Annotated in this window: 58 protein-coding genes and 1 pseudogene (2 of these 59 cut by a window edge); 32 read left to right on the forward strand and 27 right to left on the reverse strand. The window is 66.6% G+C overall.

The window, feature by feature from the left end:
• Together SLQ31_RS18845 and SLQ31_RS18850 are read right to left on the reverse strand one after the other, a co-directional pair.
• On the reverse strand, nt 1-406 hold the 5' end (the start) of the coding sequence (locus tag SLQ31_RS18845; RefSeq protein ID WP_319435522.1) for an acetyl-CoA C-acetyltransferase. The gene continues 812 nt to the left of window position 1, outside the view; 406 of the gene's 1218 nt are visible here — the first part of the coding sequence; the start codon lies at nt 404-406; its stop codon lies off the left edge, out of view.
• 44 nt (nt 407-450) lie between these two features.
• Nucleotides 451-1416: an SGNH/GDSL hydrolase family protein gene (locus SLQ31_RS18850; protein ID WP_319435523.1), complete on the reverse strand. Its 966-nt coding sequence runs from the start codon at nt 1414-1416 to the stop codon at nt 451-453.
• Between the two features lie 189 nt (nt 1417-1605).
• On the opposite strand from SLQ31_RS18850, the gene SLQ31_RS18855 reads away from it, so the two are divergent.
• From SLQ31_RS18855 to SLQ31_RS18875, 5 genes are all read left to right on the forward strand, one after another.
• Nucleotides 1606-2670, forward strand: coding sequence for an alpha/beta hydrolase (locus SLQ31_RS18855; protein ID WP_319435524.1), 1065 nt, complete (start codon nt 1606-1608; stop codon nt 2668-2670).
• A gap of 33 nt (nt 2671-2703) precedes the next feature.
• Entirely contained in the window at nt 2704-4098 is a 1395-nt protein-coding gene (locus tag SLQ31_RS18860; protein WP_319435525.1) for a cystathionine beta-synthase, read from the forward strand.
• A gap of 148 nt (nt 4099-4246) precedes the next feature.
• Nucleotides 4247-4978, forward strand: coding sequence for an RDD family protein (locus SLQ31_RS18865; protein ID WP_319435526.1), 732 nt, complete (start codon nt 4247-4249; stop codon nt 4976-4978).
• 13 nt (nt 4979-4991) lie between these two features.
• Nucleotides 4992-5588, forward strand: a complete 597-nt coding sequence (locus SLQ31_RS18870; RefSeq protein WP_319435527.1) for an RDD family protein — start codon at nt 4992-4994, stop codon at nt 5586-5588.
• 27 nt (nt 5589-5615) lie between these two features.
• Nucleotides 5616-6788, forward strand: coding sequence for a cystathionine gamma-synthase (locus tag SLQ31_RS18875; RefSeq protein ID WP_319435528.1), 1173 nt, complete (start codon nt 5616-5618; stop codon nt 6786-6788).
• Here the strand turns inward: SLQ31_RS18875 and SLQ31_RS18880 are convergent.
• The 3 genes from SLQ31_RS18880 to SLQ31_RS18890 form a co-directional block, all read right to left on the reverse strand.
• Nucleotides 6780-7439, reverse strand: coding sequence for a GOLPH3/VPS74 family protein (locus SLQ31_RS18880; RefSeq protein ID WP_319435529.1), 660 nt, complete (start codon nt 7437-7439; stop codon nt 6780-6782). The genes SLQ31_RS18875 and SLQ31_RS18880 overlap by 9 nt on opposite strands.
• A gap of 12 nt (nt 7440-7451) precedes the next feature.
• A complete protein-coding gene (gene greA, locus SLQ31_RS18885) occupies nt 7452-7946 on the reverse strand; it encodes a transcription elongation factor GreA (protein WP_319435530.1) in 495 nt (164 codons plus the stop codon).
• Between the two features lie 234 nt (nt 7947-8180).
• Complete coding sequence (locus SLQ31_RS18890; RefSeq protein ID WP_319435531.1) at nt 8181-8615, reverse strand: DUF4307 domain-containing protein; 435 nt, start codon at nt 8613-8615, stop codon at nt 8181-8183.
• 161 nt (nt 8616-8776) lie between these two features.
• On the opposite strand from SLQ31_RS18890, the gene mca reads away from it, so the two are divergent.
• From mca to SLQ31_RS18910, 4 genes are read left to right on the forward strand one after another with little or no spacing between them, the layout of a single operon-like run.
• Nucleotides 8777-9649: a mycothiol conjugate amidase Mca gene (mca, locus tag SLQ31_RS18895; protein WP_319435532.1), complete on the forward strand. Its 873-nt coding sequence runs from the start codon at nt 8777-8779 to the stop codon at nt 9647-9649.
• The gene (locus SLQ31_RS18900) at nt 9646-9933 is read left to right on the forward strand and encodes a hypothetical protein (RefSeq protein WP_319435533.1); all 288 of its coding nucleotides are present in this window, start codon (nt 9646-9648) and stop codon (nt 9931-9933) included. The genes mca and SLQ31_RS18900 overlap by 4 nt, the downstream gene beginning before the upstream one ends.
• Nucleotides 9917-11917: a thioredoxin domain-containing protein gene (locus tag SLQ31_RS18905; protein WP_319435534.1), complete on the forward strand. Its 2001-nt coding sequence runs from the start codon at nt 9917-9919 to the stop codon at nt 11915-11917. The genes SLQ31_RS18900 and SLQ31_RS18905 overlap by 17 nt, the downstream gene beginning before the upstream one ends.
• A 10-nt stretch (nt 11918-11927) precedes the next feature.
• On the forward strand, nt 11928-12293 hold the full coding sequence (locus tag SLQ31_RS18910) for a nuclear transport factor 2 family protein (protein WP_319435535.1): 366 nt from the start codon (nt 11928-11930) through the stop codon (nt 12291-12293).
• A gap of 6 nt (nt 12294-12299) precedes the next feature.
• Here SLQ31_RS18910 and trhA read toward each other — a convergent pair whose 3' ends face one another.
• Nucleotides 12300-13034 carry a PAQR family membrane homeostasis protein TrhA gene (gene trhA / locus SLQ31_RS18915; RefSeq protein WP_319435536.1) on the reverse strand — a complete coding sequence of 245 codons (735 nt, stop codon included), beginning with the start codon at nt 13032-13034 and terminating at the stop codon, nt 12300-12302.
• A gap of 52 nt (nt 13035-13086) precedes the next feature.
• Here trhA and SLQ31_RS18920 point away from each other — a divergent pair, with 52 nt between their 5' ends.
• The 5 genes from SLQ31_RS18920 to SLQ31_RS18940 all read left to right on the forward strand — a co-directional run bounded on the left by SLQ31_RS18920 (nt 13087) and on the right by SLQ31_RS18940 (nt 16725).
• Nucleotides 13087-13884 (forward strand): (2Z,6E)-farnesyl diphosphate synthase, encoded by a 798-nt coding sequence (locus tag SLQ31_RS18920; RefSeq protein WP_319435537.1) that lies wholly within the window; start codon nt 13087-13089, stop codon nt 13882-13884.
• The gene (locus SLQ31_RS18925) at nt 13884-15254 is read left to right on the forward strand and encodes a hypothetical protein (protein WP_319435538.1); all 1371 of its coding nucleotides are present in this window, start codon (nt 13884-13886) and stop codon (nt 15252-15254) included. The genes SLQ31_RS18920 and SLQ31_RS18925 overlap by 1 nt, the downstream gene beginning before the upstream one ends.
• Before the next feature lie 63 nt (nt 15255-15317).
• A complete protein-coding gene (locus tag SLQ31_RS18930; protein WP_319435539.1) occupies nt 15318-15734 on the forward strand; it encodes a hypothetical protein in 417 nt (138 codons plus the stop codon).
• Between the two features lie 114 nt (nt 15735-15848).
• Nucleotides 15849-16259, forward strand: a complete 411-nt coding sequence (locus SLQ31_RS18935; protein ID WP_319435540.1) for a hypothetical protein — start codon at nt 15849-15851, stop codon at nt 16257-16259.
• 43 nt (nt 16260-16302) lie between these two features.
• Nucleotides 16303-16725, forward strand: coding sequence for a hypothetical protein (locus SLQ31_RS18940; protein ID WP_319435541.1), 423 nt, complete (start codon nt 16303-16305; stop codon nt 16723-16725).
• Here the strand turns inward: SLQ31_RS18940 and coaA are convergent.
• Nucleotides 16722-17660, reverse strand: a complete 939-nt coding sequence (coaA, locus tag SLQ31_RS18945) for a type I pantothenate kinase (RefSeq protein WP_319435542.1) — start codon at nt 17658-17660, stop codon at nt 16722-16724. The genes SLQ31_RS18940 and coaA overlap by 4 nt on opposite strands.
• Nucleotides 17661-17690: 30 nt before the next feature.
• On the opposite strand from coaA, the gene SLQ31_RS18950 reads away from it, so the two are divergent.
• From SLQ31_RS18950 to SLQ31_RS18975, 6 genes are all read left to right on the forward strand, one after another.
• Nucleotides 17691-18908: a DUF885 domain-containing protein gene (locus SLQ31_RS18950; protein WP_319435543.1), complete on the forward strand. Its 1218-nt coding sequence runs from the start codon at nt 17691-17693 to the stop codon at nt 18906-18908.
• Nucleotides 18909-18931: 23 nt separating this feature from the next.
• Entirely contained in the window at nt 18932-20398 is a 1467-nt protein-coding gene (locus SLQ31_RS18955; protein ID WP_319435544.1) for a glycine hydroxymethyltransferase, read from the forward strand.
• A 59-nt stretch (nt 20399-20457) separates the two neighbouring features.
• Entirely contained in the window at nt 20458-21285 is an 828-nt protein-coding gene (locus SLQ31_RS18960; protein ID WP_319435545.1) for an acyl-ACP desaturase, read from the forward strand.
• Nucleotides 21286-21469: 184 nt separating this feature from the next.
• A complete protein-coding gene (locus tag SLQ31_RS18965; RefSeq protein WP_319435546.1) occupies nt 21470-22789 on the forward strand; it encodes a PhoH family protein in 1320 nt (439 codons plus the stop codon).
• 51 nt (nt 22790-22840) lie between these two features.
• Nucleotides 22841-23722 (forward strand): polysaccharide deacetylase family protein, encoded by an 882-nt coding sequence (locus SLQ31_RS18970; protein WP_319435547.1) that lies wholly within the window; start codon nt 22841-22843, stop codon nt 23720-23722.
• A gap of 13 nt (nt 23723-23735) precedes the next feature.
• Nucleotides 23736-24956: a cation:proton antiporter gene (locus tag SLQ31_RS18975; RefSeq protein ID WP_319435548.1), complete on the forward strand. Its 1221-nt coding sequence runs from the start codon at nt 23736-23738 to the stop codon at nt 24954-24956.
• Here the strand turns inward: SLQ31_RS18975 and SLQ31_RS18980 are convergent.
• From SLQ31_RS18980 to glpX, 4 genes and pseudogenes are all read right to left on the reverse strand, one after another.
• Nucleotides 24953-26230, reverse strand: a complete 1278-nt coding sequence (locus tag SLQ31_RS18980; RefSeq protein WP_319435549.1) for a hypothetical protein — start codon at nt 26228-26230, stop codon at nt 24953-24955. The genes SLQ31_RS18975 and SLQ31_RS18980 overlap by 4 nt on opposite strands.
• A gap of 330 nt (nt 26231-26560) precedes the next feature.
• Nucleotides 26561-26833 (reverse strand): annotated as a pseudogene (locus SLQ31_RS18985) (hypothetical protein); the annotation flags it as partial.
• Nucleotides 26834-26886: 53 nt separating this feature from the next.
• Nucleotides 26887-28302 carry a class II fumarate hydratase gene (locus SLQ31_RS18990; RefSeq protein WP_319435550.1) on the reverse strand — a complete coding sequence of 472 codons (1416 nt, stop codon included), beginning with the start codon at nt 28300-28302 and terminating at the stop codon, nt 26887-26889.
• Between the two features lie 24 nt (nt 28303-28326).
• Nucleotides 28327-29358, reverse strand: coding sequence for a class II fructose-bisphosphatase (gene glpX / locus SLQ31_RS18995; protein WP_319435551.1), 1032 nt, complete (start codon nt 29356-29358; stop codon nt 28327-28329).
• Between glpX and SLQ31_RS19000 the strand changes: the two genes are divergently transcribed.
• Both SLQ31_RS19000 and SLQ31_RS19005 read left to right on the forward strand, forming a co-directional pair.
• Nucleotides 29357-30055, forward strand: a complete 699-nt coding sequence (locus SLQ31_RS19000; protein WP_413642473.1) for a DUF4245 domain-containing protein — start codon at nt 29357-29359, stop codon at nt 30053-30055. The genes glpX and SLQ31_RS19000 overlap by 2 nt on opposite strands.
• A gap of 9 nt (nt 30056-30064) precedes the next feature.
• Complete coding sequence (locus tag SLQ31_RS19005; RefSeq protein WP_319435553.1) at nt 30065-30862, forward strand: dienelactone hydrolase family protein; 798 nt, start codon at nt 30065-30067, stop codon at nt 30860-30862.
• A gap of 4 nt (nt 30863-30866) precedes the next feature.
• Here the strand turns inward: SLQ31_RS19005 and SLQ31_RS19010 are convergent, their stop codons facing one another.
• Together SLQ31_RS19010 and SLQ31_RS19015 are read right to left on the reverse strand one after the other, a co-directional pair.
• Nucleotides 30867-31271, reverse strand: a complete 405-nt coding sequence (locus SLQ31_RS19010; protein ID WP_319435554.1) for a nuclear transport factor 2 family protein — start codon at nt 31269-31271, stop codon at nt 30867-30869.
• Nucleotides 31272-31297: 26 nt separating this feature from the next.
• Nucleotides 31298-31741, reverse strand: a complete 444-nt coding sequence (locus SLQ31_RS19015; RefSeq protein WP_319435555.1) for a pyridoxamine 5'-phosphate oxidase family protein — start codon at nt 31739-31741, stop codon at nt 31298-31300.
• A 232-nt stretch (nt 31742-31973) separates the two neighbouring features.
• Between SLQ31_RS19015 and SLQ31_RS19020 the strand changes: the two genes are divergently transcribed.
• Together SLQ31_RS19020 and SLQ31_RS19025 are read left to right on the forward strand one after the other, a co-directional pair.
• Nucleotides 31974-32870 (forward strand): DUF4436 domain-containing protein, encoded by an 897-nt coding sequence (locus tag SLQ31_RS19020; protein WP_319435556.1) that lies wholly within the window; start codon nt 31974-31976, stop codon nt 32868-32870.
• A gap of 131 nt (nt 32871-33001) precedes the next feature.
• The gene (locus tag SLQ31_RS19025) at nt 33002-34006 is read left to right on the forward strand and encodes an aldo/keto reductase (protein WP_319435557.1); all 1005 of its coding nucleotides are present in this window, start codon (nt 33002-33004) and stop codon (nt 34004-34006) included.
• A gap of 16 nt (nt 34007-34022) precedes the next feature.
• Here the strand turns inward: SLQ31_RS19025 and SLQ31_RS19030 are convergent, their stop codons facing one another.
• The 7 genes from SLQ31_RS19030 to SLQ31_RS19060 form a co-directional block, all read right to left on the reverse strand.
• Nucleotides 34023-35192, reverse strand: a complete 1170-nt coding sequence (locus SLQ31_RS19030; protein ID WP_319435558.1) for an AI-2E family transporter — start codon at nt 35190-35192, stop codon at nt 34023-34025.
• Between the two features lie 4 nt (nt 35193-35196).
• Nucleotides 35197-35970 carry an SDR family NAD(P)-dependent oxidoreductase gene (locus SLQ31_RS19035; protein ID WP_319435559.1) on the reverse strand — a complete coding sequence of 258 codons (774 nt, stop codon included), beginning with the start codon at nt 35968-35970 and terminating at the stop codon, nt 35197-35199.
• Complete coding sequence (locus SLQ31_RS19040; protein WP_319435560.1) at nt 35967-37034, reverse strand: NAD(P)-dependent oxidoreductase; 1068 nt, start codon at nt 37032-37034, stop codon at nt 35967-35969. Before SLQ31_RS19040 ends, SLQ31_RS19035 begins: the two co-directional genes overlap by 4 nt.
• Nucleotides 37035-37063: 29 nt before the next feature.
• A complete protein-coding gene (locus SLQ31_RS19045; RefSeq protein ID WP_319435561.1) occupies nt 37064-37507 on the reverse strand; it encodes a nuclear transport factor 2 family protein in 444 nt (147 codons plus the stop codon).
• A gap of 82 nt (nt 37508-37589) precedes the next feature.
• Nucleotides 37590-38471 (reverse strand): formylglycine-generating enzyme family protein, encoded by an 882-nt coding sequence (locus tag SLQ31_RS19050; RefSeq protein ID WP_319435562.1) that lies wholly within the window; start codon nt 38469-38471, stop codon nt 37590-37592.
• Nucleotides 38464-39360: an HAD family hydrolase gene (locus SLQ31_RS19055; protein WP_319435563.1), complete on the reverse strand. Its 897-nt coding sequence runs from the start codon at nt 39358-39360 to the stop codon at nt 38464-38466. Before SLQ31_RS19055 ends, SLQ31_RS19050 begins: the two co-directional genes overlap by 8 nt.
• On the reverse strand, nt 39361-40902 hold the full coding sequence (locus SLQ31_RS19060) for an arylsulfatase (RefSeq protein ID WP_319435564.1): 1542 nt from the start codon (nt 40900-40902) through the stop codon (nt 39361-39363). It lies immediately after the preceding gene.
• Nucleotides 40903-40985: 83 nt separating this feature from the next.
• Here SLQ31_RS19060 and SLQ31_RS19065 point away from each other — a divergent pair, with 83 nt between their 5' ends.
• Genes SLQ31_RS19065 through SLQ31_RS19080 form a run of 4 tightly spaced genes read left to right on the forward strand, consistent with a single transcriptional unit; the run spans nt 40986 to nt 44247 of the window.
• Nucleotides 40986-41408: a hypothetical protein gene (locus tag SLQ31_RS19065; RefSeq protein WP_319435565.1), complete on the forward strand. Its 423-nt coding sequence runs from the start codon at nt 40986-40988 to the stop codon at nt 41406-41408.
• Nucleotides 41409-41424: 16 nt separating this feature from the next.
• Nucleotides 41425-42456, forward strand: coding sequence for a DUF1214 domain-containing protein (locus SLQ31_RS19070; protein ID WP_319435566.1), 1032 nt, complete (start codon nt 41425-41427; stop codon nt 42454-42456).
• On the forward strand, nt 42453-43634 hold the full coding sequence (locus tag SLQ31_RS19075; protein WP_319435567.1) for a sulfotransferase: 1182 nt from the start codon (nt 42453-42455) through the stop codon (nt 43632-43634). Before SLQ31_RS19070 ends, SLQ31_RS19075 begins: the two co-directional genes overlap by 4 nt.
• Complete coding sequence (locus tag SLQ31_RS19080) at nt 43618-44247, forward strand: TetR/AcrR family transcriptional regulator (protein ID WP_319435568.1); 630 nt, start codon at nt 43618-43620, stop codon at nt 44245-44247. The genes SLQ31_RS19075 and SLQ31_RS19080 overlap by 17 nt, the downstream gene beginning before the upstream one ends.
• Here SLQ31_RS19080 and SLQ31_RS19085 read toward each other — a convergent pair.
• The 4 genes from SLQ31_RS19085 to SLQ31_RS19100 are packed head-to-tail and all read right to left on the reverse strand — an operon-like array spanning nt 44244 to nt 47374.
• The gene (locus tag SLQ31_RS19085) at nt 44244-45317 is read right to left on the reverse strand and encodes an NAD-dependent epimerase/dehydratase family protein (RefSeq protein ID WP_319435824.1); all 1074 of its coding nucleotides are present in this window, start codon (nt 45315-45317) and stop codon (nt 44244-44246) included. The two genes, SLQ31_RS19080 and SLQ31_RS19085, sit on opposite strands and share 4 nt — an antisense overlap.
• A gap of 52 nt (nt 45318-45369) precedes the next feature.
• Nucleotides 45370-45600, reverse strand: a complete 231-nt coding sequence (locus SLQ31_RS19090) for an exodeoxyribonuclease VII small subunit (protein WP_319435569.1) — start codon at nt 45598-45600, stop codon at nt 45370-45372.
• A complete protein-coding gene (gene xseA / locus SLQ31_RS19095; RefSeq protein WP_319435570.1) occupies nt 45597-46823 on the reverse strand; it encodes an exodeoxyribonuclease VII large subunit in 1227 nt (408 codons plus the stop codon). The genes SLQ31_RS19090 and xseA overlap by 4 nt, the downstream gene beginning before the upstream one ends.
• Complete coding sequence (locus SLQ31_RS19100) at nt 46820-47374, reverse strand: lipid droplet-associated protein (RefSeq protein ID WP_319435571.1); 555 nt, start codon at nt 47372-47374, stop codon at nt 46820-46822. The genes xseA and SLQ31_RS19100 overlap by 4 nt, the downstream gene beginning before the upstream one ends.
• A 54-nt stretch (nt 47375-47428) precedes the next feature.
• On the opposite strand from SLQ31_RS19100, the gene SLQ31_RS19105 reads away from it, so the two are divergent.
• Nucleotides 47429-48430: a 4-hydroxy-3-methylbut-2-enyl diphosphate reductase gene (locus tag SLQ31_RS19105; RefSeq protein ID WP_319435572.1), complete on the forward strand. Its 1002-nt coding sequence runs from the start codon at nt 47429-47431 to the stop codon at nt 48428-48430.
• A gap of 13 nt (nt 48431-48443) precedes the next feature.
• Here SLQ31_RS19105 and SLQ31_RS19110 read toward each other — a convergent pair whose 3' ends face one another.
• Nucleotides 48444-49565: a DUF6542 domain-containing protein gene (locus tag SLQ31_RS19110; protein WP_319435573.1), complete on the reverse strand. Its 1122-nt coding sequence runs from the start codon at nt 49563-49565 to the stop codon at nt 48444-48446.
• A 93-nt stretch (nt 49566-49658) separates the two neighbouring features.
• Here SLQ31_RS19110 and ychF point away from each other — a divergent pair, with 93 nt between their 5' ends.
• From ychF to SLQ31_RS19125, 3 genes are all read left to right on the forward strand, one after another.
• Nucleotides 49659-50738 (forward strand): redox-regulated ATPase YchF, encoded by a 1080-nt coding sequence (gene ychF, locus SLQ31_RS19115; RefSeq protein WP_319435574.1) that lies wholly within the window; start codon nt 49659-49661, stop codon nt 50736-50738.
• Nucleotides 50739-51777: 1039 nt separating this feature from the next.
• Nucleotides 51778-51969 (forward strand): hypothetical protein, encoded by a 192-nt coding sequence (locus SLQ31_RS19120; protein WP_319435575.1) that lies wholly within the window; start codon nt 51778-51780, stop codon nt 51967-51969.
• A gap of 39 nt (nt 51970-52008) precedes the next feature.
• Complete coding sequence (locus SLQ31_RS19125; RefSeq protein WP_319435576.1) at nt 52009-52572, forward strand: dihydrofolate reductase family protein; 564 nt, start codon at nt 52009-52011, stop codon at nt 52570-52572.
• 19 nt (nt 52573-52591) lie between these two features.
• On the opposite strand, the gene SLQ31_RS19130 is transcribed toward SLQ31_RS19125, so the two are convergent.
• Together SLQ31_RS19130 and SLQ31_RS19135 are read right to left on the reverse strand one after the other, a co-directional pair.
• Nucleotides 52592-55267 (reverse strand): ATP-binding protein, encoded by a 2676-nt coding sequence (locus SLQ31_RS19130; protein ID WP_319435577.1) that lies wholly within the window; start codon nt 55265-55267, stop codon nt 52592-52594.
• Between the two features lie 49 nt (nt 55268-55316).
• Nucleotides 55317-55750, reverse strand: partial view of a VOC family protein gene (locus SLQ31_RS19135; protein ID WP_319435578.1) — the 3' portion only. The gene runs 43 nt beyond the window's last position; only the last 434 of its 477 coding nucleotides appear in the window; its start codon lies off the right edge, out of view — the gene reads right to left on this strand; its stop codon occupies nt 55317-55319.

Consider the following 55750-nt stretch of genomic DNA (forward strand, 5'->3'; position numbering starts at 1 on the left):
TCTTGCTGTTCGGTGCGCCGTCGGCGGCACCGACACCGAAACGGGAGACCGTCTCGACACCGGCGGAGATGAAGATGTCGCCCTCGCCGGCCTTGATCGCGTGGAACGCCATCCGCGTGGTCTGCAGCGACGAGGAGCAGTACCGGTTGACGGTGGTGCCAGGAAGGAAGTCGTAACCGAGTTCGACGGCCACCGCGCGGGCGATGTTGTAGCCGGCCTCACCGGCGGGCTGGGCGCAGCCCATCATGAGGTCGTCGATATCGCGCGGGTCCAGCGACGGGACCTTGTCCAGCGCGGCGCGGACCATCTGGGCGGCCAGATCGTCCGGGCGCATGGTGGCAAGGGAACCCTTGACCGCACGACCGATCGGCGAACGGGCAGTGGAAACGATGACAGCTTCGGGCATGAGATGGCTCCTCGGGAGGTATGCGGTGACGACTGCACACGAACCTAGCTCGCGGGCACCACGATCGGTGCGGGGACCCCGGTGGTCTTCCTGCGGAGCAGCCTCATCAGCGGTCCGAGCCGGTCGGTCAACGCCCGTACCTCCGAGCGGGTGGCCCATGGCAGGTCGGGGACGGTAGCCCCCGTCCACTCGCCGAGCGCATGGCACAGCGCGGGCAACAACTGGTTGGCGGCCAACGCATATCCGACCGCCGACGGGTGATAGCGGTCCTCGGAGAACATCACCTCGGGCGCCTGCCGGAAGTTCGGCGAGAGCAGGTCGGCCAGCGGCACCGGAAGGCCACCGGCGGCGCGCACCGCGTTCGCCTGCGCGCGGGCCAGTCGCAGTCCGCGCGAACGAGCGGTCCACCGCAGCGGCTGCGGGATCTCCTTGATGACCCCGAAATCCGGGCAGGTGCCGACGACCACTACCGCACCGGAGGCGCGCAGGCGCTGCACTGCCGCGCCGAGTCGGTGCGCCGACGCGGTGAGCCCGTTGAGGGCGGTGATGTCGTTGGCGCCGATCATGATCACCGCCGCGTCCGGCGGGGGACCCGCCACGAACATGGCGTCGACCTGACCTGAGAGGCCCTTCGACGTCGCGCCGACGATCGCCTTGGTCGAGAGCCGGATCAACTTTCCCGACTCCTCGGCCAGTCCCCGCGCGATCAGGACCCCGGGCACTTCGTCGGCGGTGCGGCAGCCGTAGCCGGTCGCCGTCGAGTCCCCGAACACCATCAGATGAAGGTCGAAGGGCACGCCGCGTTCCCAGCGCTGGACCGGCCCGCCGCCGGGCGCGTAGACACCGTCGGCGCGAGGTGGCACGGCCCACGATTTGGGGATGACGTTGCGGACTTGATCCGCCTGACCGCTGAGCAAACTGCGCGCGCCCAGTACGGCGGTCCCGGTGGATGCCAGAACCCCCGCCGCTGCCAGTGCCGCTGTCGACTTTCGCGAAGCGCGTATGCCCACCGCACCAGTTTAGGTGCTGCTCGGGCGGGAATCTGGTCGCGACAGTGGCCCCGCGATTACGGAGAGGTATCGGATCCGGTAAGAAATCAACTCGTTAGTTGTTGTAGGTAATACGCGTGGCAAGCTAAGTCACCGGGCTTCGCTCGATCGCCCGGGACACGTATCTACATTGGCGTAGGGAGTGTTGCGATGACCGCACCCAGTAAGGTCCGGGCCTCGGCCCCACATGGTGTCAATGCTGGCAGCGGGCCTGCGCAAGGGCGAAGCCCGCGCCGCTACCCGGTCAGCGACGGCGCACCGGTCGAGGTCATCGAGAGCGGCCCCAGCGTCGCCGCGCGGCTGGTCTCGATGGGCACCCGCGTCACGATGTGGCCCACGCTGGCTGTGCTCAGCCACGTCCCGCACTGGCCATGGCCATTCGGCCTCGTCGACTTCGTCGCCCGGGCGTTGCTGCCCACCCCCGGCACTGTGCGCGCCACCATCGGGCTGCCCAACGCTTCCGCACAGTTGATCCGCGCGCCCGGCGTGTTGCCCGCTGACGGCCACCGCCGCGTCGTGCTCTACATGCACGGCGGTGCGTTTCTGACCTGCGGTGTGAATTCCCACAGCCGGATCTCGGTCGCGCTGTCGAAGTTCGCCGACTCCCCGGTGCTAAGCGTCGACTACCGATTGATTCCCAAGCACTCCATCGGCAATGCCGTCGACGACTGCTACGACGCCTATCAGTGGCTGCGCACGCGCGGTTACGAGCCCGACCAGATCGTGCTGGCCGGCGACTCCGCGGGCGGCTATCTGGCGCTGACGCTGGCGCAGCGGCTGCAAGCCCTCGGTGAAGAGCCCGCCGCGCTGGTGGCCATCTCGCCGCTGCTGCAGCTCGACCACGAACAGAAGCTCACGCACCCGAACGCCCACACCGATGCGATGTTCCCGCCCAAGGCGTTCGACGCCCTGGTCGCGCTGGTCGCCAAGGCGGCCGCCAAGAACATCGTCGACGGCGAGCCCGAGGGCGTGTACGAACCGCTCGACCACATCGAGCCGGGACTTCCGCGCACCCTGATCCATGTGTCGGGCTCGGAGGTCCTGCTGCACGACGCCCGGCTGGCGGCGCGCCGGCTGGCCGCCTCCGGCGTGCCCACCGAGGTGCGGGTGTGGCCTGGCCAGATTCACGACTTCCAGCTCGCCGCTCCGCTGATCCCGGAAGCAAAGCGTTCGTTGCGCCAGATCGGCGAGTACATCCGCGAAGCGACCGGCTAACCACCCGGGCCCGCGGCCTGACACCATGTAGGCATGCGAATCGCGGCCCATATCAGCGAGCTGATCGGGAACACCCCACTGGTCCAACTGAACTCCGTCGTTCCGGAGGGCTCCGGGTTGGTCGCCGCCAAGATCGAGTACGTCAGCCCTGGCGGTAGCGCCAAGGACCGCATCGCCGCCAAGATGATCGACGCGGCCGAAGCCAGCGGCGAACTGAAGCCCGGCGGCACGATCGTCGAACCCACTTCGGGCAACACCGGTGTCGGGCTGGCCCTGGTGGCGCAGCGCCGCGGGTACAAGTGCATCTTCGTTTGCCCCGACAAGGTCAGCGAGGACAAGCAGAACGTGCTGCGCGCCTACGGCGCCGAGGTCGTCGTCTGCCCGACGGCCGTGGCGCCCGATCACCCGGACAGCTACTACAGCGTCTCCAACCGGCTGGTCAGTGAGATCGACGGCGCGTGGAAGCCCGACCAGTACTCCAACCCGAACGGGCCGGCCAGCCACTACGAGACGACCGGTCCCGAGATCTGGGCCGACACCGACGGCAAGGTCACTCACTTCATCGCGGGCGTGGGCACCGGCGGCACGATCACCGGCGCCGGGCGCTACCTCAAGGAGGTGTCGGGCGGCAAGGTGAAGGTGATCGGCGCCGACCCGGAGGGCTCGGTGTACTCCGGTGGGACCGGCAGGCCCTATCTGGTCGAGGGCGTCGGCGAGGACTTCTGGCCGTCCGCATACGACCCGTCGGTGCCTGACGAGATCATCGCGGTCTCCGATGCCGATTCCTTCGACATGACCCGGCGGCTGGCCCGCGAGGAAGCCCTTCTGGTCGGCGGCTCCTGCGGGATGGCCGTGGTCGCCGCGCTCAAGGTGGCGCAGGAGGCGGGTCCGGATTCGCTGGTCGTGGTCCTGCTGCCGGACGGCGGGCGCGGCTATCTGTCGAAGATCTTCAACGACGGTTGGATGTCGTCCTACGGCTTCCTGCGCACCCGCCTCGACGGTTCGGTGGTCGAGCCGACGGTCGGGGATGTGCTGCGGGGCAAGTCCGGTGCGCTGCCCGACCTGGTGCACACCCACCCGCAAGAAACCGTGCGCGACGCGATCGGCATCCTGCGCGAGTACGGCGTCTCCCAGATGCCGGTCGTCGGCGCCGAACCCCCGGTGATGGCGGGTGAGGTGGCCGGCAGCGTGTCGGAGCGGGAACTGCTGTCCGCGGTGTTCGAAGGCCGGGCCAAGCTCGCTGACGCCGTCTCGGTGCACATGAGCCAGCCGCTGCCATTGATCGGGTCGGGGGAGTTGGTCAGTGCGGCGGCGAAGTCACTTCGGGACTGGGATGCGCTGATGGTCGTCGAGGACGGCAAGCCCGTCGGTGTGATCACCCGCCACGACCTTCTGGGCTTCCTGTCCGACGCTCCGCGCCGACGCTGAAATTGTTGCCTGAGCAAATATTTACCCCTGGTTAACGCCCCGATATCTCGGTCGGATCAAGATTCCGCTTTATCGCGATGCGCAGGTACTTCTCAGGTACATTTATGCCGCTTCACCTCAGGTGATCACTGAAGAAGTGGAAGGCGCCATGACCGAACAACCGCCGGGTCCCCCGCCGGGGAACTACCCCCCGCCGCCGCCCCCGGGTGGCTTCCCGCCTCCGTCCGGCGGTGGCTATTCACCACCGCCCCCGCCCGGCAGCTATCCGCCTCCTCCGCCGCCGCCGCAGGGTGGCTATCCGCCTCCGCCGCCCCCGCAGGGTGGCTATGCGCCGCCCCCTCCCGGCGCCGGTTACGGGCCACCGCCCCCCGGGCAGCCGATCCCTCCGCTGCCGCAGGCTGCGTACACCTCCTGGTTCACCCGCGTTGTCGCGTGGCTCATCGACTACGTCCCGGCGTACATCATCTTGGGCATCGGCGGCGGCGTACTGGCGGCCACTCAAGAGACCGCCTGCGTGACCGACTCATCCGACTACAACCTCGGTGAGTTCTGCGCGACGGGCGCCTCGACGGCCGGTCAGACGGCGCTGGCGATTTCCGGTGTGATCGCGTTCGCGTTCGTGGTCTGGAACCTGGGTTATCGCCAGGGCACGACGGGCTCGAGCATCGGCAAGTCGGTCATGAAATTCAAGGTGGTCAGCGAAAAGACCGGGCAGCCAATCGGTTTCTGGTTGTCCCTGGTGCGTGAGGTGCTTTATCTCCTCGCGTCGTACGTGTGCTTCGGCATTGTCTGGCTCGTCGCCGTCCTGTTCCCACTCTGGGACACCAAGCGGCAGTCGCTGGCCGACAAGATCATGACAACCGTCTGTCTCCCGCGCTAAGACAAGGACATCGATGACGCAGCCGCCCCCGCCGCCCGGTAACTACCCGCCCCCGCCGCCACCGCCGCCGGGCAGCTATCCACCGCCCCCACCGGGCAACTACCCGCCGCCACCGCCACCCGGTGCCGGCGCATTTCCCAAGGACGCGTACACCCCGTGGATCAAGCGGGTCGGCGCCTACATCATCGACATCATCCCGATCGCGATCCTGTCCGGCGTCGGACAGGGCCTGTCGCTGGCCACCGGGGAGAACAACTGCACGTCAAGCAGCGGCGACAACACCTATGGCGTGTACTGCACGTCGCAGCCGTCGGCGCTGGGACTGATCCTGTCCTTGGTGTTCGGGCTCGCCGCGATCGCGTTCTGGCTGTGGAACTACGGCTACCGTCAGGGCACGACCGGCTCGAGCATCGGCAAGTCCGTGCTCAAGTTCAAGGTGATCAGCGAGAAGACCGGCCAGCCGATCGGTTTCGGACTGTCGATCGTGCGCCAGATCGCCCACTTCGTCGACGCGATCATCTGCTACATCGGCTTCCTGTTCCCGTTGTGGGATGCCAAGCGACAGACGCTCGCCGATAAAATCATGACGACGGTCTGCGTGCCGCTCTGACCCTCTGAGCCGATAGGCTCGCTCTCGATGAGTGAGCAACGCAGTGCCGCCGACCGGCACCGGGCGCAAGGGTTCGCGACCAGGGCCATCCACGCCGGCTACCGGCCGGACCCGGCGACCGGTGCCGTCAACGCCCCGATCTATGCGAGCAGCACGTTCGCCCAAGACGGGGTGGGCGGTCTGCGCGGCGGGTTCGAGTACGCCCGCACCGGCAACCCGACTCGGCAAGCGCTGGAAGGGGTACTGGCTGCGGTCGAGGACGGCACGTTCGGGCGGGCGTTCAGCTCCGGGATGGCCGCCACCGACTGCACGTTGCGCGCCGTGTTGCGTCCCGGCGATCACGTCGTCATCCCCGACGATGCGTACGGCGGCACCTTCCGGCTGATCGACAAGGTGTTCACCCAGTGGGGTGTGCAGCACACCCCGGTGGCACTGTCCGACCTCGACGCGGTACGCGCGGCGATCACCGCCAACACCCGGTTGATCTGGGTGGAGACGCCCACCAACCCGCTGCTGTCGATCGCCGACATCTCCGGGATCGCGGAGATCGCCGCGGTATCCGGCCAGAAGGTGTTGGTGGACAACACCTTTGCCTCCCCGGCATTGCAGCAGCCACTGAACCTTGGCGCCGACATCGTGTTGCACTCGACGACGAAGTACATCGGCGGGCACTCCGATGTGGTGGGCGGCGCACTGGTGACCAATGACGAGGAACTCGACACCAAGTTCGCCTTCCTGCAGAACGGCGCCGGTGCGGTGCCAGGCCCGTTCGACGCCTACCTGACGATGCGCGGTCTGAAGACTCTCGAGCTGCGCATGCAGCGGCACAGCTCCAATGCCGCGAAGGTTGCCGAGCTCCTCGCCGGCCACGCCGCCGTGAGTCAGGTGCTCTACCCCGGCCTGCCCGATCATCCCGGCCACGAGGTTGCCGCCCGCCAGATGAGCGGATTCGGCGGCATGGTGTCGGTGCGTATGCGCGGTGGTGCCGAGGCTGCGCGCCGGTTGTGCTCGCGCACAGAGGTTTTCATACTCGCGGAATCGCTGGGCGGGGTTGAGTCGCTGATCGAGCATCCCGGTGCGATGACGCATGCGTCGACGGCCGGATCGCAGCTCGAGGTGCCCGACGATCTGGTGCGCCTCTCGGTGGGTATTGAGGACCCGGCGGATCTGCTGGGTGACCTCGAGCAAGCCCTAAGCTAACGCCGCCCGCACCGCCGCGGTCGTCACCGCGAGGTTGACGTCGGCCATCTTCTCGTCGTCAACCCATGTGCCGCTTGCGATTTCGCTGGCCCGATCGACGACCCACTGCCAGCCGCGGTCGTTAAGGCTCAGTACCGCGCCGAGTCCGTGCACGGCATGCAGCAGTGAGATGATCGCCGCCGTCGCCGGGTCGGGACGACGCCCGTCGAACAATGCCGCCAGCAGTGCCGAGCGCGCGCGGTCCACCCGAGCCCGGCTGGCCAGCGGCCAGGCGTAGGAGTTACGGCGAAAACGGTGTGCCGACAGCGCAACCTGATGAAGCTGCCCGCTGCGCAACAGCTGGTCGAGAACCCGATCCTCGGTGTCCTTGCGCAGCTTGGCGATTGCGTCGCTGGCGCTGATCGGGGCCTGTTGCAGCAACGCCAACGCCGGGCGCACAACGGGATCCAGCAGCGGCGGCCCCATCAACACGACCAGCCGGTCGGCAGGCACCGGTTCCTGCGGCAGCGCGGGCCGAACCCGGCAGTCGTAGGCAAGATCCAACAGCACAGCACCGGCCAGTAGCCGTTGCAGAAGTGCGGGCTCCACACCGGGCTGGGCCGCGGCATTGTCGAGCAGCAGCAGAAGAAGGTCTTCGGCGATGCGCGCCACGCGCGAAAAGGTCTAGGAGTGGTAGGGCTCGGCGCTGACCAGCGTGACCTTCACGGTCTTACCGCTGGGCACGTTGTACTCGCGAGTGTCGCCGACCTTCGCCTGCAGCAGGGCGGCGCCCAACGGGGAGACCGGCGAGTAGACCTCGAGCTTGTCGTGGTCGATGCCCTCCTGGCGGGTGGCGATCAGGAAGGTCTCGGTATCGGACTCGTCGCCGTCGTAGTAGACCTTGACCACCGAACCGGGCAGTGCGACCCCGGACTGCTTGGGGGCCTCGCCCACCTTGGCGGTGTTCAGCAACTCCTGCAGCTGGCGAATCCGGGCCTCCTGCTGGCCCTGCTCCTCGCGGGCGGCGTGGTAGCCACCGTTCTCCCGCAGGTCGCCCTCTTCGCGACGGTCGTTGATCTCGGCGGCGATGACCGGACGGTTGGCGATCAACTGATCCATCTCGACCTTGAGCCGGTCATACGACTCTTGGGTAAGCCAAGTCACCTGCATATCGGTCATTTGGTCGCGCTCCTCGTTCGTTAGTTCCGCGCATGTTCGGGCGTTGCAGTCAGTTGTCGCCGCTGGGAAGTTGCGGATCACTCCGCGTGTATTGCCATCGAAGAGCTGCGAGCAAACGCGCTAATGAAGCAATACACGGCTCCCAGCAGGAACCGTGTATCCGCCGAGTCTACCACCGTGAGGTCAGGCGGTTTTCATACATTCGCAGTTCGCTGTTGGTTCTGCGGACGCCCGTCAGGCCGCGACCAGGTAGGCCGGTACGTCGGTTCCGCAGCCGTAAATATCGCCGACGAAGGGCCGCTTATATGACTTCACCAAAGTCGTGACCTGCACCGTTGCCGCCTGCGACGGCGGAACCAGAATTTCTCGGCGGCCGGTCTCGTCGCCGTCGTGGGACCGGACCCGCACGATGCAATGCACCGGCTGAGAGGGGTTCTTTCGGGTCACGCTGATCGTCACCGAGACGGTCTGGTCGTCGATGACCTGATAGGTGGCGATCGTGCCCTCGACGTCGTTGCCTTCGAAGCGCTGATAGGCGATCAGGGCGAGGACGACGCCGGCGGCCAGAACCAGCACACCCAGCGCGAATGCCACCCGGCGGCGGGTGGCCGGCGGCAGCCCCTGGCGCCCATATCGCGCCTGGAGGAGCGGCGGGGGACTATCGGTCATCGGCGTGCGGTGCGTCTCTCGTCGGCAGGCTTCGATTACGGGTATCCGTGCCCAGGATGGAACTATTGGACTATAGGGCGTGCTGCAACTGTTGCATCAGCACGTAAGGCTGGATCAGCACATAAGACAGCGAAGAACGCGACAGTATGTACAGGGGAGACGTGACCGAACTGCGGTTGATGGCCGTACACGCCCATCCGGACGACGAGTCCAGCAAGGGCGCGGCCACCCTTGCGCGATACGCCGCCGAAGGTCACCGCGTGCAGGTGGTGACACTGACCGGCGGCGAGCGCGGGGACATCCTCAACAAGGCGATGGACCTGCCGGAGGTACGTGACCGGATCGCCGACGTCCGTCGTGACGAGATGGCGAGGGCGGCCGAGATCCTCGGAGTCGAACACAGCTGGCTGGGGTTCGTGGACTCGGGTCTACCCGAGGGTGACCCGCTACCGCCGCTGCCCGACGACTGCTTCGCCGTGGTGCCGATCGAGCAGCCCGTCGAAGCGTTGGTGAAGCTGATCCGCGAGTTCCGTCCGCACGTCATGACGACCTACGACGAGAACGGCGGCTATCCGCACCCCGATCACATTCGCTGCCACCAGGTTTCGGTGGCCGCCTACGAAGCCGCCGCCGACTACCAGCTGTATCCCGACGCCGGCGAGCCCTGGGCGATCAGCAAGCTCTACTACAACCACGGTTTCCTGCGGGCCCGTCTGCAGCTGCTCCAGGACGAGTTCGCCAAGCACGGCCAGGAGGGTCCGTTCGCCGATTGGCTGAAGAAGTGGGATCCCGAGATCGACATCTTCGCCGGGCGGGTGACCACCCGAGTGCTGTGCTCGGAGTACTTCAATCAGCGTGACGAGGCGCTCAAGGCGCACGCCACCCAGATCGACCCGGACGGGTTCTTCTTCGCGACCCCCATAGAGTGGCAGCAGCGGTTGTGGCCCACCGAGGAGTTCGAATTGGCCCGCTCGCGAGTGCCCGCCAAGTTGCCTGAAGACGATCTATTCGCCGGAATCGAGATCTTTGAGTGAGAGACCTGTTGACGACGGCCGTGTCGGTGCTCGCCGATCCGCCGAAGAACACTGGTCCGGACTTCGGCAAGGCCAGCCCACTCGGTCTGCTGATCGTCGTGATCCTGCTGATCTGCACGTTCGCCCTGGTGTGGTCGATGAATCGGCACCTCAAGAAGCTGCCCGAAAGCTTCGATCCGCAGCCCGCCGAGCCAGTTGACGGCGAAGCCGTCGGCGCGGCGAACGACGAGGTCGCGGGGTCTGAAATCAGGCTCAAGGAGCCCCCGCATGAGCCCGGCGGGTAACAGGCTCGCCAGCGCGACCAGTCCCTATCTGCGCCAGCACGCCGATAATCCCGTCCACTGGCAGCAGTGGACGCCCGAGGCGCTCGACGAAGCGGTCAGCCGGGACGTGCCGATCCTGCTGTCCATCGGATATGCCGCCTGCCACTGGTGCCACGTCATGGCCCATGAGTCCTTCGAGGACGACGAGGTCGCCGCCGCGATGAACGCCGACTTCGTGTGCATCAAGGTCGACCGCGAGGAGCGGCCGGACCTCGACGCGGTGTACATGAACGCGACGGTCGCGATGACCGGGCAGGGCGGCTGGCCGATGACCTGCTTCCTGACCCCGGACGGGCGGCCGTTCTTTTGCGGCACCTACTACCCGAAGCCGCAGTTCGTGCAGCTGCTGGATGCGGTGGCCGACACCTGGCGCAACCGCCGCGACGAGGTCGAGGAGGCTTCCGATCAGGTGGCCGGGGAGCTGCGCCGGATGGCAGCCGGGCTGCCCGACGGCGGGCCGGAGATCACCGCCGAGCTGTGCGACCATGCCGTCGCGGCGATCCTGCGTGATGAGGATGTCGAGCGTGGCGGCTTCGGCGGGGCCCCGAAATTCCCGCCGTCGGCGCTACTGGAGGCGCTGCTGCGAGCGTTCGAGCGCACCCGCTCACCCCTGCCGTTGGCGGCGGTGATCCGCACCGGGACGACGATGGCGCGCGGCGGTATCTACGACCAATTGGCCGGCGGCTTCGCGCGCTACAGCGTCGACGCGGACTGGGTGGTGCCGCACTTCGAGAAGATGCTCTACGACAACGCCTTGCTGCTGCGGGCCTATGCGCACTGGGCCCGACGCACCGGTGATCCGCTGGCCCGGCGGATCGCGGCGCAGACCGCGGGGTTCCTGCTCGACGACCTCGCCGACGGTGACATGTTCACCTCCGCCCTGGACGCCGACGCTGCCGGTGTCGAGGGCTCTACCTACGTGTGGACTCCTGAGCAGCTGCGCGAGGTGCTCGGCGAGGACGATGGACACTGGGCTGCAAGGCTTTTCGAGGTCACCGACCGCGGCACCTTCGAGCACGGGGCGTCCGTGCTGCAGTTGCTGACGGATCCCGACGATGCCGTGCGCTTCGAGCGGGTGCGACTGGCGTTGCTGGCCTCCCGGCTGTCCCGGGTGCAGCCCGCGCGCGACGACAAGATCGTCACCGCGTGGAACGGGCTGGCGATCACCGCCCTTGCCGAAGCCAGTGTGGCCCTTGACGTTCCACCGCTTCTGAATGCGGCGCTGCGCTGTGCGTCGGCGCTGCTCGACCTGCACGTCGTCAATGGCAGGCTGCGGCGGGCCAGCTTGGGCGGTGCGGTGGGGGACAGTGCCGCGATCCTCGATGACCACGCGACGTTGGCCACCGGGTTGCTCACGCTCTATCAGCTCACCGGCGAGGAGAGCTGGTTGGGCAGCGCCACCGATCTACTCGACGTCGCGCTGCGGCATTTCGCCGACCCGGAAAGTCCGGGCCGCTGGTTCGACACCGCCGACGACGCCGAGCAGCTGATGGTCCGGCCCGCCGACCCACTGGACGGCGCAACACCTTCGGGAGCGTCCTCGATCGCGGAGGCGCTGCTCACGGCGGCCCATCTGGTCGACGCTGACCGTGCGGTCCGCTACGGGCAGGCCGCCGAGGACACCCTGCTGGCGCACTCGCCGCTTCTGGCCCGCGCGCCGCGGTCGTCCGGTCATTGGCTGGCGGTCGCCGAGGCCGCGGTCCGCGGCCCACTCCAGGTGGCCGTTGCCAGTGACGGTCCAGATTCCGAATTGCTTGCCGCTGCACGTCAATTGGCGCCGGGTGGCACCATCGTGGTCGGTGGGGCGGTCAACTCATCGCCGTTGCTGGAAGGCCGTGACCAGGTCAACGGAAGCGACGCCGCCTACGTCTGCCGCGGTCGAACGTGCGACCTGCCGGTCACTACTGCTGGGGAACTCGCCGACGCGCTGGGTGCGTCCGTGTAGCGTTCCGCGCATGAGTGAAGCCCTCGATGTCGAAGCCCTCGTTACGCGCTACCTGGACACCGTCGCTGGCGGCAATGCAGCCAATGTCGCTGCGCTGTATGCCGAGGACGCCACGCTGGAGGACCCGGTGGGCTGCGGCGAAGTTCACATCGGCAGGCAGGCGATCGAGGGCTTTTACAAGGCGGTCGAGGGCGCCGAGGTGAAGGCGGAGCTGCTGACGTTCCGCTCCGGTGGCCAAGAGGCGGCCTTCGTCTTCGCCCTGACGGTCGCGGGCGCGATGCGCATCGAGGTCATCGAGGTCATGACGTTCAACGGCGACGGTCAGGTCACGTCGATGAAGGCCTACTGGGGCCCCGAGAACGTCACAACGCTTTAGAACCAGCTAGAAGACCGCGAACCACATCGCGATGTAGTGGCAGATCGCCGCTACCGCGGTGCATGCGTGGAAGAACTCGTGATGGCCGAACGTCGTCGGCCACGGGTTCGGCCACTTCAGCGCGTAGAGCACGCCGCCGATGCTGTACAGCGCGCCGCCGACGATCAGCAGCACCATGGCCGCGATGCCGGCGCCGTTCATGATCGGCACGATGAACCACACCGCGACCCAGCCCAGCAGTAGATAGAGCGGAACGCCGACCCAGCGTGGTGCGGACGGCCAGAAGCACTTCAAGACCACGCCGGCCAGCGCGCCGCTCCACACGATGGTCAGCAGGATGGCGCCGCTTCTCTCAGGCAGCGCCAACATCGCGAATGGCGTGTAACTGCCCGCGATGAAAATGAAGATCATCGAGTGGTCGAGCCGCTTCATCCACTTGCGGGCGTTCGGCGACGTCCAGTTCACCCGGTGATAGGTGCCGCTGACGGTGAACATCGCCACGATCGTCAGCGTGTAGATCAGGGTGGAGATGCCGGCCCTTGTCGATTCTGCCGACCACGACACCGACACGAGGGCTGCACCAGCGATCGCCGCGATGACGGCCGCGTACACGTGAATCCAGCCTCGCAGCCGCGGCTTTCCGAAGAACTCGACCGCGGCGTCGACGACGGCCTCGGGGAAGTCCTCGGCATCCGACGACGTGGATCGGCGGGGATCGGTGGTGTCGACTCCTGCGGTCATCTCACCTCCATTGCACCGGGGGTACCTGAGCGCCACAGTAGTCTGGTTTGTCGTGGAGATCATTCCGCCTCGACTCAAAGATCCGGCCTACCGGCTCTACGAGATGCGGCTGCGACAGGAGTTGGCGCGCTCCAAGTCCCAGCTACCCCGCCATATCGCCGTTCTGTGCGACGGCAACCGGCGCTGGGCTCGTGACGAGGGTCACGACGATGTGGCGTACGGGTACCTGATGGGCGGGGCCAAGATCGCCGAAATGCTGCGCTGGTGTGCGGAATCCGGCATCGAGATGGCCACTGTCTACCTGCTGTCCACCGAGAATTTGCAGCGTGATCCCGACGAATTGTCATCGCTGATCGAGATCATCACCGACGTCGTCGAACAGATCTGCGCACCCGCCAACCGCTGGAGTGTGCGGACCGTCGGTGACCTCGAACTCCTCGGCGAGGAACCGGCAAAGCGGTTGCGCGAGGCCGTCGACAGCACGGCTTCGGTGGCGCCAACGGCGTCATTTCACGTCAATGTCGCCGTCGGTTACGGCGGGCGCCAGGAGATCGTCGACGCGGTGCGGGCGCTGTTGGGCAAGCAGCTTGCCAACGGCGCCAGCGCGGAGAAGCTGATCGAGGCCGTCACGATCGACGGCATCTCGGAGAATCTCTACACCTCCGGCCAGCCGGACCCCGATCTGGTGATCCGGACCTCGGGGGAGCAGCGGCTCTCCGGGTTTCTGTTGTGGCAGAGCGCGTACTCGGAGATGTGGTTCACCGAGGCGCACTGGCCGGCGTTCCGCCGGGTCGACTTCCTGCGCGCGCTGCGCGCCTACAGCCGCCGCCACCGTCGATTCGGTCAGTAATGGCTGCGCTGTCGGCAGTGGTCTTCACGCTGAGCTGGTGGCTGGGCTTGTATCTGCTGGCGCGCGGCCCGCGTAAGCCGGTGCTGGCGCTGGCCTCGGTCGGACTGTGCGGATTCGCCGCCGTGGTGGCGCTGGACGCGGTGCGGCTGGTGAGCGTCGCCCACGCCGAGCTGCTCGGTCAGATCGAGATCTATCTCGTCGCGGTGCCGGGGGTGGCCTGGTTCGCCGTGGTCCTCGAACTGGCCCGGCCGACCGACACCTGGCGCAGTCGAGTCACCGAACTGACGCTGATCGGTGTCGTCGCCGCGGTGACCGTGGTGGGCGCGGTGATGGCCGGCAGCGTCGAGGGTCCACTGCGGCCCGGGCACTGGGTGATGTTCGCGGCGATCTCGGTGTCGACGCTGGGGGCGATGGTGGCCGCGGTGCGACGGCCCGCGCAGCCGGGCCGGGTGACCGGGGTGGTCATCATCGCGACGTTGTTCTTCGCGCTGGGCAACGCGATCCTGGTGATCCCGCTGGGCTTGGTGCCGAGCTGGCTGGCGTTGGCATCCACCTGTTTCGACGTGCTGCTGCTCGGGTTGGCGGTCGCGTTGTGGGACGCCTTCGACGAGGGCCAGGCGCTGCGGGCCGACATGCTGCGGTCCTTCACCGGAACCCTGGTGGTGGCGGTGCTGTTCGGTGGCCAGTCGCTGATCGGGATGGCGGTCACCGGCGCCGACGGGCCCGGGCGCACCGCGTTGACCGTGCTGCTGTTCACCAGCCTTGCCGTCGCGGTCGCCATCAACGTGCTGGCCGACCCGCTGGCCGGCCTGCTGGACCGGCTGGCCTTCTCGCGCTCGCCCGCACTGCGCGCCGAACGAGCCGCGTTGCGCGGCGCCGAGGCGGCGCTGCCGCTGGTCGCGGCCAACCCGCTGGAGGCCCTGGACGACGAGGCCTTCGCCCGGCTGACCCGTCGCGCACTGGGCCACTACGGCGATCTGTCCAAGCTCGTCGCCAGCCCGCTGACCCAGTTGCCCGTCATCGACGAGCGGCTGACCGCCCGCGGGGCGGCCGATCAGCCCGTGGAACGGGCCAACGAACTCAAGGTGCTGCTGGCCGACCACATCGCCCGGCTCAAGCCGCGCGACGGCGGCGAGTTCGGCACCACCGAGCAGTGGCGCTACTACAACTCGCTGTACTTCCCGTACGTCGTCGGCGTGCGGGCCTACGCGCAGAACGCCACCGCCGCCGGGCTCGATCCGGTGGCCCGGCAGGCCTGGCAGTGGTTGGTCACCGAGGTACCACAGCGCTCGCTGCACAACTGGCAGAACGCCGCGGCCCGACTGATCGCGACGGATCTGCGCGCCCGGATGGCCGCCGCACAGCCCTGAGCTGGGTCTGGCAGTACTTGGCAGCGCCAGGCGTCGATCTGGCAGTGCTTCAGCAGCAGCCTGATGAACATGACCGCCATGATCACCAGAAGCAAGTTCTCTGATTCCACCGACTCATTGCTGCGCTTCGCGATGCGCCTGGACGCCACGCTCACCGGCCTGCTGGGGCTGAGCATCGCGGCGATGGCCGACCCGCTGGCCTCGCTGACGGGCCTGACCGCGGCGCAGGGCTACATCGCCGGAGCGGCGTTCGTCCTGTGCGGGCTCGTCGTCTACGCGCTGGCCGCCACGCCGGACCTTCGCCGGGTCGGTACCGCCATGGCGGTGTCCAACGGCGTGGGCACGGTCGGGCTGGTGGCTGTCGCCGCCGCAGGGGTCTTGCCGCTGACCACGTTCGGAGTGATCACCGCACTGGCCGCCGGTTTCTACACCGCCATCTTCGCTGTCCTGCAGTACCTCGGAGTGCGCCGTCTGGTGTGACTCCCGCCCCGCCGGTGTGGGGCGCCGCCGCAAGAGGTTACGGCGAGCCGCCCCGCACCGGCACTTCACACCCAATCGCCAACCACGAAGGCACCAACCACGAAGGGAATTCTCATGACTGCTCTGTCCACCTCCTCCACCACCACGTCGTCGGACTCACTGTTGCGACTGGCGATGCGCGCCGACGCCGTGCTGTCCGGGCTGGCAGGTATCGCGCTGATGGCCGCGGCGGGTCCGCTGTCCGGGTTCACCGGCTTCCCCAAGGCTGCCGAGTACGGCGTCGGTGCCGGCTTCGTCGTCTACGGGATCGTCGTGTTCTTGGCGGCCGGGCTGTCGCGGGTGCGCCCGGCGGGCATCGCGACGATGATCGCCAATCTGATCTTCACCGTCGCGGCCGTGCTGGTGGTGCTGGCCGGATCGGTCGAGCTGACCACAGCAGGTGTGGTCGCGACGCTGGCAAGTGGCGTGTACACGCTGGTGTTCGCCGACCTCCAATACCTCGGGGTGCGCCGCATCAAGGCGTGACCGGCCCGCGGCGCAGCGTGCGGCGGTGACTAGGGTTGCGACCATGCATGTCGTAGCGTTCGCCGCCGCACGCAAGGCGGTCTTGGAAGAAGCGGGTGGAGTCACCGCAGAAGGCTTCCCCATGACCAGTTGCTACGTCGAAAGCCTGCCGGCGCAGATCACCGTTCCGCTGGTTCTGTCGGTGTACACCGCCGGAGGCACCGACTACGACCCGCGCCGCTTCATCGTTGCGAAGTCGCCGGAGGGGGAGCGGGTCGGCCTGCTGGAGTTCGCCTGGCAGTGGCCGGACAACCCCGGCGTCCCGGTGAAGTTCCGGGTCTTCGCGCATCACCTGCCGCTGACGGTGTACACCGCGGGTGTCCACACGGTTGGCCTCTACGAGCATCCCGACGCCGAAGAGGCCGAGTTTGCGTTCCCGCTGCCGGTGCTGCGGCTCAACCCGCTCACCGGCATTCCGACGAACTAGAGCTTGCGCAGCCGCAACCGGTTGATCGAGTGATCGGCGTCCTTGCGTAACACCAGTGTTGCCCGCGGACGAGTCGGCAGGATGTTCTCGATCAGATTCGGCCGGTTGATGGACCGCCAGATATCGCGGGCAGCCGCGACCGCCTGGCCGTCGGTCAATCCTGCGTAGTGGTGGAAGTGCGATGCCGGGTTGGAGAACGCGCCGGCCCGCATGGCCAGGAAGCGGTCGATGTACCACTGCTCGATGTCTTCGATGCGGGCGTCGACGTACACCGAGAAGTCGAACAGGTCCGACACCATCAGGGTCGGACCCGTCTGCAGGACGTTGAGCCCCTCGAGGATGAGGATGTCCGGGTGGGTGACGATATGTTTCTCGCCGGGGACGATGTCGTAGATCAGGTGTGAGTACACCGGGGCGCACACCTGGTCGGCGCCGGACTTCACCGTCGTCACGAAGCGCATCAGTGCGCGACGGTTGTAACTATCGGGAAAACCCTTGCGGTGCATCAGGTTTCGGCGCGATAGCTCGGCGTTGGGGTAGAGGAAGCCATCGGTGGTGACGAGGTCGACGCGGGGGTGGTGTTCCCAGCGGGCCAGCAGTGCCTGCAGCACACGCGCGGTGGTGGACTTTCCGACGGCCACGCTGCCCGCGACGCCGATGATGAACGGCACCGGCCGGTCGGGACTCTGCTGCGGTTCGCCGAGGAACTCGGAGGTCGCGGCGAACAGCCGCTGCCGGGCGGCGACCTGCAGATGGATCAATCGGGCCAGCGGCAGGTAGACCTCTTCGACCTCGAGCAGGTCGACCTGCTCACCGAGGCCGCGCAGCCCAACCAGCTCGTCCTCCGTCAGCTTCAACGGGGTCGACATGCGCAGTGAACGCCATTGACTCCGGTCGAACTCGACGTAAGGGCTGGGTTCGCTCAGCCGCGCCATCGTGCCAGTCTTGCAGTTAGCTTGGTTGACATGCAGCCCGGCACCCTCATCCGCGACTACCTGACCCTCGGTTTGCGCTTCGACCGCATCGAGGAGGGCTACGTCGACTCCTTCACCGGCGATCCTCAACTACGCCGCGCGGTCGCCGACGAACCCGCTCCCGAGCCCGCCGAACTCGTCCGCCAGGCCGACCGGCTGCTGGCCGACCTGCCGCAGGTTCCGCGCGAAGCAGGCTTCACCGACCAGCGTGCCGACTTCATCGGCGCGCACCTTCGCGCCCTGGCGTTCTCGGCGCGCAAGTTCGCCGGCGAGCAGGTCGGTTTCGTCGACGAGGTGCGCAACTATTTCGACGTCGAAATCAGCCGCGGCGACGAGGAGCGCTACCGCGCCGCCCACGCCCGCATCGACGAGGTTCTCGGCGGCGGCGGCCCGCTGGCCGAGCGGATGGAGGCCCACCGCCGCTCCGACGAGATCCCGCCCGCGCGACTCGAGGAATGCATGCACGCGTTCTCAAGCGCACTGCGTGACACCGTCCGCGCGACGTACCCGCTGCCGGATGCCGAGACGATCGTCTACGAGGTGGTCACCGACAAACCGTGGTCGGGCTTCAACTACTACGAGGGTGACTACCGCTCGACGGTCGCGGTCAACGCCGACCTCAAGCAGCAGATGGCCAACCTGCCGCGGCTGGTGGCCCACGAGTCCTATCCCGGCCATCACACCGAGCACTGCCGCAAGGAGGCCGGGCTGGTGGCCGGCCTCGATCAGCAGGAGCAGACCATCTTCCTGGTGAACACCCCGCAGTGCCTGATGGCCGAGGGGCTGGCCGATCTGGCGCTGCACGCCGCCGTCGGTTCGGGCTGGGGCCGCTGGGCTTCCGAGATCTACGCCGATCTGGGGCTGCGCTTCGACGGCGAGCGCGCCGAAGCGCTGTCGGAGGCGACGGCGGCGCTCGCCGACGTGCGCCAGGACGCGGCGCTGATGCTGCACGACGAACACCGCGACGTCGACGACGTCGTCGCCTTCCTGCAGCGTTGGCTGCTGGTCGACGACACCCGGGCACGACAGATGCTGCGGTTCCTGTCCTCGCCGCTGTGGCGGGCCTACACCAGCACCTACGTCGAGGGGTACCGGTTGCTGCGGACGTGGCTCGACAATCGGCCCGCCGGGGTGGGGTTGACCGAGCGGTTCGGGCGGCTGCTCGACGAGCCGCTGATCCCGTCGGCCTTGCGGGTCGACACGGCCTGAATAGCGGCGGATAGGCTTGGGCCATGACCGCAGACTCGACGATTTCGACTTCGTCCGCCGCCCCGGGCGCGGACTATGCAGCCACCGCAAGCGAGGCCTACCGCGCCGCGCTTGAGGTCATCGAGTCAGTCGAGCCGCGGATCGCTGCGGCCACCCGCAAAGAGCTTGCCGATCAACGGGATTCGCTCAAGCTGATCGCCAGCGAGAACTACGCCTCACCGGCGGTGCTGCTGACCATGGGCACCTGGTTCTCGGACAAGTACGCCGAGGGCACCGTCGGGCACCGCTTCTACGCCGCGTGCCAGAACGTCGACACGGTCGAGGCGCTGGCCGCCGAGCATGCTCGCGAACTGTTCGGCGCCCCCTACGCCTACGCCCAGCCGCACTCCGGCATCGACGCCAACCTGGTCGCGTTCTGGGCCATCCTGGCCACCCGGATTGAGTCACCCGCGCTGGCCGAGGTCGGGGTCAAGCACGTCAACGACCTCTCCGAGGCCGAGTGGGAGCGGCTGCGCGCGCGGCTGGGCAGCCAGCGCCTGCTTGGCATGTCGCTGGACACCGGCGGGCACCTCACCCACGGCTTCCGGCCCAACATCTCCGGCAAGATGTTCCACCAGCGCAGCTACGGCACCCATCCCGAAACCGGGCTGATCGACTACGAGGCCGTCCGCGCCGCCGCCCGCGAGTTCAAGCCGCTGATCCTGGTGGCCGGCTATTCGGCCTATCCGCGGCGGATCAACTTCGCCACCATGCGCGAGATCGCCGATGAAGTCGGCGCCACCCTTCTGGTCGACATGGCGCATTTCGCCGGGCTGGTCGCCGGCAAGGTCTTCACCGGCGACGAGGACCCGGTGCCGCACGCCCACGTCACCACGACGACCACGCACAAGTCGCTGCGCGGACCGCGCGGCGGGCTGGTGCTGGCCACCGAGGAATACGCACCGGCGGTCGACAAGGGCTGCCCGATGGTGCTCGGCGGCCCGCTGTCCCACGTGATGGCCGCCAAGGCCGTCGCACTGGCAGAGGCGCGCCAGCCGTCGTTCCAGGCCTATGCCCAGCGGATCGCCGACAACGCCAAGGCGTTCGCCGAGGGTCTGCTCAAGCGGGGAGCTCGGTTGGTCACCGGCGGCACCGACAACCATCTCGTGCTGCTCGACGTCCAGTCCTTCGGGTTGACCGGCCGCCAGGCCGAGTCCGCGCTGCTGGACGCCGGCGTCGTCACCAACCGCAACTCGATTCCGAATGACCCCAACGGGGCCTGGTACTCCAGCGGCATCCGGTTCGGCACCCCCGCGCTGACCACGCGCGGCTTCGGTCCGGCCGAGTTCGACCGGGTCGCCGAGCTGGTGGTGGAGGTGCTGTCGAACACGCAGGCCGAAGGCACTTCGAAGGCCAAGTACAAGCTGGCCGACGGCGTCGCCGACCGGGTCCACGCCGCCGCCGCCGAGCTGCTGGAGGCCAACCCGCTGTACCCGGGCCTGATTCTCTAAGCCACGAAACGCGGTGGCCGGGTTTTCGGACATCCGTGTCTGTGAGTTACAGTTACTTCATGGCACAGAAACCTGTCGCAAATGCGCTGACCCTGGAGCTTGAGCCGATTGTCGGGGACAATCTGGCCCGCTTTCAGGAGACCGCCGACGAGTGGTACGGCCACGACTACATTCCGTTCGACAAGGGCGAGAACTTCGCGTTCCTTGGCGGCACGGACTGGGACCCCTCCCAGGTGACGCTGCCCGCCGACATCGTCGACGCCCTCGAGATCCTCCTGATTACCAAGGACAACCTCGCCGGGTATCACCGCGAGCTGGTCGAGCACTTCATCCTTGAGGACAAGTGGGGCCGCTGGATCGGCCGCTGGACCTCTGAGGAGCACCTGCACGCGATCGCGGTGCGGAACTACCTGGTCGTCACCCGCAACTTCGACCCGACGGCCGATGAGAGCGTCCGCCTGTCGCACGTGATGCGCGGCTACCGGGCCGAGCAGTTCACCCAGATCGAGACGCTGGTGTTCATGGCGTTCTACGAGCGCGCGCACGCGGTGTTCACGCGCAACCTCGAGGCCAAGATTGCGGACCCGGTACTCAAGGGTCTGGTCGGCCGGATCGCCAACGATGAAGAGCGGCACGAAGCGTTCTTTGCCAACCTCGTCGCGCACTGCCTGCAAACTCATCGCGACTCGACGATCAACTCGATCAACCGTCGAGGAGTCGGATTCGGTGTCGTCGGCGGCGACATCCTCGAGTACGGCGACAAGCTGCGGAACGTTGCGCAGGCCGGCATCTTCGACCTCGACGCCTCGCGTCAGGTGGTGTCCGATCGCATCAAGGCGTGGGGCCTTGGCGACGAGCCGGTGCTCAGGAAATTCGTTCGCTCATAGCGCGGCGGCGCGCCGATCGGCGCGTGGGCTGAGACCGGAGTAGCGTCGCTTCCGATGGCTAGCGACATGCTCTGCTGTCCGGGCGGCACCCCTCGTATCGACTACGACAGGACCGGTCCCGGTCCTGGTGCCGCAGTGTCCGCCGAGGGGTTCGCGGGGACCGCGTGAACCTGAGGAGCGCCCAGTGAACGATTCGCAGTCGCCCGTTCGGACGTATGTGCTCGACACCTCAGTTCTGTTGTCCGACCCGTGGGCGTGCACCCGGTTCGCCGAACACGAAGTGGTGGTACCGCTCGTGGTCATCAGCGAATTGGAAGCTAAACGCCACCATCACGAGTTGGGTTGGTTCGCCCGACAGGCGCTGCGGTTGTTCGACGATCTTCGTCTGAAACACGGTCGTCTCGATATGCCCATTCCTGTTGGGACACAAGGCGGAACACTGCATGTCGAACTGAATCACAGCGACCCGACGGTGCTGCCGTCCGGGTTCCGCACCGAGACCAACGACACGCGCATCCTCACCGTCGCTGCCAACCTTGCCGCCGAGGGCAAGCGAGTCACGTTGGTCAGCAAGGACATTCCGCTGCGCGTGAAGGCCGGCGCGGTGGGCCTGCTGGCCGACGAATACCACGCCCAGGACGTGATCACGTCCGGCTGGACAGGGATGACCGAGCTCGATGTCACCGGCGAGGATGTCGACTCGATCTTCGCCGGCGGCGAGATCGACATCGAGGAGGCCCGTAACCTCCCGTGCCACACCGGTGTTCGGCTGCTCGGCACCAATTCCAGTGCGCTGGGGCGGGTGAACGCGGACAAGAAGGTTCAGCTGGTTCGCGGCGATCGCGAAGTGTTCGGCCTCCGGGGAAGGTCGGCCGAACAACGCGTCGCACTCGATCTGCTGCAAGACGAGTCGATCGGCATCGTGTCGCTCGGCGGCAAGGCCGGCACCGGCAAGTCGGCGCTGGCTCTGTGCGCGGGTCTTGAGGCGGTGTTGGAGCGACGCACCCAGCGCAAGGTCGTGGTGTTCCGTCCGCTGTACGCCGTCGGCGGCCAGGATCTGGGGTACCTGCCGGGCAGCGAGAGCGACAAGATGGGCCCGTGGGCACAGGCCGTCTTCGACACCCTCGAGGGCCTGGCCTCCCCGGCGGTCCTGGAGGAAGTGCTCTCCCGCGGGATGCTCGAGGTGCTGCCGCTGACCCACATCCGCGGTCGTTCGCTGCACGACTCGTTCGTCATCGTCGATGAGGCGCAATCGCTGGAACGCAACGTGCTGCTGACCGTGCTCTCGCGGCTGGGTAGCGGGTCGCGGGTGGTGCTGACCCACGACGTCGCGCAGCGCGACAACCTTCGCGTCGGGCGCCACGACGGTGTAGCCGCGGTCATCGAGAAGCTCAAGGGTCACCCGCTGTTCGCGCACATCACCCTGATGCGCAGCGAACGTTCGCCGATCGCCGCACTGGTCACCGAGATGCTCGAGGAGATCACCCCCGACGCGCTGCCCTGATGACCGCGCGCGGACAGGGACCGGCCAGCCCCGGCCGGTAAACTCAGCCGCGTGCGGCGCCCACCCGACAGCCTGTCCTGGTCCTATCTGCGGACCGTGATCGGCGTCTGCGCGGGGGTCGCCGTCGTCGTCATCGGCGGTTTCACCGGCCATGTCAAGGTGGCCAAGGCCGATTCCGTCGACTGCTCGGTGGCCAAGTGTGTGGCGCTGACCTTCGACGACGGCCCCTCGCCCTACACCGACCGGCTGCTGGGCATCCTGAACGACGCTGACGCCAAGGCCACGTTCTTCGAGATCGGCAACAAGGTGGCGGCCAACCCGGCCGGCGCCAAGCGGGTCGTCGATGCCGGTATGGAGCTGGGCAGTCACACCTGGGAACACCCGAACATGACGGCGATCCCGATCGAGGACGTGCCTGCCCAGTTCAGCAAGGCCAACGACGCGATCAAGGCGGCCACCGGCCAGAACCCGGTGCTGTGGCGCCCGGCCGGCGGGCTGACCAACGACGCCGTCAACAAGATCGCCGCGCAGTACGGGCTGGCCGCGATCCTGTGGGACGTGATCCCGTTCGACTGGATGAACGACTCGAACACCGCCGCCACGCGCTACATGCTGATGACGCAGATCAAGCCCGGCTCGGTGGTGCTCTTCCACGATGTCTACTCGTCGACCGTCGACCTCGTCGAGCAGTTCATCCCGGTGCTCAAGGCCAACGGTTACCACCTGGTGACCGTCACGCAGATGCTCGGCCCGCGCGCGCCGGGCAGCGTCTACGGCTCGCGGGACAACGGCCCGCCGGCCAACCAGCTGCAGGACATCCCGGCCGCCGACATTCCGAGCCTGCCGGCGACGCCGTCGCCCCCGCCGATGCCGAACATTCCGATCACCGACATCCCCGGGGCCAATTCCGGCGGCTCCAACAATGGTGCTTAGAGCCGGCGCTTAGGTGCACACCGCCACCTCGTTCGTCCTGACCCTGATGGTCTTGGGCTATGCCGTGGTGTCCGGTGTGGTGAAACGCTGGTATGTCGCGCCTGCGCTGATTTTCGTCGGGCTCGGAATGATGTTCGGGCCCTTCGGTTTTAACCTGCTTGCTGCCGGTCCGGGCACCAGCGGCTACACGGTACTGGCGCAGCTGGCGCTGACCGTGATCCTGTTCAATCAGGCGGCCAAGCTGGACCCGGGCAAGGTGTTCCGGCGCGGCCATGTCACCTTCCGGCTGTTGGTGATCGGGATACCGTTGACGCTGGTTCTCGGCACGCTGACCGCCGCGGTGCTGCTGCCGGTGCTGCCGTGGTGGGAGGCGGTGTGTCTGGCCGCGATTGTGGCGCCCACCGAGATCGCGCTGATCGATGCACTGTTGGAGGACAACCGGATTCCCGATCGGGTGCGTAACGCGCTGTCGGTGGAAAGTGGCTTCTACGACGGTTTCGCGCTGGCGGTGCTGCTGGCCGCGCTGGCGCTGGCGTCGGCGCATTCCGATCAGCGTCCTCGCACCTGGACCTGGTTCGTCATGCGGACTGAGGTCGTCTCGCTGGTCATCGGTGCGGTGATCGGGCTGCTCGGCGCGGCGCTGATCGCGTGGTCGCGACGGCGGGGCTGGATGAGTGACACCTGGGCTCAGCTGGCCACGTTGGCTGTCGCGCTGATCTGCTTCGAGTTCGGCGAACGCGTGCACGCCAGCGGGTTCGTCGCCGCGTTCACCGGTGGGCTGGCGTTCGCGGTGGTGGCGCGGCGCAGCAATACCCAACTGTCGAACCAGGTTTCGGATGCCACCGCGCAACTGCTGGAGCTGTTGGTGTTCGCGATGTTCGGCGCGTTCGCGGTGATCGACTCCTGGCAGCACACCAGCTGGCGGGTCGTGTTGTTCTGCGTCGTGGCGATCTTCGGGGTGCGGATGGTCGCGGTGCTGGTGGCGTTGATCCGCACCGATCTGCCCGGCTACAGCCGGGTGTTCGTCGGCTGGTTCGGGCCGCGGGGGATCGGCACCGTTGTGCTCGGTCTACTGGTGATCGAGCGCGGTGACATCGAGCACGCCGACCTGCTTGCGCAGGCCGGCGTGATCGCGGTGACGTTGAGCCTCGTGATGCACAGTCTTACTGCACCGCTGGGGATTTCACGCTACGGGTCCAGAGCCCGGGTGGGCTCTGGCCCGGTAGCCGACTAAGCGGCGCCTGCGCCGTTGCCCCCGCCACCGCCGCCACCACCGGCGCCGCCGTTGGCGCCATTGTGGTTGTTGCCCGGGTTCGTGCCGTTACCGCCGCCGCCGGGCGTCGCGCCGCTGCTGCCGGCACCGCCGCCGCCGCCAGCGCCTCCGGTTCCGCCGTTCGCGCCGGTGCCGCCTGCACCGGTCGAGCCGCCGGTACCGCCGGTGCCGCCGGTGCCGCCCTTGCCGCCAGCTCCGGTAGAGCTCGTTCCACCCGTGCCGCCCTGACCGGCAGTGCCCGCGCTGCCTCCGTTGGCGCCCGCGCCGGTGCCACCCTGGCCGCCGGTGCCGCCCTGACCGCCTTGGCCGCCCGTGCCGCCGGTCGTGGTGCCGGTTCCGCCCTTACCACCCTTACCGCCGGGTCCGCCGGTTTCACCGGTTCCGTTCGTGCCAACGTTCCCGGCACCGGTTCCGCCTTGACCGCCTTGGCCGCCGGTGCCGCCGAGCACGCCCGCGCCGCCGTTGCCGCCGTCGGCACCGTTGCCCGCAGGCACAGCGGAATCGGTGCTGTTGACGCCGTTTCCACCGTTACCGCCGTCGCCGCCGTTTCCGGTCGCCCCGTGGCCGCCCAGGAATCCGCCGCTGCCGCCGGCCCCGGCGTCGCCACCGTCACCGCCGACGCCGGGTGGGACGACGGACGACGGGTTGCCGTAGCCGGCGCCGCCGGTACCGCCCTTGCCGCCGACGCCGCCCGAGCCACCGAAGAGTCCGCCACGTCCGCCCTGGCCGCCGCTTCCGCCCTTGCCACCAGTGACCGACGAGGCGGTGCCCGCGGTGCCGGTGATGCCCTGACCGCCGGTGCCGCCGGCGCCGAAGAAGAGTCCGCCGTTGCCGCCGTTTCCGCCGTTCAGGCCGTCACCACCACGGCCGAACAGGATGCCGGCGTTGCCGCCGTTGCACGCGGTACCCGTGCAGCCGGCCTGTGCGTTGAGTCCGTCACCGATCAGCCACCCACCCGGGCCGATGGGCCGGAAGAGGTCGAAACCGTTGACGGTGGCGGAGGCGAATGCGTTGGGCGTGAAGGCATCGCCGATCAACGACTTGTTGTTGTCGAGGAACCACAGATCCGGTGCGAGGGGCGCTGGCGCCAGTGGCGACCCGAACGATGCCAACTGCACCGCGGGTGACGCCGTCGCCGGAGCCGGCGTGCCCGAAGACAACGCGAGCGCGACGCCGATGCTCACCATCGCGGTTCCGCCGACCCCTGCGGTGATGTATCGCCGATGTTTGGACATGTGGATCCCCCTTTGGACCAATGCCGCTGCGCGATTTTGAATGTTTGCTGTCAGCGGATGGCTCAATGTAAGCGTTTGCTGAGCGGACGGTCAAGGATTTTCAGTAACCCTGGTTATGTGAAATTTGAAATCGAAAACCTCTTGAAGCACACACTCGGCCAGCGCCGAAATTGACGCTCAGACAGTAGATCTCGTCGAAGCTGAAATGTGAGCCGGCAATACTTGGGCCGGGCGCGACCTGATTCGCAATAGCGGAAGAGGTTTGCCAAATTTGGGAATAGTGACCCTCGGGGTTAGCTGACGCGGTGGGTGGCGCGCCACGGGCCCGGCAGTGCCGTAGGACACCAGATAGACCACACAGGTGTACGCGAACACGCCCTGAGGCAGGTAGGCGCCGGCGACCAGCCAGATCGGACGCCAGTGCCGGTGGAAGGCCTCTGCGATCGGCAAGCGCAATACCACCGAACGTTGTTGCACCGCAGCGAAATCCGGGCTCTCGGCATCCGGCAGCTGCGAGACGGCGCCGAAATGGCCGAACACAATGCCGCCGAGCGGTCGGGCGACGAGCCCGACGCCGAAGGTGGCGAACGACAGCAGGACGCCGGGGACGCGCTGGCAAGCGCGGCCCGGCGCGGCGTCATCGCCGGCTAGTTGAGCTAGTCGCCGTCTTTGACCTTCGCCATCGCCAGCACATCAAGGCGCTTGTCGAGTTCTTCTTCGGAGAGCTTGTCGCCGATCAGCCCACGGTCGATGACCGTCTGCCGGATCGTCTTCTTCTCCTTGAGGGCCTGCTTGGCGACCTTCGCGGCCTCCTCGTAGCCGATCGCCGAGTTCAGCGGCGTGACGATCGACGGGGACGACTCGGCCAGCTCGCGCAGGTGCTCCTCGTTGGCGATCAGGCCGTCAATGCACTTGGCGGCGAACAACTTCGAGACGTTGGACAGCAGCGTGAACGACTCCAGCAGGTTGCGCGCCATGACCGGGATGTACACGTTCAGCTCGAACGCACCCGACAACCCGCCCACGGTGATCGCTGCATCGTTGCCGATGACCTGGGCGGCCACCTGGGTGACGGCCTCGGGGAGAACGGGGTTGACCTTGCCCGGCATGATCGAGCTGCCCGGCTGCAGGTCGGGCAGCTGAAGCTCACCCAGGCCGGTCAGCGGGCCGGAGCCCATCCACCGGACGTCGTTGGCGATCTTGGTCAGCGAGGCCGCGATGGTCTTCAGTGCGCCGGAGGCCTCGACGAGTCCGTCGCGGGCGGCCTGCGCCTCGAAAGAGTCCTTCGCCGTGCGCAATTCGGCCAGGCCGGTCTGCGCGACGAGCACGTCGACGACCTTGGCGCCGAAGCCGTCGGGGGCGTTGAGGCCGGTGCCGACCGCGGTGCCGCCGATCGCCAGTTCGCCGAGGCGGGGGAGGGTGGCTTTCACGCGTTCGATGCCGGCTTCGACCTGGCGGGCGTAGCCGCCGAACTCCTGGCCGAGGGTGACCGGGACGGCATCCATCAGGTGGGTGCGTCCGCTCTTGACGACCGTGCGCCACTGCCGAGCCTTGTTGGCCAGCGACTCGTGCAGCACCTCAAGGGCCGGAATCAGGTGGCGCACTGCGGCTTCCGTCGCCGCGATGTGCGTGGCGGTGGGGAAGGTGTCGTTCGACGACTGCGACATGTTGACGTCGTCATTGGGGTGCACGGTCACGCCGTTGGCCTCACAGATCGAGGCGATCACTTCGTTGGCGTTCATGTTGGAGCTGGTGCCCGAACCGGTCTGGAACACGTCGATGGGGAACTGGTCGTCGTGCAGCCCGTCGGCGATCTCGCCCGCGGCGGAGATGATGGCATCGGCCTTGTCCGCGGAGAGCTTGCCGAGGTCCTTGTTCACCTGCGCGCAGGCCGCTTTCAGCAAGCCGAGCGCGCGGATCTGGGTGCGCTCGAGCCCGCGGAACGAGATCGGAAAGTTCTCGACGGCACGCTGGGTCTGGGCTCGCCACAGGGCATTGATCGGAACCCGGACCTCGCCCATGGTGTCGTGTTCAATGCGGTATTCGCCCTCGACCACACTGTCGGTGCTCATGTGCTCCCTTTTTGCTTTCGTCGGTTACGGAAGTGGATATGCGGCGGTGTTGTCCCCGGTGAAATCCACCGCGGAGTATTCGTTGAGCTTGGAAAGACGGTGGTAGGCGTCGATCATCCGGACGGTGCCGGACTTCGAGCGCATGACGATCGACTGCGTGGTGCAGCCGCCGCCGAAGTAGCGGACGCCTTTGAGCAGGTCGCCGTCGGTGACGCCGGTGGCGCAGAAGAAGACGTTGTCACCGCCGACCAGATCCTCGGTGGTCAGCACCCGGTCCAGGTCGTGGCCGCGGTCGATGGCCTTCTGGCGCTCGGCGTCGTCGGTGGGTGCCAACTGCGCCTGGATCGCTCCGCCCATGCAGCGGATGGCGGCGGCAGTGATGATGCCCTCGGGGGTGCCGCCGATGCCGGCCAGTAAGTCGGTGCCGGACTCGGGCCGGCAGGCCGAGATGGCGCCGGCGACGTCGCCGTCGGAGATCAGCCGGATCCGGGCGCCGGCCTCGCGAACTTCCTCCATGAGCTTGGCGTGCCGCGGCCGGTCCAGGATGCAGACGGTGATGTCGGAGACCGAGGACTTGCGGACCTTGGCCATGCGCTGGATGTTGGCCGCGATCGGTGAGGTGATGTCGATGAAGTCGGCGACGTCGGGTCCGCCGGCGATCTTGTTCATGTAGAACACCGCCGACGGATCGAACATCGCGCCGCGCTCGGCCACCGCGAGCACCGAGATGGCGTTGGGCATGCCCTTGCTCATCAGGGTGGTGCCATCCACCGGGTCGACGGCGAAGTCGCAGTCCGGCCCGTCGCCGTTGCCGACCTCTTCGCCGTTGTAGAGCATCGGGGCGTTGTCCTTCTCGCCCTCGCCGATGACCACGACACCGCGCATCGACACCGAGTTGACCAGCTGGCGCATGGCGTCGACAGCCGCGCCGTCGCCGCCCTCCTTATCGCCCCGGCCGACCCAGCGGCCGGCGGCCATGGCGCCTGCCTCGGTGACCCGCACCAATTCGAGGGCGAGGTTGCGATCGGGCGGCTCACGGCGGCGGGCTTCAGGCATGGCTGAGATTGTCCCAGAAGCCAGCGAGCCGTCTAGACCTGGGATACTGGCTGGCGTGAGTACCCCGTCGGAGACCGGCATACCACCGAAGGAGCCCAAGCCCAGGCTGCTCCAGGATGGTCGCGACATGTTCTGGTCGCTGGCCCCATTGATCCTGGCCTGCATCGTTTTGGCCGGGCTGGTGGGGATGTGCTCGGTGCGTCCTGGCGGCCCGCGGGACGGTGCGCCGCCGCCATATGACGCCACCGCATCGTTGAAGGCGGACGCGGAAGCGCTGGGCATCCCGATCCGGATACCGCAGCTGCCCACCGGCTGGGTGGCCAACTCCGGCAGCCGCGGCGCGATCGACGGCGGCCGCACCGACCCGAACGGGCAGCGGCAGCGCGCCGTCACCTCGACTATCGGCTACCTGGCCGTATCCAAGATGTATGTGAGTCTCACCCAGAGCAATGCCGACGAGCAGGCGCTGGTCGGCTCGATCCACCGGTCGATGTATCCCACCGGCGCCCAGGACGTCGACGGGGTGAAGTGGATCGTCTACGAGGGTGGCGACGGCACCGAGCCGGTGTGGACCACCCGCCTGGACAGCTCGGCCGGACCCGCCCAGGTGGCGATCACCGGTGCTGGCAGCAGCTCCGACTTCCGTACGCTTGCCGTTGGCACGCAGACTCAGAAGCCTCTGCCGCCCGGCCGATAGGAGACGTCAATGCCAGGACCCGAAGCCGACCTCACCGGATGGATCTGCGAGTCGTTCAGCGCGGCCGGTTTCACCCATGATGTCTACCGCAAGGGCGAGGGACCTGGCGTGGTGTTGATCCCGGAGATGCCCGGTGTGCACCCCGGCGTGCTGGGGCTGGGAAATCACTTGGTGGACAACGGTTTTACCGTGGTGATTCCATCGCTGTATGGCACGCCGGGCGCGGCCGCGCAGCGGCCGGGGATGGTGGTGGACCTGGCGCGCGGGTGTGTGGCCAAGGAGTTCGCGGCGTTCGCGACCAACAAGGAGCGGCCGGTGTCGCACTACCTGCGAGCGCTGGCGCGTGACCTCAAAGAGAAGACCGGCGGCAAGGGTGTCGGAGTGATCGGGCAGTGCTTCTCCGGTGGTTTCGCCCTCGCGGCCGCCGTCGACGACAGCGTGCTGGCCCCGGTGCTGAGCCAGCCGTCGGTGCCGATCGGCCTGACCGGCAAGCAGAAGCGGGATCCCGGGCTGTCCGAGGGGGAGCTGAAGGTTATCGAGAAGCGGGTCGCCGAGGACGGGTTGTGCGCGCTGGCCTTGCGGTTCAGTGGCGATCCGATGGCACCGGCTGAGCGGTTCAAGACGCTCAAGGATCGGCTCGGGGATGCGTTCGAGGTCATCGAGCTGGATTCGTCGAAGGGGAACGCCGACGGGTTCGGCCGGCTGGCGCATTCGGTGCTGACGCTCGAGGTGCGTGAGGTCGAGAACCAGCCGGCCTACGAGGCGCGCAAGCGGGTTGTTCAGTTCCTCAAGGAACGGCTGACGTAGCGGGCTACTGCGCCAGCAGGGCTTGCACCGCCGCCGGATTCTTGTAGAACACGTCGAGCTCCAGGATCAAGCCGTCGCGGATGGTGAACACCTCAGACATGCTCATCTCGGCACTTTCGCCGGACGCCCGCCCCGTGAACCTCAGGCGATAGTGCAGCACGACCGTGTGGCCGTCGGCGATGAAATGCATCTCCGAGGTCGGCAAGACTTCAAGTGCCCCGGACATCTTGGTAACGAGCTCGAGAAAGCCTGCTGAGCCACGGTAATCGCCGCTGTAGGGGACGTCGCCGGCCGCGTGAGCGACAAACTCGTCGTGCAGCAGGCGCTGTGCGTCGTCGAACCTCTGACCGCCGAACGCCTCGACGAATTTCATGACGAGCGCGCGGGAAGCCTCGGTCTGGGTTGTCATAGTGCCCAGTTTGTACAGACGTCGGGCTATTCGCGCTCGATTGCCCGTAACCCTTCGGTAGGCGTCCACCATTCGACGACGAGCAGCGTGGCGGCGTCGTTGAGGTGGGTGAGCACGACTTCGGTGATGTCGGCGTGGAAGAGGTCGCCGTCGGGACCGTCGGAACGGATAGCCCGCCCGGCGATCTTCGCTTCACCGGGCCATTGCGCTTCTTCACCCTCGACCGGGTCGACCGTGGCGCTGTGCAGAGCGAACCGGGGATCGCGGAGTAGGTCGGCGCCCTTGCGGGCGTTGGGCATCGAGCCGAAGGTGAGCTCGCCGTCCTCGAACGTCGTCTCGATGCCGGAGATGCGGGGCGAGCCGTCGGCGCGCAGGGTGGCGACGGTCTTGTGCTTGTGCGCGTTGAACAGGGCGTGCACCCGTCGGGCGAATTCGGGCACGGCCGCTTCGATTTCCCGCCACGTCGTCATGTACTCAGCACCCCTGTCATCGCTCGCGCACCGGCAGTTTAGTTCGCGAGGGTCGTTGCGACGATTCTTGTCGGCAGCGCCAAGTAGTAGCGCCCGCAACCGCGCTGGGCGAAGGGTCTGGCAGGGCGCGTTGTTCGGCCCCAGGCCACCAGCAAACGACCCCGATCCACCGCCCTTTTAGGCACTGTGGGAAAGGGGTGTCAATTTGGTCGCCCCCAGTTATTATCCGTGCGTGACCACGACTCCTGTTGAGCCGGCGACCCCGGCTCCCGCCGCCAAGCGCGGTAAGCCTGTCGCCATCCTCGTCGTGCTGGTGGTGGTGCTTGCCTACATTGTCACGTTGTTCGGCTACTGGTGGCTTTCCGGATCTGCCAAGGAGCTGGAGGCATCGGGCGAAGGCAACGGATCAGAGACCACGGTTCTGATCACACTGCAGGCGCTGCGGACCGTCGACTACAAGGCCGACGCCAAAGTGCTTGTCATCCCCGCTGATTCGCTGGTCGATGACAAACTGGACACTTTGAAAGAAGACATTGCGGTGCGGTTGCACCCGTGGAACTCGCTGGGAGACTTGAAGTTTCCGGCAGGTGCGGCACCGGCAGAGGTGACCACGACCATCGACGTCGATGGAGATGTGAACACCTGGCCGTTCGATCACTACCAGACCGCGGGCATCAGCGCCGACCTGTTGGTCGGCGAGGGTGAGGACCGCAAGATCATTCCGGCCAAGGTCGAGATCGCGGGCGCCCTGCAGGGCTGGGACCTGTCCAGCGAGCAGGTTGCGCCGGCGCCGGCGGCCAAGGGTGACGGCGACGCCACTCAGGTCACCTTCAGCCGCGCGCTCGGGCCGCTGGCATTCGACCTCGGCATCGTTATCGTTCTGCTCACGCTGCCGACCATTGCGATCTTCACCTCGGTGTTGGTGATCACCAGGCGCAAGCAGTTCCAGATGCCGTTCGCAACGTGGTACGCGGCAATGCTGTTCGCGATCGTGCCGCTGCGCAATATCCTGCCCGGTGCACCGCCGCCGGGCGCGTGGATCGACATGGCCCTCGTGTTGTGGGTCATCGTCGCCCTGGTCGCCGCGATGGTGATGGTCGTCATCTCCTGGTTCAAACAGGTCGACTAAGCCGCAACCGTATCGATCAGTTTTCCTGAGCGATGCTGTGCGAGCGCGTGCAAAATCTCTTCACACCTCAGATGATCGTCAATGACGTCTCACGCTGTGTCGGGGAGATTCCTTGCAAGTCAGGATGACTAATGCGCTATGTAGCTGACAAAAATCGTTACAACGTGCTCGAATACGCGCGCAGCGGAAGAAGCGGTCTCATGCTGCCCCGCATATCGCTGGGACTGTGGAACAACTTCGGCGACGATCGACCCATCGAAGTCCAGCGCGCCATCGTGCGCCGCGCCTTCGATCTAGGCGTGATCCACTTCGATGCGGCCAACAATTACGGTCCCCCGGCCGGATCGGCCGAGAGCAATTTCGGGCGCATTCTCGAACAGGACTTGCGACCCCACCGTGACGAGATCATCATCTCGACCAAGGCTGGCTACGACATGTCCGAGGGGCCTTACGGGGAGTGGGGTTCGCGAAAGACGATGCTCTCCTCACTCGACCAATCCCTGTCGCGCCTGAACGTCGACTACGTCGATATCTTCTATTCACACCGACCTGATCCCAACACACCCATCGAAGAGACTATGGGGGCCTTGGCCCACGCTGTACGGCAGGGGAAAGTTCTCTATGTTGGCATCTCGAACTACGACCCGGACGAAACACGTTCCGCCGCTGCCGCTCTCAAGGCAGAGGGTGTACCCCTGACGATCCACCAGCCCTGCTACAACATGTTCGAGCGCGCCCCAGAGCAGGGCCTGTGGGAGGCAATCACCGAGATCGGTGCTGGCAGCATCGTGTACTCCCCGTTAGCCCAGGGCCTGCTGACTTCGCGCTACCTCAACGGAGTTCCGGCCGGCTCGCGAGCCAGTGTGGGCCGCTGGATGACTGAGGCCAACATCTCCGAGGTCTATCTGGAGCGAGCCCGTGGTCTCAACTCCATAGCGCAACAACGCGGCCAATCGCTTGCGCAGCTGGCGATTGCCTGGGTACTTCGTCAGCCCGCGGTGACCAGTGCGCTGGTCGGCGCGTCTAGTGCGGCACAACTCGAAGACAGTCTGCAAGCGTTGAACAGACTCGACATCACCGACGACGAGCTGGCACAAATCGAGGTTTTCGCGGTGGCCGGCACCGGTGAACTCTGAGAGTGTGTAAGCCCTTCTAGCCCTCGGCCGGCTCGCCGTCCGCGGCGGCCGCAGTTGCCTCAGTCTCGGCCCGAAGGCGCCGTCGGAATGTCCGGCGGCGCTTTTCTGGTGGTTCGTGCGACGTCATCTCCACGCCCTTGTACACCGACAGGTACACCGAGATCGTGGTGACGATGATGATCATCAGCACCGGGCCCAGCACGATGCCCCAGAAGCCGAACATCGCGATTCCCGAGAACACCGCCAGCAGCATCAGCGCCGGGTCCAGCCGTGCCTCGCGCGGCACCAGGATGGGCCGCAGGAAGTTGTCGATGTTCGTGACGCCGATGAGGTGGAACAGCACCACGAACAACCCGCCGCCGATGTTGCCGAAGAACATCATCCCGATGCCGAACGGGATGGTGATGATGCCGCTGCCCAGCGGGATGACCGACAGCGCGGTCAGGAAGATCGCGAAGATGAAGAACCCTTGGTGGAAGCCGCCGATGTAGATCGACGCCGCGCCCATCAGGCCCTGAACCAACGCGATGATGAACTGGCCCTTGACCGTTCCCTTCACCATCGCGCCCATCTTGGCCAGGTAGAGGTCGGTGACTTCCTCGCCGAGCGGGTTGAGCCGGCGGATCAGCAGAAGCAGCTGCTCGGAGTTGGTCAGCAGCGAGATCAGCACGTACAAGAAAATGATCGCCGACGTGATCACGCCGATCGCCCCGCCAGCCGCGCCTTGCAGCGCGTGCAACAGCCAGCGGCCGACACCCTGAGAGACGCTGACCAGATTGCCCCGCACCGACTCGGTGGTGACAGAGACATGCCCGAACGGCAGCTTCGCCAGCGCCCGGTTGACGTACGTCAGCGCTTGATCGCCGACCGTGGACATGTCCGCGTGTTGCACCCAGTCCGCCACGTGCACCAGCATGTGCGAAATCTGAAGCACCGCAAGCGTTAACAGTGCACCGACGGGGATGATGACGGTGGCCAGCGCAGCCAGCACCGTCAGCGTCGCCGACAGCCCGGTTCCGAGCCGGCGGCGGCAGCGGTTGTACAGCGGGGTGAACAGGTAGGCGACGATCGCCGCGATCACCACCAGGATGAAGTAGTGCCGCAGGAAATACGCCCCCAACACCAGGGCGAGCAGGGTGATGATCGCCAGCGCGCGCTTCTGGGTCAGGGTGAATTCGGTGTTCACCGAACTACTGATTCATCAGCCGGGTCAGGTGTTCCTGAATGTTGGGGTAGCGCTTCAGGTGTGCGCCGCCGTTGAGGTCGAGGATCTCCCCGGTGAGCCACGATGACTGCGGTGAGCACAGGAAGGCGACCGCGTCGGCGATGTCCTGAGGGGTTCCCGCCCGGCCGAGCGCGGTGTTCTCGACGTACTCGTCGACGACACCGGGGACCACGGCCGCGCCCTCGGTCAGCGGGGTGTGCACGAAGCCAGGCGCGACGGCGTTGACCCGGATGCCGCGCGGCCCCAACTCGAGCGCCGCCACCTGCGTCAGCATCGACAGCCCGGCCTTGGCCGCGCAGTAGGCGCTCATCCCGACCGCGGGCTGGCGAGCGTTGAGCGACGTCAGCGAGACCAGGGCGCCGCCCTCGCCGAGATGTCGCCCGGCATGCTTGATCACCAGGAACGCCCCGTTGAGGCACACGTCCACCACCGAACGGAACTGCTCGGCATCCAGTTCGGTGATAACCCCGAACCCGCTGAACCCGGCGCAGTTCACCACCACGTGCAGCCCGCCCTCGCGCGCCACCACATCGTCGAAAAGCTGTGCCACTGTGGCCTCGTCGGTGACCTCCACCGCCGCCCAGGTGTGCGGCGCCCCCAGCGTCGCGGCCCGTTCCTGCGCCAGCTCGGTGTTGCGGTCCGCGATCGTCACGCGTGCGCCCTGCGCGGCCAGCGTCTGAGCCGTCGCCCAGCCGATCCCGGAGGCACCCCCGATGATGACCGCGACCCGTTCAGTCATGACACCCTCCCGTCGTTCTCCGGGGCACCCCATTTGTTCCGAACGGCTTCCCACGGGTTGCCGTAGCCGGCGGGCTTGCCGTAGTACGGCGACTGGCGCTTGAGGTACTCGCGGGCCAGCGGTGCGATCACCCGGAACGCGTAGCGCTTCCAGCCGACCTTTTCCGCGGTCTCGGTCAGCATCTCCGGCCACGAGTAGTGCTGGTGCTTGAGCACCTGCTGCGCGGTTGCCGAGTCCATCCAGTCGGTGGCGAACCAGCCGCCGTCGTCGTTCGGGTCGCCCTTGCGCCCCGGCGGCAGCGCCCCGACGAGGCCCATCGCCGCGGAAGTGGACTGCCCGATGTCGCCCTGCTGTAGCCGGTGGCTGTTGTCGCCACCGATGAGCAGCGTCTGGCCCAGCGCGTCGGCGGTGGTGGCCGCCGCGAACGCGAACGCCACATCGCGCACGTCGACGGTCTGCAGCCGCCCGTCGGTGGGCAGCACGCCCTCGAAGAAGATCAGGTTGGGATCCATGCCCAGGTTGGGTTCGGTGGTGAGCACCCCACCCAGCCGCAGGATCACCCAGTCCAGGCTCGACCCCCGCACGATCGCCTCGGCCTCGACCTTGTGCTTGCCGTAATTGTCGTACGGATTCACCGGCGTCTCTGCGGTGAGCACGTCGGTGACGCGGTACGGATTGCGCGGCCCGTACACCGCGATGCTCGACGCCTGCACTAGCCGCGGCGGTTTGGCATGGGCCTCAGCGGCTTTCACCAGGTTTGCGGTCGCGCCGACGTTGACCTTGTAGGCCAGCGCAGGCTTGGCGTAACACAGCGGAGGGATCACCGCGGCCAGGTGGATGACCACGGCGGGGGAGACCTCAGCCAACAGTGCCTCGACCTCGGCCGGGTCGGTGAGATCGGCCCAGCGCACATTCACACCGGAGGGCAGTTCGGCGACGGCCTTCTGGGTCGCCGGGGTGTCGAGGTCGGTGGCCACCACATGACGGCCATCGGCCGCCAACTGCTTGACCGTCGCGCTTCCCACCAACCCGAACGCACCGGTTACCAGCACAGCGTCGGACATCGAGCTCCCTTCTCCGGTTAGAACGCGTTCTAGTCAAGCATGGGAGTCACCCGCCGCCACAGGTCATTGAACGCGACGCTGTCGTAGAACGCCGTCGCTTTGACGATGCGATCGCCGTTGAACTGCATGAACCACGCGTAGGTGTTGCGGTACGGCTGACCATCAAGGGCCAAGCCCTCGGCGTCGAATAGGGCGATAACTGTGTCGTCGTCGCTGTACAACGCGCGGATGACCGGAATCAGTGGGGTGGACATCCGGGCTGCGAGCGGGACAATGACCCGAGTCATGAGCTCTGCCGGGCTGGAGTAGATGCCGGCCGCGTCGGAGTTACCTGTTATCTCCCAGGTGGCGTCGTCCGCTAGCAAGGGAAACGGCGAGCCAGTTCCGCTGCCCCAAGCTTCGATCCCGACACGAACGGCGGTGAGATTGCGTTGGCGCTGTTCAACGTCGAATTCCGAATCATGATCCGTCATGCCACATTCGACCACGCCGTGCGTCCCGTTGAGGCAGTACTCAGAGCGAAGAATCTCCGGAAGTGTCGCTCTAAGTGCTGTCTCAACGCTTCACGCAGCGGAAGCCGATGTGGCTCATGCCGGTGTCGACCATCTGTGGCCGGCGCGCGGCAGGGCGATAGCGCAGGCAATAGCTGTCCGCGCACAGGAACGACCCGCCCTTGATGACTTTGCGCGGGACCTTGAAATGCGGCTGAGCCGGGTCATAGCTGCCCGCTTCGCAGCAGGGGTCACCCCTGCGGGTGCCGGTGAACCAATCGCAGGTCCACTCCCACACGTTGCCGGCCATGTCGAACAGCCCGTAGCCGTTGGGCGGGAAGGTCCCGACGTCGGTGGTGCGTCCGTAACCCGTGTCTGGGCGCCAGGGGAACTCGCCGTGCCAGTAGTTCGCCAGTCGCTGGCCCGGACCTTCGGGCTGTTCGCCCCACGTGTAGTCGGTCTGGTCGAGCCCGCCGCGGGCCGCGGTCTCCCATTCGGCCTCGGTCGGCAGGGCCAGGTCTGCCCACGCCGCGTACGCCTCGGCGTCCTCGTAGGCGACGTGGACGACGGGATGCGCGGCACGCTTGGCGATCGACGAGTTCGGGCCCAACGGGTGCTGCCAGGAGGCGCCGGGAGTCCAGATCCACCACTGGCTGAGGTGGCGAAGGTCAACGGGTCCGCTGGTGCGGCGGAACACCATCGAGCCCGGCTGCAGATTGGCGGCGGGCGCACCGGGATAGTCGTCCGGGTTCAACGGCCGCTCGGCCACGGTGAGATAGCCGGTGGCCGAGACGAATTCGGTGAACTCGGCGTTGGTGACCGGACGGGCTTGAATCCAGAAGTCGCTGACGGTGACCGACCGGGTGGGGGCTTCCTCGGGGTAGTGCCGGTCGGATCCCAGCACGGCGGTCTGCCCGGGAATCCGGACCAGCTCGGGGTCAGTCACTGAAGACGGTTTGCCAGTCGTCGCGCATGCTGGCCCGCGTCCACCCGGACTTCTCGGCATGGTCCAGCGCCTTCTCTGCGCCTGCGGTGTAAGCGAATTCGCGGTCGGCGTCGTCGTGGTAGACCAACATCGCCAGCGATGGACCGGCCCCGGCCGCGGTGTATTGCAGCATCTCGATGTCACCGTTCGAGTTGCCCACGGCGAGGATCGGCCGCCGGCCCACGCGTCCCCAGATGCGGACCGGCTTGACCGGACCGTCGTTGAGGAACTCCGGTTGCGCGGTGGTCAGCAGTTCGCCGTTCTGGAAGATCAGCCCGACCGAACTGCCGATCACCCGCTCCGGCGGAACCCCGTACATCGCCGTCGTGACCGGACGCATGAAGTCGCGCCCCCCGCCGGAGACGATGTAGTTGGTGAAGCCGTTGTCCTCGAGATACCGCAGCAACTCCACCATCGGCGCATACCCGCACTCGGTGTACGCCCGACCCAGCGTCGGATGCTTCGCCTCGGCGAAGAACGCGTTCACCCGGGCGGCGAGCTCGTCGGTGGTGATCGTGGCGTTGGCCGAAAGAACTGCCCCGGCAAGGAGTTTCAGGTCCGAGTCGTCGCCGTTGTAATGCTTGGTGACGGCATCCCCGAACCAAGCCAGATCGCCGGCGGCCGCGGCGGTGTAGGGCTGCTTGGCCCCCAGGCCGGGATCGGCCGCCACCTGTTCGGCGATCCGGCGCACCAGGAAGTCGAGCTGGATATAGGCCGGCTTCTCACACCACAGCGTGCCGTCGTTGTCGAACACGGCGACGCGTGCTTCGGGTTCCACCGCATCGACCGCACGTGCCACGAACTCGACGATCGCCGACTTCGTGGGTCCGTCGTTCCACGATTCCAGCATCTAGTCGGCCGCGAGGAACTCGTTGAGCTTCTTGACGATCTGATCGATGCTGAAGCTGGCGGGCTCGTGCCGAGGCGGGAACTCCTTGAACGTATCCAGGAACATCGACGCCATCGCCGTCGCATAGAAGACGAAGAAGTCGCGCCGCAGGAACCACTCGTAGTACGTGTTCGAGGTGATGTCGGCGTACTCGAACGGGTCGGTGCGCAGGTTGAACAGCTTGGGTACCCGAAGTTCGGTGAACGGCTCGGCCCAGGTTCGAAGCGTGCCCTGGGCGCGCTGCTCGGCGAACACGATCTTCCAGTTCTCGAACCGCATTCCGACCATCTGCGCGTCGTCGTTGAAATAGAAGAACCCACGCCGTGGGCTGTTCTCGACCTCGCCCATCAGATACGGCAGCAGATTGAACCCGTCGATGTGCACCTTGTATTCGACATCACCAATCTGGTAGCCCTTCTTCAGCTTTTCGCTGACGTCGGGGTCGCCGGCGGCGGCGACCAGCGTCGGCAGCCAGTCGTGATGCTGGATGATGTCGTTGGAAATGCTGCCCGCCTTGATCTTTCCGGGCCAGCGGATCAGTTCGGGCACCCGGTAGGCGCCTTCCCAGTTGGTGTTCTTCTCGCTGCGGAACGGCGTGGTCCCGGCATCGGGCCAGCTGTTGCGGTGCGGCCCGTTGTCCGTGGAATAGATGACGATGGTGTCGTCGGCGATGCCGAGTTCGTCGAGCACATCGAGCACCGTGCCCACGTTCTTGTCGTGGTCGATCATCGCGTCGTGGTACTCGGACTGCCACAACCCGGCTTGGCCCTTGCTGCCGGGTTTGAGGTGGGTGTAGAGGTGCATGTGAGTGAAGTTGCACCACACGAAGAACGGGTTGCCTTCGCCGTGCTGCCGCTTGATGTACTCGACCGTGCGATCGGCGATGTCGTCGTCGATGGTCTCCATCCGCTTCGCGGTGAGCGGCCCGGTGTCCTCGATGGTCTGCTTGCCGACCGGCCCGAACTTGGGATCGTCGGGTTCGGTCGAGTCCTCCGCGATGGCCCTGCAGTCGAGCACCCCACGCGGCAGCGCGAGTTCATACAGCCGGGGGAACTGGTCTTTGTGCGGGTAGTCGAACTGTTCGGGTTCTTCCTCGGCATTGAGGTGGTACAGGTTGCCGTAGAACTCGTCGAACCCGTGCACGGTGGGCAGGTACTTGTTCCGGTCGCCGAAGTGGTTCTTGCCGAACTGGCCGGTGGCGTATCCGAGCGGTTTGAGCAATTCGGCGATCGTGGGATCTTCGGCGGCCCAGCCGATATCAACGCCGGGCACACCAACCTTGCTCATGCCGGTGCGGTACACGCTTTGCCCACTGATGAACGCCGCACGCCCGGCCGTGCAGCTTTGCTCGCCGTAAGAGTCGGTGAAGCGCATTCCCTCGGCGGCGATCCGGTCGATGTTGGGCGTGCGATATCCCATCATGCCGTCGCTGTAGCAACTCAGATTGCTGATGCCGATGTCATCGCCCCAGATGACCAAGATGTTGGGCTTTCCTTCAGGCATATTTCGACGGTAGGCCAACCGGCCACAGGAGTGGCCGCTTCTCACCAACAATTCACGAATCTCAGCGGCGCTACAGTCGGGGCATGCAGACACAGAGCGGCCTGGTGATGGCGGCCCTGTTGGTTGCCGCGCTGGCGGGCTGCGGCGCCCACGACTCCCATGGCCCTGGCGGGAGCGCACCGCACGACGCGGTGATGCTCAACGACGTCTCCGTCGCATCCGTGTTGGGTGCGATCACGAAGGCGAACCTGCCAGTGCACAACGCCCGCGACACGACGTCGTCGAGATGTCCGGAGGCCGGCTGCATGGAGGCGACGGACACCGATACGGTGTCGATCCTGAAATTCCCGAGCACCGGCCGCGCGGAGCTGTACGCCGCCGCGGTGCGCGACATGTTGCAGGTCGAGGACATCGTGGTGGTGTACGCCCCGACGATGACCGGCGAGCAGAAGGCGGCCTACGGGCAGGTCGTCAAGACCGCGATGTTGACACCCGCCAATCCATAGATAACCATCGTTTCCGATGGATGTGGCAGCCGGTTGGACACGCCTGGTCGATGGTCTTCGTGATGCCGGACAGAAGCTCGACGTGCTGACCGCCGACCTCGATCCCCGGGAGCGCGCCGACGGATACCGTGCCCTGTTCCGTGCCATGAACAACCTCACCGGCCGGTTCGAAGGTGATTCCGAGACACCGGAATTGGCGCCGTTCAACGGGTGGCGCGAGAAGTTCTTCATGGACAACCCGGACTATCGCTACTGGATCACCGACATTCGCGATGATCGCGCCTACCGAATCGTCGGCAATGTCGAGGATTCCCGGTACCAGTCGATCACGGTCTACTCCGGCACGGGCATCGCCAACGCCGTTGCGGTAGCGCGCATCGACACCGACGCCATGACGATCGACGGTGACGGCAACTTCGAAGTGGAACTGTCTGCGCAACCAGGAGCGGCGTCGGTGTGGGTTCGGTACGTCCATGACGTGGTGAACCCGGAGCGGCCAGGGTCGTGCCGGATCGAAGCGCTGGATCCGCCCACCTCGGTACCGACGCTGGAGCCAGCAGATCCGGCGCGCCGCCTGTCGCAGCTAGGTGCCTTCCTGGCCCAGATCCCCACGGTCTTCGACATGGCGATTGCCGAGGACCGTCAGGAGCCGAATGCCGTGCGTCGCTGGTCGGCGATGACGGGCGGAGCGGCATTCACTGAGCCGGGCATCGACTATGTGCGCGGCGCCTGGAGCCTCGCTGACGGCGAGGCGTTAGTGATCGAGGGGCCAGCACCGTCGTGCCGGCACTGGAACATCGTGCTGTACAGCCGATTTCTGAACTCACTCGATTACCGGCATCGAGTGATCTGCCGCACCGGCGCCACCAGCACGTTGACGGACGGCCGTTTCCGCTTTGTGCTCGCCGAGCGCGACCCCGGGGTCGAGGGCTACGACTGGCTGGACACCGAAGGCCGGACCTTCGGTCTGTTCGTCATGCGGTTCCTTCAGCCGGTGGGGGAGCCGGAGCTGCCGACGGTCCAGCGGGTCGCGGTGGCTGAGCTATGACGTGGACCGCCCCGGTTCGCAGTTCCGTTGCGCAGCAGGTGTATGCGGCGGCGGAAAAGGATCGGGCCGAACACCCTGAGCGGTATCAGTTCGACGCGGACGCGGTCATCCGGCGCGCGACGAAACACGGTGCCACGACTGGCGATTTCGCCGACGGCTGGCGCGACGGGCTCGACGTCTTCCTCCGCTCCGCCGAGGAGGACGGGCGACTCAACGCCGTCGGCGTTCGGATGGCGCTGCAGGCAGCTGCGGGACGGTTGACCGCGGGCGCCCAGATCGCCCAGTGTTTCCGGGACAATCCCGAACTGCGGGCCACCCCGCCCGCGCGCCCGATCGTCATCGTCGGCGGCTGGCGCACCGGCACCACCTTCTTGTTCCGGCTCCTGAGCCGCGATCCGCGGCTGCACGCCCCGCTGCCGGTGGAACTGGTTGCGCCGTGGCTGTCGCAGCCGGATCCGGAAACAACCTCCACCGCAAGCCAATTGCTGCACACCCTGAACCCGGATATGGCGTTCGTGCATCCATCGGGACCGTCCTTGCCGGAGGAATGTGTCCTGGCGATGGGCACCGATCTTCGGAACTGGGGCTTCACCTCGATGATGCGGCTGCCGTCGTATGCCCGATGGCTGGCCGACCAGGACTTCGCCGGACCCTACGCGCGCTATCGAGAAGTGTTGCAGCTGATCGCTTCTCGCGACCCAAGGCGGTTGGTGCTCAAGGCTCCGGCGCACACCGCGGAGTTGGATCACCTGGTCGAGGCGTTCCCCGGCGCGGTGGTGGTGCAGATCCACCGCGACATCGTCGAGACGTTGACCTCCGGCGCGACGCTGTTCAGCGTGTATCGGACCACCTACAGCGACGACGTCGACGCGAAAGACGTCGGCCGCCAACAGGTGGACCAAAGCGAGCTGTGGTTCCGCCGGGCCGCCGCATTCCGCGCCTCGCCCGCGAATGACCCGGTGACGTTCGTCGATCTGGATTACCCCACGTTGATCGATCAGACCGTCGCCTGTCTGGAGAAGATCTACGCCGCGGCCGATATGGAGCCGATCCAACGGCCGGACCAGTTCGTCGCGGCCTACCACGCCGAGCATCCTCGAGCGGCGCATAGCTATCAGCGTTGCACGCCAGAGGATTTCGGACTCGATCCGGGTGAGCTGCGTGAGCGCTTCTCCTGACGAGCGCTGGCGGGGGACATCATCGGACGAGCGCGCCGATGAACGGCGGGAACGACTGCTTGCCGCATGCCGTGACATCGTGGGCACGCACGGCGCCTCGGCGCTGGCGGTGCGCGCGGTCTGCCGTGCGGCGAACGTCAGTCCGCGGCACTTCTACGAAAGCTTCGCCGACACCGACCTGTTGTTGCTCGCGGCGTACGAGCGTGCCGTCCAACAACTTCTCGATGCGATAAGCGCTTCAGTGGAAGCCCTCGGCGGGAAGTTCGAAGACCGACTACGAACGGTGTTCGACACGGCGGCCCGCTATCTGGAGACGCATCCGGAGTCCGGACGAATCATCTTCCGCGAAGCGCTGACCAACGACGCTCTGCGCACCCGTGCCGTGATCACGCTGCCCGCGTTTCTTGGCGCGGTGCGGCAGCTGGCACTCGAGCCGGGGCGCACTCCCGCCGCGGCGCCCCATCGACATCTCGAAGCAACCCTGTTGTCCGGCGGGCTGGCTGCGGTCTTCGTCGAATGGCTTTCCGGCGCCGGCACGTTCACCCGCGACCAGCTCGTGTCGTATTGCACGACGGCGAGCCTGGCGCTGTTGTCGGCGGAGTTGCCGTCCTAGCCCTTCATCTCCGCGTAGAGCTCGGTGTAGTACGGCAGGCATTCCTTGAGCGCTTGGTCGGTCGTGTACAGCGGCTGGTAGCCGAGGTCACGGCGGGCCTTGTCGATGGAGAAGTAGTTGTCGATGGACACCCGCTCCACTGCAAGCGGTTCCAGCGGCGGCTGAGGCAGCCCGAACTTGAAGTGCAGCCACTGCCAGGCGCTCAGCGCCGCGTGGACCACGCCGCCGGGAATCCAGAACGTCGGCCACTTCTCGCCGCAGGCCTCGACCACGGGACGGGAGAAGTCGAACATGTTGATCGGGTCGCCGTCATTGATGAAGTAGGCCTGGCCGGGTGCGGTGCCGCCAGGCACCAAATGCTCTGCGGCAAGGATGAATCCGTGCACCAGGTTGTGCACGTAGGAGTTGTCCAGCTTGGCGTCCTTGTTGCCCACCAGAACCTTGACGTGCCCGGCGATCACTCGCTCGAACAGCTTGCGGAACATGGTCTGATCGCCGCGGCCCCAGATGCCGCTGGGGCGGATCGAACAGGTCAGCAGCCCGTCCACGCCGTTCTGGCTGAGCACGAACTTCTCCGCGACCACCTTGGTCTCGGTGTAGAGGTCGTTGAATCGTGTTGTGTAGGGGAGGGTTTCGTCGCCGTTCACGATGCGCTGGCCGCCCATGACCACGCTGTTGGACGCGGTGTAGACGAAGCGCTTCACGCCGGCGGCCTGGCCCGCCTGGATCAGGTTCTTGGTGCCACCGACGTTGACGTCGAAGCTGCGCTTGCGGTACTCGTCGGTGACCGACGCCCCGCCCATCAGGTCGATGATCGCGGCGGTGTGAAGGATCGTGTCGATCCCGTCGACCGCGGCGGCGACGGTGGCGGTGTCGCAGATGTCGCCCTGGAGCACCTCGAGCCGCTCATGCGGCGGCAGCGCCGAGGCTGCGCGGTCGAAGGCCCGGACGAAGTGTCCGCGCTCGAGCAGCTCGGTCACCAGGTTGGCGCCGACGAACCCGGCGCCACCGGTCACCAGCACGCGGCCGAGGTCAGTTGTCAGCGTGGCATCACCCATGGCCGTGAGGATAACTGAAACACGTTCCAGTTTTCCAATATCGCAGGTAACCGGCTCGGGCCGATCAGTCCTCGCCGTCGGCGCGGGCGCCCAGCGCATCCTCGATGCGCTTACGGGCTCCGGCTAAGTGCTCCTCGCAGCGTCGGGCCAGTTCCTCGCCCCGTTCCCACAATTTCAGCGACGAATCAAGATCGAGTCCGCCTTGCTCGAGGACCCGAACCACGTCGATCAACTCGTCCCGGCACTCTTCGTAGCCAAGCTCACTAATGGGCTTCGTTTCATCGGCCTTGCTCATGCGGCTCCATCTGTCGGGCCCGTACTGGTGGCGCCGATCGCGCCGTCGCCGACCCGGATGCGCAACCGGGTTCCGGCCGGCGCGTCGGCGCGTGTTCGAAGAATGTCGCCGTCCGCGGTCTGGACCACGGCGTAGCCGCGGGCCAGCGTCGCCGCCGGGCCCAGGGTGGCCAGGCGTGCGGCCAGGTGGCCGATTCGGTCGGATTCGGCCGCGACCAGCCGGTTGACGTCGCGGCGCACCGCGGCACGAGCCCGCTCGATCTCTTCAGTGCGCGCAGTGAGCCCGCGTAGGGGGTCGGCCAGCACCGGGCGGCTGCGGAGGTGGGTCAGGGTGCGCTGCTCGCGGCCGACCCAGTTGCGCAGTGCCTGGGCGCTGCGCTGCCGCAGTTCATTGACCAGAGCCAGCTCGGCGACGGCGTCGGGCACCACCTTCTTGGCGGCATCGGTGGGGGTGGCCGCGCGCAGGTCGGCGACCAGGTCGCACAGCGGGTTGTCCGGCTCGTGGCCGACGGCACTGATCACCGGCGTGGTGCAGGCGGCGATCGCACGGCACAGGGTCTCGTCGGAGAACGGCAGCAGGTCCTCCACGCTGCCGCCGCCGCGGGCGATCACGATGACGTCGACGTCGGGATCGGCGTCCAACTCCGCTAAAGCCTCCACGATCTGCGCCACCGCATTCACACCCTGCACGGCGGTGTTGCGGATCGCGAACCGCACCGCCGGCCAGCGGGCCGCGGCCACCGTCGTCACGTCGTGCTCGGCGGCGCTGGCCCGTCCGGTGATCAGCCCGACGGTCGACGGCAGGAACGGCAGCGGGCGTTTGAGCCGCGGGTCGAACAAACCCTCGGCCTCCAGCAGCTTGCGCAACCGCTCGATGCGAGCCAGCAGTTCGCCGACGCCGACAGCGCGAATGTCGCTGACGCGCAAGGAAAATGAGCCGCGCACCGTGTAGAAGGTCGGCTTGCCGCGCACGACGACCTGGGTGCCTTCGGTGAGCTTCACCGGCGCGGCGTGCACCAGATCACGCGGGCAGCTGATGTCCAGGGACATATTGGCCGCGGGATCGCGCAGCACCATGTAGGCCGTGGAGTTGCGGACGTTGATCTGGGTCAGCTGACCCTCGACCCACACGCTGCCCAGCCTGTCGATCCAACCGGCAACGCGGATGGCCACCGCACGGACCGGGTACGGGTTCTCCGCAGAGTTGGCCTGGGCGCTGGTCACTTGGCGGACGCGCGGGTGATCCTGTTGGCCAGCAGAGTCTGGAACGGTGCGCGGGCCTTGGAGGCTTCTTCGTAGGCAAGCAGCGCCTCGAGATCGGCGACGCTCAACGACTGCAGGCGAGCGCGCAGCTGAGCCAGGGTCAGCGACTCGTAGTCGAGTTCCTCGGCGATGTCCGGCGCGGTGGTGGTGGTCGTCGTCGCCGTCGTTCCCGCGGCCTTCGTGTCGACCCCGTCAGTCACCGTGTAGAGCGCGAAGCGGCCTTCGGTAAGGCGCTCGCCGTCGAGCACGGGCCCGTCGCCGTCGGAGGCATCTTCGTCGAAGGTCGCCCAGTCCGGCTGCTCGTCCTTCGGCGGGAAGATGTTCTCCAGTGCGGTGTCGCCCTTGATCACCAGGTCGGCCAGGTCCTGCTGCATCTTCATCACGATGTGCGCGATGTTGCTCGCCACCGTCATCGGGTACATCAGGATGGTTTGGGGCAGCTTGCGGGTTTCCTCGATGGCGGTCACGGCAGCGCCGACCAGCAGACGAACCCCATATGGTGCTGTTGCCATGGCCAACAGCCTACGGCTGGCCCTGCCACGTTGCGGGAACGTACCCTTGAAACCATGCCGCCTACCGTCAACATGGGGATTCCCGGTGCCGCGAGCTCGGTCACCGGGGGCGTGACCGGTAAGCGAGTGCTGCTGGCCGAACCCCGTGGTTACTGCGCCGGGGTGGATCGCGCCGTCGAGACCGTCGAGCGGGCGCTGGAGAAGCATGGCGCCCCGGTCTACGTGCGGCACGAGATCGTGCACAACCGCTACGTCGTGGAAACCCTGGCCAAGGCCGGGGCGGTGTTCGTCGAGCAGACCGACGAGGTGCCCGAGGGTGCCATCGTGGTGTTCTCCGCGCACGGCGTCGCGCCGACGGTCCACGTGGAGGCCGCCGCGCGCAATCTGAAGACCATCGACGCCACCTGCCCGCTGGTCACCAAGGTGCACAACGAGGCCAAGCGGTTCGCCCGCGACGATTACGACATCCTGCTCGTCGGCCACACCGGTCACGAGGAGGTCGTCGGCACCGCCGGTGAGGCACCTGACCACGTCCAGGTCGTCGACAACCCGGATGCCGTCGACAAAGTCACCGTGCGCGACCCGAACAAGGTCATCTGGCTGTCCCAGACCACGCTGAGCGTCGACGAGACCATGGAGACGGTGCGCCGGCTGCGGGAGAAGTTCCCGACGCTGCAGGACCCGCCCAGCGACGACATCTGCTACGCCACCCAGAACCGTCAGGTCGCGGTCAAGGCGATGGCCCCGGAGTGCGAGCTGGTGATCGTCGTCGGCTCGCGGAATTCGTCGAACTCGGTGCGCCTGGTCGAGGTGGCGCTTGGCGCCGGCTCGAATGCCGCCAAGCTGGTCGACTACGCCGAGGACATCGACCCGGCCTGGCTGTCCGGGGTTACGACCGTCGGCGTCACCTCGGGGGCGTCAGTGCCCGAGATCTTGGTGACGGGTGTGCTGGAGCGGCTGGCCGAGTACGGCTACGGCACTGTCCAGCCGGTGACCACCGCCAACGAGACGTTGGTGTTCGCACTTCCGCGCGAAATCCGTCCCGCCCGCACTTAGGGTTCGGCGCCCGTCAGCGGTCGGAGCGCCAGGACTCGGCGTCCCAATCACTTGACCGGCGCGGCCTGGGCTGCTGACGCGGAGCGTCTTCGCCCTCGCCGCGATACCGCACCCGCGACACCGGGTGGTGGCTGCCGCTATCCCCATTGGCCCTGCCCGGCGGCCGTTGCCGTGGCGGTGGCTCATAGGGCGGATACGGCTCGTAGGACGGGTAGGTCTCGTACGGCTCGAACCGGCTGTCGCGCTGCGGCGGCGCGCCGTAGGGGTCGCGGCGTTCGCGGGGTGCCCGTGGCTCGCGAGATTCGCGTGGTTCACGCCGGGACGGCGGTGGCGTGCGGCCGTTCGGATCGCGCGGCTGACGCCTGCGCCGCGGGGCCTCGGCCAAGTCTGGGGCGTCGTCCGCGGCCGGACGGCGCCGGCGGGGACGCTCGGGCGCCTCGGTGATGTCCTCCAGCGGGGGACGGGCGTGCCGGGAGCGGGTGGGTGCGGGCCGCTTGGCGGGCCGACCCGACCGGGGGCGCTTCTCCGCAGTCGCGGGCCGATCGATGCTGTGCTTGCGCCGTGGCGCTTCTTCGGCGCCGTCCTCGTCGTCGGCGTCGCCGCGGTGCAAGACCGAGGTGAGCTTGGCCGCCAGCCCGGCGAACAGGCCGGGGGTCGCATCGTCGTCGGCATCGGCGGGAGCGGCCGTCACTGTTGATCGGCTCGACATGGCGAAGTACCAGCGCACCAACCCGATGAGCAGCACGCCCGCTGAGGTGAACAGCATCAGCGGGAAGCGCTCGATCAGGGGGTAGCCGAAGTTGATCAGGGTGTCCTTGATGCCGGTGAACTCGGCGCCGTGGAACACGAAGTAGGAACTGGGCACGGCGACGAACAGGATCAACGGCGGCTGGATGACGGCAGTGAAGATGCTGGACTGCCGGACCGCCAGCACCGCGGCCACACAACCGACGGCATACAGGGCGGCGAACACGTTGCCGAGATCTTTGTTGCCGGAGCCGGCGTCGAACGCGAATCCAATTGTGGTGGCGATCACAGCAATCAGGACGGCACCCCACCACGGCACGCCGGGGAGATTCGGATGCGCCGAGCGATTCGCGGCCGCCACCGACGACCTGGCTCGCTGTGCTGACACACGTAGACCGTACCGTTTCCGACTGAATGTGGACCGGCGGCGGGGCCGTGAGGCGAGGGGTCTGCTGGACCTTTCTCCTAGACTGTGGTCCCTGTGAGCCTCAGCCTCGGAATCGTCGGTCTGCCCAACGTGGGGAAATCCACCCTATTCAATGCGCTGACCCGCAATAACGTGCTGGCAGCCAACTATCCGTTCGCCACGATCGAGCCGAATGAGGGCGTCGTTCCGCTGCCCGATCCGCGGCTGACGAAGCTGGCCGAAATCTTCGGTTCTGAGCGGATCCTGCCGGCGCCGGTGACCTTCGTCGACATCGCCGGGATCGTGAAGGGTGCCTCCGAGGGGGCGGGCCTTGGCAACAAGTTCCTGGCGAACATCCGTGAGTGCGACGCGATCTGTCAGGTGGTCCGGGTGTTCGCCGACGACGACGTGGTCCACGTCGACGGCAAGGTGGACCCGAAGTCCGACATCGAGGTGATCGACACCGAGCTGATCCTGGCCGATCTGCAGACGCTGGAGAAAGCGATACCGCGCCTGGAGAAGGAAGCCCGCACGAACAAGGACCGCAAGGCGGTGCACGAGGCGGCGCTGGTCGCCCAGCAGGTGCTCAATGACGGCACCACGATGTTCGCCGCGGGCAAGAGGGTGGACTCGGGGCTGCTGCGTGAGCTGAACCTGTTGACCACAAAGCCGTTTCTCTACGTGTTCAACTGCGATGAGTCGGTGCTGACCAATCCCGAGCACGTCGCGTCCTTGAAGGAGATGGTCGCGCCTGCCGATGCGGTGTTCCTCGACGCCAAGATCGAGGAGGAGCTCCAAGAGCTTGACGACGAGTCGGCGGCCGAGCTGCTGGAATCGATCGGGCAGACCGAGCGTGGACTGGATGCGTTGGCGCGGGCGGGTTTTCACACCTTGAAGCTGCAGACCTACCTGACGGCGGGGCCAAAAGAGTCCCGCGCGTGGGTGATTCACCAGGGCGATACCGCGCCCAAGGCGGCCGGCGTCATTCACACCGACTTCGAAAAGGGCTTCATCAAGGCCGAAGTGGTGTCCTACGACGACTTGGTGGAGGCCGGATCGATGGCTGCGGCCAAGGCGGCGGGCAAGGTGCGGATTGAAGGCAAGGACTACGTCATGGCCGACGGCGACGTGGTCGAGTTCAGGTTCAACGTCTAGTAGGTGGGCTGCGGCTGATGCCCGGCTGGAACGTCGACCGTGGGCCTAATGCACGCGATTGACGAGTTTTCTGTGCACAGGACCCACACTCGGCGGATTGGAAGTAGAGGCACGGAGACTTCGTCGATCTACAGGCGATCCTGAAACACGCTGCTAGGCTCCTTGGCAATTGCTGGGGAGGCAATTCAGTGTTTCTTGGGGGGAATGATGAAGGTTTGGCGTTTTGTTGCGATGGCTGCACTATTAGCTGGCGTTTCGGCTGTTACGGCCAGTCCGGTAAATGCGGATTCGCTGACCGGAACTTACCGCGTTAATTCGACTGCACTGCAGGACGGCGGATTCAATTGGGACTTGTCGTCTTGCGGTCCCGGCTGTTTGAACGTGGACCAGGGGGTCCGTGGTCAATTGCACCTGCAGGGCAATGTTTGGGCAGGCACAACAAATGCCGGTTGCGCAACAACTATCGACGCGAACTCACTTTCTGGCAGCTATCAATGTCCGATGCTTCCTGCTGTACCGATTACCTTATCCAAGGTCGGTTAACAGCTGCACAACGTCCAGGCGCGGGGTGTCTTCGAGCCCCATGTGGTGCAGGACCGAGAACTCATCACAGGACCGTTGCGGGCCGCCGCCCAGTTTTCCAGGGATTTCCCTGATGCATGGACGTGAGAATGCTGAAAGCCTTGCAGGAAACCACACCCGGTGCCTGAAAGGCTTGGCCATGACCGCGAGTCGCGTACTGCCCGCCTCTCTGCTCGCCGTTGTCGGAGTCGGTCTCGCAACCCTTGCCGTGGCATGCGGCGGCGAACCTGCGAAGTCGCCCGCCTCGCCCGCCTCGTCATCAGCCCCATCCGAGCCGGAACTGAACGGCACGTACAAGTCGACCGGCGCGACAACAGGGAGCAGCACGTGGACGATCACTGCCTGCGGACGAGGATGCGCTGACATAGCGGTGAAAGCGGACACCGGTGACGATAGTGGTGACACACTGGCGCTGCCGTTTTCCGGGCGGGCTTACCTCGCGAACGGCGAATGGTCAATGAAGGTGGTCCGGAAGGACGGGTACCTATGCGCCAGCGGGGCCGACGCCGCGGTCGACGCGATCTATTCATGGAATGCCACGTCGCTCAAGGGATCTTGGGACGCCACACTGCACGGACCGGCCTGTGGCAAGCCCGCCGGGGCCGGCACCGGCTCACCGGAACCGTTCACCTTGAACAAGGTGAACTAAGGAGCGATGAGTTCAGCGGGGCGGAGGAGTCTCAATAGCATGGGAATCCTGAACTTCACCGCGACCGTATCTCTCGACGGCTACGTTGCCGACGCGGATGGCGACTTCCAGTGGTCGGGTCCGAACGACGAAGTGTTCGCTGTCCATGTCGACCGCATGGCCGAGACGTCGACGGAGGTGCTGGGGCGCAAGACGTTCGCGCTGATGCAGTACTGGGAGACCGATCCGGTCGACGAAGTCTGGACTCCCGCTGAGAAGAAATTCGCCTGCCGCTGGCGGGGCATCGACAAGGTCGTGGTGTCGTCGACGCTAACTCAGGAAGAGGTCGGATCGGACCGAGTCCGTCTCCTGCCCGACCTGAGCCTGGACGAGTTGCGGCGGATCGTCGACGGTGCGACGGGCGTCGTCGAGATCTTCGGGCCCACAACCGCGGCCGCGGCGATCCGCGCCGGCCTGGTCGAACAGTTCCAGTTCTTCGTGGTGCCGAAGGTGGTGGGCGGCGGCCTGCGCGCGCTACCCGACGACGTGCGCCTCAACATGAAGCTCGCCGAGCACCGAGTCTTCGACAACGGCACCGTCCATCTGCGCTACGTGCCTGGCTGAGAGGTGGCTGGACTGCGCTCTACGTGGATTCGGGTGGATCTGCGAGTTCTCTTCGGGCCTGGTTGATTTGGTCGTAGGCGTAGGTCACCATCGCGGCAGCGGTCATAGCCGCACCTCGCCGGGCGAGCGAATCATAGATCTGGTCGCCAAGGACATCGCGCAGATCGGTGATGGCGGTGGTGAACTCCGGGTTCGCGGTCGCGGTCAGGGGACTGAACGCGAAGCCGGCAATAGTGGCCGCCGGTTCGTCGCGTCCGAGCCGGTCGAAAAGGGCCGTGAGGACGGCCAGCGGGAAACGGATCATGGTTGTGTTGCCCGCGTCGTGGAAATTCCGGAGCGCAAGTGCGACATAGTCGAGCGCGGCCACCGGGTCGCCATACTCCGCCTCAAGGCGGGCCAGACTGCCCGCGATGCGGGTTTCGGGATTACGGTTGCCGCTCTCCTGGGCGATCATCAGACCGCGGCGCTGGGCGGTCAGCGCCGCGGCGGGATCAGCGTCGCCGAACGCGAAACCGTAGGCGTAGAGCGCAAACGAAAGCGCCGCCGGGTTGCCGGTGGCCTCGGCAACCTCGATCAGGCCGTTCGCTGCGGCCCTCGCCTCCGCGCCGCACCCCGCGACCGTCAGAGCGACGGTCAGGAATGCCGTGGTGATCCCGTGGGTGTCGCGACCGAAAGCGAGCCGCGCGCGGCACCATTCGACCTGCCGTTCGGGTTGGCCGAAGTGTAGGTACGCAGCGCCGAGCGCGCCGTCGAGGCCGAACGGCACCTCGTCGTAGCGGCCACTGCCGATGACCAGCTGGCCGGCGTCGCTGTAGCTGACAGCTGCCTCGATCCGTCCGGGCCACCAGCACGTAGATGCCATCGCATACAGGAATCCGAGTGACGGATGATCGGCGCGGCGGGCGGCTTCGATAAGCTCCTCGGCCCACGCTATCGGTTCGTAGTTGTGCGTCCAAAAGCCAAGCCATGCTGCCGATGTCGCGATGGTGGCGGCGACGTCGAGGTCGCCTTGATCGGTGGCCCACCGACATGCGGACCGCAGGTTGGCCAGCTCAACGGTGAACCAGCCGTAGGCCTCCCGCTGGCGGGGACTGTCCCACAGGGCCATGATGTCGGCTTCGCGTCGGGCGAAGTAGCGACAGTGGGTTCCCCGGACCTCGGATGCGTCGCCGCGCTCGGTGAGTTGTTGCTCGGCGAATTGACGGATCGTCTCCAGCATCGAAAACCGAGTTCGCCCCGAATTCCTGTCAGCGATAAGCAGCGACTTGCGCACCAGCGCGTCGAGCAGATCCAGCACGGCGAACTCGTCGCTCGAACCCGCAATGGCGCAGGCACTTTCGAGATCGAATCCGCCGGCGAACACCGAACACCGCTCCAGTAGTGGTTTCTCCGCCTCGTCGAGCAGGTCGTAGGACCAGGCCACCGCGTGGCGCAGTGTCTGGTGGCGCGGCAGCCCACGCCGCGAACCGACCAGCAGCCGGAACCGCTGATCGAGACGATCACGCACCTCGCTGGCAGTCATCGATGCCATTCGCGAGCCCGCCAATTCGATGGCCAGCGGGATCCCGTCCAGGCGGCGGCAGATCTCCACCACCGCGCTCGCTTCATCGGTCGTGGCCATCGAGAACCCGGAAGCGACGTTGCGGGCGCGCTCGACGAACAAATCCACTGCGGCACTGTCGATGCCCGCGCCGATGTCCAGCGAGGGCACCAGCCATAGTTGCTCATTGGGGATCCCCAACCCTTCGCGACTGGTGGCTAGGATCCGCACCGACGCCGATTGCGCGAGGATCGACTCGACCAGGTCGGCGGCGGCGTCGCGCACATGTTCGCAATTGTCGAACACCAGTAGCCGCACCCTGCCCTCTAACGCGGCGGCAACGCTCTCGCTGACACTCAATCCCGATTGCTGAGTAATGCCAAGGACCGCAGCGACCGCATCGGGCACCGACGCCGAATCGGTAACCGCCGCGAGTTCGAAAAGCCAGACACCGTCCGGAAATTCGTCGACCAGACGTGTCGCGACCTCCACCGCCAGCCGCGTCTTGCCGATTCCGCCGACACCGGTCAACGTCACGAGCTGGTGAGTCTTGACCGCCGCATGCACCTCGTCGACGTCGGACTCGCGTCCGATCAGGCTGCTCGTCGCGCGCCGCAGATTTCCCGGACTCGTTTCGAGCGCCCGCAACGGCGGAAAATCCGTCGCCAAACCTGGCGCACGCACTTGGAAGATTCCGACCGCCGTCGGTACGCCTCGCAACCGTCTGGATCCCAGATCCATCAGATCGACGCCGCTGAGCAGAGCTGCCGTCGAGTCGGCCAGCAGGATCTGACCACCGTGTCCGGTGGCCATCACTCGTGCCGCGCGATTGAGCGCCTTGCCGAAGTAGTCGTTGTCGCGCAGTTCGGCTTCGCCGGTCGCCAGCCCCATCCGCACGGGCAACTGAAGCGCGTGTTGCGCAGCGAGCGCCGCATCCACCGCAGACCGCGGCGACGCGAACGCCGCACATACTCCGTCACCGGTGTGTTTGAACAACCAACCGCCGTGCCGCTCGATCGCCGAACGCAACACCTCGTCGTGTGCGGCCAGCGCCGCCCGCATCTCTTCCGCGTCGGCCTCCCACCGCGCGGTCGAACCCTCCACATCGGTGAACAAAAACGTCACCACTCCCGAAGGCGCAGCCGCCGTGGACACCTCCGCAGGATGTCACATCACACGGCAGCGCACAGGGGTGTCGGAGCAGTCAGCTGGGTGTGTAGGCACGCAATCGTTGGATCTTGGCGGTGTCGCGAAACAGGAACTCCAGCTGGATTCCGTCCGGATCGCGGAAGTCGAGCATGGCACCGACGGATTCGGTTCCGCCGACGATGATGTCGCGGACACCCGAGTGCGCGACTTTGCAGGACTCGAGCCAATCGGCCCAGGCTTGCAGTTCCTCGGCCGAATCGGCGGCGAACCCGAGGTGATCCAGCCCGGTGCGCACCGGGTCGAAAGGTTCATCCCCGTTGGCCGCATGCTCGAAGAGGTCCAGCCCCGTCGAGCCGAGCGCCACGATCGCCATCCGTCCGGAGAACGCCGGACTCTCGCCTTCATACGGTGAGCGCGCCAGCACCGCCCCCAATACGTCGCAGTAGAACGCAATGCTGCGTTCCAGATCTCGGACGGACAAACCCAAGT

The sequence above is a fragment of the Mycobacterium sp. RTGN5 genome, assembly GCF_033804465.1.
Taxonomy (GTDB): domain Bacteria; phylum Actinomycetota; class Actinomycetes; order Mycobacteriales; family Mycobacteriaceae; genus Mycobacterium.

Bases quoted from the DNA above. Each gene is read 5' to 3' on its own strand.
- SLQ31_RS18855 (WP_319435524.1), top strand. From the start codon at position 1,606: ATGACCGCACCCAGTAAGGTCCGGGCCTCGGCCCCACATGGTGTCAAT.
- SLQ31_RS18860 (WP_319435525.1), top strand. From the start codon at position 2,704: ATGCGAATCGCGGCCCATATCAGCGAGCTGATCGGGAACACCCCACTG.
- SLQ31_RS18865 (WP_319435526.1), top strand. From the start codon at position 4,247: ATGACCGAACAACCGCCGGGTCCCCCGCCGGGGAACTACCCCCCGCCG.
- SLQ31_RS18870 (WP_319435527.1), top strand. From the start codon at position 4,992: ATGACGCAGCCGCCCCCGCCGCCCGGTAACTACCCGCCCCCGCCGCCA.
- SLQ31_RS18875 (WP_319435528.1), top strand. From the start codon at position 5,616: ATGAGTGAGCAACGCAGTGCCGCCGACCGGCACCGGGCGCAAGGGTTC.
- greA (WP_319435530.1), bottom strand. From the start codon at position 7,946: ATGACCGATATGCAGGTGACTTGGCTTACCCAAGAGTCGTATGACCGG.
- SLQ31_RS18890 (WP_319435531.1), bottom strand. From the start codon at position 8,615: ATGACCGATAGTCCCCCGCCGCTCCTCCAGGCGCGATATGGGCGCCAG.
- SLQ31_RS18905 (WP_319435534.1), top strand. From the start codon at position 9,917: ATGAGCCCGGCGGGTAACAGGCTCGCCAGCGCGACCAGTCCCTATCTG.
- SLQ31_RS18910 (WP_319435535.1), top strand. From the start codon at position 11,928: ATGAGTGAAGCCCTCGATGTCGAAGCCCTCGTTACGCGCTACCTGGAC.
- trhA (WP_319435536.1), bottom strand. From the start codon at position 13,034: ATGACCGCAGGAGTCGACACCACCGATCCCCGCCGATCCACGTCGTCG.
- SLQ31_RS18925 (WP_319435538.1), top strand. From the start codon at position 13,884: ATGGCTGCGCTGTCGGCAGTGGTCTTCACGCTGAGCTGGTGGCTGGGC.
- SLQ31_RS18930 (WP_319435539.1), top strand. From the start codon at position 15,318: ATGAACATGACCGCCATGATCACCAGAAGCAAGTTCTCTGATTCCACC.
- SLQ31_RS18935 (WP_319435540.1), top strand. From the start codon at position 15,849: ATGACTGCTCTGTCCACCTCCTCCACCACCACGTCGTCGGACTCACTG.
- SLQ31_RS18940 (WP_319435541.1), top strand. From the start codon at position 16,303: ATGCATGTCGTAGCGTTCGCCGCCGCACGCAAGGCGGTCTTGGAAGAA.
- coaA (WP_319435542.1), bottom strand. From the start codon at position 17,660: ATGGCGCGGCTGAGCGAACCCAGCCCTTACGTCGAGTTCGACCGGAGT.
- SLQ31_RS18950 (WP_319435543.1), top strand. From the start codon at position 17,691: ATGCAGCCCGGCACCCTCATCCGCGACTACCTGACCCTCGGTTTGCGC.
- SLQ31_RS18955 (WP_319435544.1), top strand. From the start codon at position 18,932: ATGACCGCAGACTCGACGATTTCGACTTCGTCCGCCGCCCCGGGCGCG.
- SLQ31_RS18960 (WP_319435545.1), top strand. From the start codon at position 20,458: ATGGCACAGAAACCTGTCGCAAATGCGCTGACCCTGGAGCTTGAGCCG.
- SLQ31_RS18980 (WP_319435549.1), bottom strand. From the start codon at position 26,230: ATGTCCAAACATCGGCGATACATCACCGCAGGGGTCGGCGGAACCGCG.
- SLQ31_RS18990 (WP_319435550.1), bottom strand. From the start codon at position 28,302: ATGAGCACCGACAGTGTGGTCGAGGGCGAATACCGCATTGAACACGAC.
- SLQ31_RS19000 (WP_413642473.1), top strand. From the start codon at position 29,357: ATGGCTGAGATTGTCCCAGAAGCCAGCGAGCCGTCTAGACCTGGGATA.
- glpX (WP_319435551.1), bottom strand. From the start codon at position 29,358: ATGCCTGAAGCCCGCCGCCGTGAGCCGCCCGATCGCAACCTCGCCCTC.
- SLQ31_RS19005 (WP_319435553.1), top strand. From the start codon at position 30,065: ATGCCAGGACCCGAAGCCGACCTCACCGGATGGATCTGCGAGTCGTTC.
- SLQ31_RS19010 (WP_319435554.1), bottom strand. From the start codon at position 31,271: ATGACAACCCAGACCGAGGCTTCCCGCGCGCTCGTCATGAAATTCGTC.
- SLQ31_RS19015 (WP_319435555.1), bottom strand. From the start codon at position 31,741: ATGACGACGTGGCGGGAAATCGAAGCGGCCGTGCCCGAATTCGCCCGA.
- SLQ31_RS19025 (WP_319435557.1), top strand. From the start codon at position 33,002: ATGCGCTATGTAGCTGACAAAAATCGTTACAACGTGCTCGAATACGCG.
- SLQ31_RS19035 (WP_319435559.1), bottom strand. From the start codon at position 35,970: ATGACTGAACGGGTCGCGGTCATCATCGGGGGTGCCTCCGGGATCGGC.
- SLQ31_RS19040 (WP_319435560.1), bottom strand. From the start codon at position 37,034: ATGTCCGACGCTGTGCTGGTAACCGGTGCGTTCGGGTTGGTGGGAAGC.
- SLQ31_RS19045 (WP_319435561.1), bottom strand. From the start codon at position 37,507: ATGACGGATCATGATTCGGAATTCGACGTTGAACAGCGCCAACGCAAT.
- SLQ31_RS19055 (WP_319435563.1), bottom strand. From the start codon at position 39,360: ATGCTGGAATCGTGGAACGACGGACCCACGAAGTCGGCGATCGTCGAG.
- SLQ31_RS19060 (WP_319435564.1), bottom strand. From the start codon at position 40,902: ATGCCTGAAGGAAAGCCCAACATCTTGGTCATCTGGGGCGATGACATC.
- SLQ31_RS19065 (WP_319435565.1), top strand. From the start codon at position 40,986: ATGCAGACACAGAGCGGCCTGGTGATGGCGGCCCTGTTGGTTGCCGCG.
- SLQ31_RS19070 (WP_319435566.1), top strand. From the start codon at position 41,425: ATGGATGTGGCAGCCGGTTGGACACGCCTGGTCGATGGTCTTCGTGAT.
- SLQ31_RS19075 (WP_319435567.1), top strand. From the start codon at position 42,453: ATGACGTGGACCGCCCCGGTTCGCAGTTCCGTTGCGCAGCAGGTGTAT.
- SLQ31_RS19090 (WP_319435569.1), bottom strand. From the start codon at position 45,600: ATGAGCAAGGCCGATGAAACGAAGCCCATTAGTGAGCTTGGCTACGAA.
- SLQ31_RS19100 (WP_319435571.1), bottom strand. From the start codon at position 47,374: ATGGCAACAGCACCATATGGGGTTCGTCTGCTGGTCGGCGCTGCCGTG.
- SLQ31_RS19105 (WP_319435572.1), top strand. From the start codon at position 47,429: ATGCCGCCTACCGTCAACATGGGGATTCCCGGTGCCGCGAGCTCGGTC.
- SLQ31_RS19120 (WP_319435575.1), top strand. From the start codon at position 51,778: ATGAAGGTGGTCCGGAAGGACGGGTACCTATGCGCCAGCGGGGCCGAC.
- SLQ31_RS19125 (WP_319435576.1), top strand. From the start codon at position 52,009: ATGGGAATCCTGAACTTCACCGCGACCGTATCTCTCGACGGCTACGTT.